The sequence below is a fragment of the Nonomuraea cavernae genome (genome assembly GCF_040655715.1).
Classification (GTDB): Bacteria; Actinomycetota; Actinomycetes; order Streptosporangiales; family Streptosporangiaceae; genus Nonomuraea; species Nonomuraea cavernae_A.
Window position 1 is genome coordinate 1 of the sequence record NZ_JBFAKL010000024.1, and the last position, 56,560, is coordinate 56,560.

49 protein-coding genes (1 of these 49 cut by a window edge) are annotated in these 56,560 nt (G+C 71.9%); 27 read left to right on the plus strand and 22 right to left on the minus strand.

The window, feature by feature from the left end; genetic code table 11:
• Nucleotides 1-57: 57 nt before the first annotated feature.
• A complete protein-coding gene (locus tag AB0I38_RS29360) occupies nt 58-228 on the minus strand; it encodes a hypothetical protein (protein ID WP_358484027.1) in 171 nt (56 codons plus the stop codon).
• A gap of 222 nt (nt 229-450) precedes the next feature.
• Here AB0I38_RS29360 and AB0I38_RS29365 point away from each other — a divergent pair, with 222 nt between their 5' ends.
• The 6 genes from AB0I38_RS29365 to AB0I38_RS29390 all read left to right on the plus strand — a co-directional run bounded on the left by AB0I38_RS29365 (nt 451) and on the right by AB0I38_RS29390 (nt 9,975).
• Nucleotides 451-1,533, plus strand: coding sequence for a sensor histidine kinase (locus tag AB0I38_RS29365; RefSeq protein ID WP_358485245.1), 1,083 nt, complete (start codon nt 451-453; stop codon nt 1,531-1,533).
• Nucleotides 1,534-1,672: 139 nt separating this feature from the next.
• Nucleotides 1,673-4,249 carry a class III lanthionine synthetase LanKC gene (gene lanKC, locus AB0I38_RS29370; protein ID WP_358484038.1) on the plus strand — a complete coding sequence of 859 codons (2,577 nt, stop codon included), beginning with the start codon at nt 1,673-1,675 and terminating at the stop codon, nt 4,247-4,249.
• 4 nt (nt 4,250-4,253) lie between these two features.
• Nucleotides 4,254-4,385 (plus strand): SapB/AmfS family lanthipeptide, encoded by a 132-nt coding sequence (locus AB0I38_RS29375; RefSeq protein ID WP_189127049.1) that lies wholly within the window; start codon nt 4,254-4,256, stop codon nt 4,383-4,385.
• A gap of 75 nt (nt 4,386-4,460) precedes the next feature.
• Nucleotides 4,461-6,242, plus strand: coding sequence for an ABC transporter ATP-binding protein (locus AB0I38_RS29380; protein ID WP_358484064.1), 1,782 nt, complete (start codon nt 4,461-4,463; stop codon nt 6,240-6,242).
• The gene (locus tag AB0I38_RS29385) at nt 6,242-7,999 is read left to right on the plus strand and encodes an ABC transporter ATP-binding protein (protein WP_358484075.1); all 1,758 of its coding nucleotides are present in this window, start codon (nt 6,242-6,244) and stop codon (nt 7,997-7,999) included. Before AB0I38_RS29380 ends, AB0I38_RS29385 begins: the two co-directional genes overlap by 1 nt.
• Complete coding sequence (locus AB0I38_RS29390) at nt 7,996-9,975, plus strand: prolyl oligopeptidase family serine peptidase (RefSeq protein ID WP_358484084.1); 1,980 nt, start codon at nt 7,996-7,998, stop codon at nt 9,973-9,975. The genes AB0I38_RS29385 and AB0I38_RS29390 overlap by 4 nt, the downstream gene beginning before the upstream one ends.
• 71 nt (nt 9,976-10,046) lie before the next feature.
• Here the strand turns inward: AB0I38_RS29390 and AB0I38_RS29395 are convergent, their stop codons facing one another.
• Together AB0I38_RS29395 and AB0I38_RS29400 are read right to left on the minus strand one after the other, a co-directional pair.
• Nucleotides 10,047-10,652, minus strand: coding sequence for a response regulator transcription factor (locus tag AB0I38_RS29395; protein ID WP_358484097.1), 606 nt, complete (start codon nt 10,650-10,652; stop codon nt 10,047-10,049).
• Between the two features lie 46 nt (nt 10,653-10,698).
• Nucleotides 10,699-11,460, minus strand: coding sequence for an SDR family NAD(P)-dependent oxidoreductase (locus AB0I38_RS29400; protein WP_358484123.1), 762 nt, complete (start codon nt 11,458-11,460; stop codon nt 10,699-10,701).
• A gap of 19 nt (nt 11,461-11,479) precedes the next feature.
• Between AB0I38_RS29400 and AB0I38_RS29405 the strand changes: the two genes are divergently transcribed.
• Nucleotides 11,480-11,968 carry a carboxymuconolactone decarboxylase family protein gene (locus tag AB0I38_RS29405; RefSeq protein WP_358484138.1) on the plus strand — a complete coding sequence of 163 codons (489 nt, stop codon included), beginning with the start codon at nt 11,480-11,482 and terminating at the stop codon, nt 11,966-11,968.
• A gap of 20 nt (nt 11,969-11,988) precedes the next feature.
• Here the strand turns inward: AB0I38_RS29405 and AB0I38_RS29410 are convergent, their stop codons facing one another.
• A complete protein-coding gene (locus AB0I38_RS29410) occupies nt 11,989-13,026 on the minus strand; it encodes a zinc-dependent alcohol dehydrogenase family protein (protein WP_358484147.1) in 1,038 nt (345 codons plus the stop codon).
• A 1-nt stretch (nt 13,027) separates the two neighbouring features.
• The gene (locus AB0I38_RS29415; protein ID WP_358484155.1) at nt 13,028-13,858 is read right to left on the minus strand and encodes a helix-turn-helix transcriptional regulator; all 831 of its coding nucleotides are present in this window, start codon (nt 13,856-13,858) and stop codon (nt 13,028-13,030) included.
• 102 nt (nt 13,859-13,960) lie between these two features.
• On the opposite strand from AB0I38_RS29415, the gene AB0I38_RS29420 reads away from it, so the two are divergent.
• The 3 genes from AB0I38_RS29420 (at nt 13,961) to AB0I38_RS29430 (ending at nt 17,210) form a co-directional block, all read left to right on the plus strand.
• The gene (locus AB0I38_RS29420) at nt 13,961-14,668 is read left to right on the plus strand and encodes an SDR family oxidoreductase (RefSeq protein WP_358484167.1); all 708 of its coding nucleotides are present in this window, start codon (nt 13,961-13,963) and stop codon (nt 14,666-14,668) included.
• Nucleotides 14,669-14,704: 36 nt separating this feature from the next.
• On the plus strand, nt 14,705-16,114 hold the full coding sequence (locus AB0I38_RS29425) for a glutamate--cysteine ligase (RefSeq protein ID WP_358484176.1): 1,410 nt from the start codon (nt 14,705-14,707) through the stop codon (nt 16,112-16,114).
• 76 nt (nt 16,115-16,190) lie between these two features.
• The gene (locus tag AB0I38_RS29430) at nt 16,191-17,210 is read left to right on the plus strand and encodes a hypothetical protein (protein ID WP_358484186.1); all 1,020 of its coding nucleotides are present in this window, start codon (nt 16,191-16,193) and stop codon (nt 17,208-17,210) included.
• 3 nt (nt 17,211-17,213) lie between these two features.
• Here the strand turns inward: AB0I38_RS29430 and AB0I38_RS29435 are convergent, their stop codons facing one another.
• On the minus strand, nt 17,214-17,930 hold the full coding sequence (locus tag AB0I38_RS29435; protein WP_358484201.1) for a PaaX family transcriptional regulator C-terminal domain-containing protein: 717 nt from the start codon (nt 17,928-17,930) through the stop codon (nt 17,214-17,216).
• 31 nt (nt 17,931-17,961) lie between these two features.
• Here AB0I38_RS29435 and AB0I38_RS29440 point away from each other — a divergent pair, with 31 nt between their 5' ends.
• Entirely contained in the window at nt 17,962-19,650 is a 1,689-nt protein-coding gene (locus tag AB0I38_RS29440) for an acyl-CoA dehydrogenase family protein (protein ID WP_358484217.1), read from the plus strand.
• Nucleotides 19,651-19,667: 17 nt separating this feature from the next.
• Here the strand turns inward: AB0I38_RS29440 and AB0I38_RS29445 are convergent, their stop codons facing one another.
• Together AB0I38_RS29445 and AB0I38_RS29450 are read right to left on the minus strand one after the other, a co-directional pair.
• Nucleotides 19,668-20,324: a response regulator transcription factor gene (locus AB0I38_RS29445; RefSeq protein ID WP_358484237.1), complete on the minus strand. Its 657-nt coding sequence runs from the start codon at nt 20,322-20,324 to the stop codon at nt 19,668-19,670.
• Nucleotides 20,321-21,451 (minus strand): sensor histidine kinase, encoded by a 1,131-nt coding sequence (locus tag AB0I38_RS29450; protein ID WP_358484261.1) that lies wholly within the window; start codon nt 21,449-21,451, stop codon nt 20,321-20,323. Before AB0I38_RS29450 ends, AB0I38_RS29445 begins: the two co-directional genes overlap by 4 nt.
• Before the next feature lie 224 nt (nt 21,452-21,675).
• On the opposite strand from AB0I38_RS29450, the gene AB0I38_RS29455 reads away from it, so the two are divergent.
• Entirely contained in the window at nt 21,676-22,179 is a 504-nt protein-coding gene (locus AB0I38_RS29455) for a hypothetical protein (RefSeq protein WP_358484283.1), read from the plus strand.
• A 122-nt stretch (nt 22,180-22,301) separates the two neighbouring features.
• Nucleotides 22,302-23,450: a hypothetical protein gene (locus AB0I38_RS29460; RefSeq protein WP_358484288.1), complete on the plus strand. Its 1,149-nt coding sequence runs from the start codon at nt 22,302-22,304 to the stop codon at nt 23,448-23,450.
• A 209-nt stretch (nt 23,451-23,659) separates the two neighbouring features.
• Here the strand turns inward: AB0I38_RS29460 and AB0I38_RS29465 are convergent, their stop codons facing one another.
• From AB0I38_RS29465 to AB0I38_RS29480, 4 genes are all read right to left on the minus strand, one after another.
• Nucleotides 23,660-24,346: a class I SAM-dependent methyltransferase gene (locus tag AB0I38_RS29465; RefSeq protein WP_358484297.1), complete on the minus strand. Its 687-nt coding sequence runs from the start codon at nt 24,344-24,346 to the stop codon at nt 23,660-23,662.
• A 398-nt stretch (nt 24,347-24,744) separates the two neighbouring features.
• Nucleotides 24,745-27,000 carry a DUF4132 domain-containing protein gene (locus AB0I38_RS29470; RefSeq protein WP_358484303.1) on the minus strand — a complete coding sequence of 752 codons (2,256 nt, stop codon included), beginning with the start codon at nt 26,998-27,000 and terminating at the stop codon, nt 24,745-24,747.
• Between the two features lie 91 nt (nt 27,001-27,091).
• Nucleotides 27,092-29,479, minus strand: a complete 2,388-nt coding sequence (locus AB0I38_RS29475) for a DUF4132 domain-containing protein (protein WP_358484307.1) — start codon at nt 29,477-29,479, stop codon at nt 27,092-27,094.
• Between the two features lies 1 nt (nt 29,480).
• Entirely contained in the window at nt 29,481-29,873 is a 393-nt protein-coding gene (locus AB0I38_RS29480; RefSeq protein WP_358484312.1) for a hypothetical protein, read from the minus strand.
• A 152-nt stretch (nt 29,874-30,025) separates the two neighbouring features.
• Between AB0I38_RS29480 and AB0I38_RS29485 the strand changes: the two genes are divergently transcribed.
• Complete coding sequence (locus tag AB0I38_RS29485; RefSeq protein WP_358484323.1) at nt 30,026-30,766, plus strand: crotonase/enoyl-CoA hydratase family protein; 741 nt, start codon at nt 30,026-30,028, stop codon at nt 30,764-30,766.
• A 72-nt stretch (nt 30,767-30,838) separates the two neighbouring features.
• Here the strand turns inward: AB0I38_RS29485 and AB0I38_RS29490 are convergent, their stop codons facing one another.
• Together AB0I38_RS29490 and AB0I38_RS29495 are read right to left on the minus strand one after the other, a co-directional pair.
• On the minus strand, nt 30,839-31,978 hold the full coding sequence (locus AB0I38_RS29490; protein ID WP_358484331.1) for an AAA family ATPase: 1,140 nt from the start codon (nt 31,976-31,978) through the stop codon (nt 30,839-30,841).
• Between the two features lie 211 nt (nt 31,979-32,189).
• Nucleotides 32,190-33,461 carry an FAD-binding oxidoreductase gene (locus AB0I38_RS29495; RefSeq protein ID WP_358484339.1) on the minus strand — a complete coding sequence of 424 codons (1,272 nt, stop codon included), beginning with the start codon at nt 33,459-33,461 and terminating at the stop codon, nt 32,190-32,192.
• 54 nt (nt 33,462-33,515) lie between these two features.
• Between AB0I38_RS29495 and AB0I38_RS29500 the strand changes: the two genes are divergently transcribed.
• The gene (locus AB0I38_RS29500) at nt 33,516-36,782 is read left to right on the plus strand and encodes a BTAD domain-containing putative transcriptional regulator (RefSeq protein WP_358484351.1); all 3,267 of its coding nucleotides are present in this window, start codon (nt 33,516-33,518) and stop codon (nt 36,780-36,782) included.
• A gap of 42 nt (nt 36,783-36,824) precedes the next feature.
• Nucleotides 36,825-37,181 carry an antibiotic biosynthesis monooxygenase family protein gene (locus AB0I38_RS29505; RefSeq protein WP_358484367.1) on the plus strand — a complete coding sequence of 119 codons (357 nt, stop codon included), beginning with the start codon at nt 36,825-36,827 and terminating at the stop codon, nt 37,179-37,181.
• A 292-nt stretch (nt 37,182-37,473) separates the two neighbouring features.
• Here AB0I38_RS29505 and AB0I38_RS29510 read toward each other — a convergent pair whose 3' ends face one another.
• A complete protein-coding gene (locus tag AB0I38_RS29510) occupies nt 37,474-37,695 on the minus strand; it encodes a DUF397 domain-containing protein (protein ID WP_358484383.1) in 222 nt (73 codons plus the stop codon).
• On the minus strand, nt 37,686-38,507 hold the full coding sequence (locus tag AB0I38_RS29515; RefSeq protein WP_358484389.1) for a helix-turn-helix domain-containing protein: 822 nt from the start codon (nt 38,505-38,507) through the stop codon (nt 37,686-37,688). Before AB0I38_RS29515 ends, AB0I38_RS29510 begins: the two co-directional genes overlap by 10 nt.
• A gap of 216 nt (nt 38,508-38,723) precedes the next feature.
• On the opposite strand from AB0I38_RS29515, the gene AB0I38_RS29520 reads away from it, so the two are divergent.
• Nucleotides 38,724-39,206, plus strand: coding sequence for an ATP-binding protein (locus tag AB0I38_RS29520; protein WP_358484396.1), 483 nt, complete (start codon nt 38,724-38,726; stop codon nt 39,204-39,206).
• 1 nt (nt 39,207) lies between these two features.
• A complete protein-coding gene (locus AB0I38_RS29525) occupies nt 39,208-39,489 on the plus strand; it encodes a hypothetical protein (protein ID WP_358484400.1) in 282 nt (93 codons plus the stop codon).
• A 320-nt stretch (nt 39,490-39,809) separates the two neighbouring features.
• On the opposite strand, the gene AB0I38_RS29530 is transcribed toward AB0I38_RS29525, so the two are convergent.
• Nucleotides 39,810-41,408 carry an ATP-binding protein gene (locus AB0I38_RS29530; protein WP_358484417.1) on the minus strand — a complete coding sequence of 533 codons (1,599 nt, stop codon included), beginning with the start codon at nt 41,406-41,408 and terminating at the stop codon, nt 39,810-39,812.
• Between the two features lie 92 nt (nt 41,409-41,500).
• On the opposite strand from AB0I38_RS29530, the gene ligD reads away from it, so the two are divergent.
• Complete coding sequence (gene ligD, locus AB0I38_RS29535; RefSeq protein WP_358484432.1) at nt 41,501-42,700, plus strand: non-homologous end-joining DNA ligase; 1,200 nt, start codon at nt 41,501-41,503, stop codon at nt 42,698-42,700.
• On the opposite strand, the gene AB0I38_RS29540 is transcribed toward ligD, so the two are convergent.
• The 3 genes from AB0I38_RS29540 to AB0I38_RS29550 all read right to left on the minus strand — a co-directional run bounded on the left by AB0I38_RS29540 (nt 42,684) and on the right by AB0I38_RS29550 (nt 45,582).
• Entirely contained in the window at nt 42,684-44,102 is a 1,419-nt protein-coding gene (locus AB0I38_RS29540) for an NAD(P)/FAD-dependent oxidoreductase (RefSeq protein ID WP_358484439.1), read from the minus strand. The genes ligD and AB0I38_RS29540 overlap by 17 nt on opposite strands.
• Nucleotides 44,103-44,177: 75 nt before the next feature.
• The gene (locus AB0I38_RS29545) at nt 44,178-44,753 is read right to left on the minus strand and encodes a helix-turn-helix domain-containing protein (RefSeq protein ID WP_358484452.1); all 576 of its coding nucleotides are present in this window, start codon (nt 44,751-44,753) and stop codon (nt 44,178-44,180) included.
• Between the two features lie 106 nt (nt 44,754-44,859).
• Nucleotides 44,860-45,582 carry an IclR family transcriptional regulator gene (locus AB0I38_RS29550; protein ID WP_358484470.1) on the minus strand — a complete coding sequence of 241 codons (723 nt, stop codon included), beginning with the start codon at nt 45,580-45,582 and terminating at the stop codon, nt 44,860-44,862.
• A gap of 113 nt (nt 45,583-45,695) precedes the next feature.
• Between AB0I38_RS29550 and AB0I38_RS29555 the strand changes: the two genes are divergently transcribed.
• The 8 genes from AB0I38_RS29555 to AB0I38_RS29590 all read left to right on the plus strand — a co-directional run bounded on the left by AB0I38_RS29555 (nt 45,696) and on the right by AB0I38_RS29590 (nt 55,803).
• Nucleotides 45,696-46,853: a 4-hydroxybenzoate 3-monooxygenase gene (locus AB0I38_RS29555; protein WP_358484486.1), complete on the plus strand. Its 1,158-nt coding sequence runs from the start codon at nt 45,696-45,698 to the stop codon at nt 46,851-46,853.
• A gap of 70 nt (nt 46,854-46,923) precedes the next feature.
• The gene (gene pcaH / locus AB0I38_RS29560; RefSeq protein WP_358484492.1) at nt 46,924-47,601 is read left to right on the plus strand and encodes a protocatechuate 3,4-dioxygenase subunit beta; all 678 of its coding nucleotides are present in this window, start codon (nt 46,924-46,926) and stop codon (nt 47,599-47,601) included.
• Complete coding sequence (gene pcaG, locus AB0I38_RS29565; RefSeq protein WP_358484499.1) at nt 47,598-48,089, plus strand: protocatechuate 3,4-dioxygenase subunit alpha; 492 nt, start codon at nt 47,598-47,600, stop codon at nt 48,087-48,089. Before pcaH ends, pcaG begins: the two co-directional genes overlap by 4 nt.
• Nucleotides 48,079-49,530 carry a lyase family protein gene (locus tag AB0I38_RS29570; protein ID WP_358484508.1) on the plus strand — a complete coding sequence of 484 codons (1,452 nt, stop codon included), beginning with the start codon at nt 48,079-48,081 and terminating at the stop codon, nt 49,528-49,530. The genes pcaG and AB0I38_RS29570 overlap by 11 nt, the downstream gene beginning before the upstream one ends.
• Nucleotides 49,527-50,636 carry a bifunctional 3-oxoadipate enol-lactonase/4-carboxymuconolactone decarboxylase PcaDC gene (gene pcaDC / locus AB0I38_RS29575; protein ID WP_358484518.1) on the plus strand — a complete coding sequence of 370 codons (1,110 nt, stop codon included), beginning with the start codon at nt 49,527-49,529 and terminating at the stop codon, nt 50,634-50,636. Before AB0I38_RS29570 ends, pcaDC begins: the two co-directional genes overlap by 4 nt.
• Nucleotides 50,637-50,772: 136 nt before the next feature.
• Complete coding sequence (locus AB0I38_RS29580; RefSeq protein ID WP_358484529.1) at nt 50,773-52,461, plus strand: glycosyl hydrolase family 18 protein; 1,689 nt, start codon at nt 50,773-50,775, stop codon at nt 52,459-52,461.
• A 229-nt stretch (nt 52,462-52,690) separates the two neighbouring features.
• A complete protein-coding gene (locus AB0I38_RS29585) occupies nt 52,691-53,455 on the plus strand; it encodes an HAD family hydrolase (RefSeq protein WP_358484539.1) in 765 nt (254 codons plus the stop codon).
• Complete coding sequence (locus tag AB0I38_RS29590) at nt 53,452-55,803, plus strand: glycoside hydrolase family 65 protein (RefSeq protein WP_358484547.1); 2,352 nt, start codon at nt 53,452-53,454, stop codon at nt 55,801-55,803. The genes AB0I38_RS29585 and AB0I38_RS29590 overlap by 4 nt, the downstream gene beginning before the upstream one ends.
• Here the strand turns inward: AB0I38_RS29590 and AB0I38_RS29595 are convergent.
• Together AB0I38_RS29595 and AB0I38_RS29600 are read right to left on the minus strand one after the other, a co-directional pair.
• Nucleotides 55,800-56,369 (minus strand): histidine phosphatase family protein, encoded by a 570-nt coding sequence (locus AB0I38_RS29595; RefSeq protein WP_358484556.1) that lies wholly within the window; start codon nt 56,367-56,369, stop codon nt 55,800-55,802. The genes AB0I38_RS29590 and AB0I38_RS29595 overlap by 4 nt on opposite strands.
• Nucleotides 56,370-56,512: 143 nt before the next feature.
• Nucleotides 56,513-56,560 carry the final stretch of a hypothetical protein gene (locus tag AB0I38_RS29600; protein WP_358484564.1) on the minus strand. The gene runs 264 nt beyond the window's last position, so 48 of the gene's 312 nt are visible here — the last part of the coding sequence; its start codon lies beyond the right edge, outside the window — the gene reads right to left on this strand; it ends in the stop codon at nt 56,513-56,515.

The following is a 56,560-nucleotide window of genomic DNA, read 5'->3' on the forward strand; positions in this document are numbered from 1 at the left end:
CCTGATTCCCGCCACAATCCGCGGCGCCCCACACCCGAAGACGATCACACCCCGCGATCATCCAACATCGGAATGCGCAGGGCCTGAATGCCTACCCCGGCGGACGATCGGCTTGGCCCGCTCCTCGGGCAGCGCCCATTCCTGCTCGGCCGGATCGCCGTAGCTCATCATCCCGAGGCAGACGCGAGAAACTTTCAGTCCGCTGGCGCCCAATCGCATGTAGTCCATAGGGGCAACTATATGTCCTGAAATGTTCCAGATTGTGGTAACGGGGCCGTGTCGAAAGTCGGTAACGCGCTTTACATGGGCAGAGCAATCGGGTCGATTGGAGGAGTGAGACGGGCGTTCCGCTTTTTGCGATGCGACGCGTCCGGTGGTGATGAACTCATTTTCGGGGGACGGGTGAACGAAACAGGTAGTTGGTTCGCGCGTGGATCGCGTTCCGTGGCCATGGTCCCCTCCTCTCCGCTGATGCTGGGCGGGCTCGGCCTGATGGCCGGGATGCCCGCGCTGACGGTGCCGGTTCAGTGGGGACTGGCGGATTCGGGGTACGTCCTCGAGGGCTCGGCGGTCCTGCTCGTTCTCCTGGCGGTGCACGCCCAGTTCGTGCTGCGCATACTGGCCCGCAAGGGCATCGGGTGGTGGCTGGTCGCCGTCCAGGCGGGGCTGACGTACCTGCCGCTGCCTGTCGTCGGGGCGGCCTGGATCCCCGTGTCGGGGCTGTTGTCCGGGGCCCTGCTGCTGGTGGCGCACCAGGTCCGGTCCTTCGCCCTGGCGGCCCTGGCCGTGGCCTGCGGGCCGGTGCTCCTCGCGGCTCCGCCCGAGGCGCTGACCCACGCCGGCTGGGCCGTCGCCGCCCCGCTGCTCGGCCTGGTGGAGTTCGCCTTGGTCAGCCTGGCCGCGCAGGCCCACCGGCTGTCGGCCACGCGCAGTGACGTGATCCACCGGGCGGTGGCCCTCGAACGCCGCCGCTTCACCAGGGACCTGCACGACCTGGTGGGCCATCGGCTCACCGTTCTCGTGCTGAAGGCCCAGCTGATCCAGCGGCTCGTGCACGAGCGCGACGACAAGGCGGAGCAGGAGGTGGACGAGACGCTGGCGCTGCTGCGCGCCCTGGCCTCCGACGTGCGCGCCGTCGCCCACGGCGAGCAGCGCTCCTCGCTGGAGACCGAGCTGAGCTCGGCGCGATCCCTGCTGGAGTCGGTGGGGGTCCGCTGCCAGATGCGGGTCTCGTGCCGCGACCTGCCGCGGGAGGTGGCCGAGGCGCTCACCCACGCGCTGCGCGAGGGCGTGACCAACGTGCTGCGGCACGCCACCGCCCGCGAGTGCGTGATCCAGCTGCTCGAACAGGACCGGGTCGTGAGCCTGTCGATCAGCAACGACGGCGTCCTCCAGCGGCGCCGGCCCAAGGACGGCGGGCAGGGGCTGATCAACCTGACCGAACGGGTCGCGGTGCTCGGCGGCCGGCTGGAGACCACGACCTTGCGCGGCGAGCGTTTCTTATTCACGGTGCACGTTCCGAGAAATCAATAGTGACCACTTAACGAAACCATTTATGACAAACGCACATAGGGCAGTGTGTTCGGCACGCCGCAATGCTGTTCTGTGTTACTAGACGAAATATCAGCGCGCCGTCATTCTTCTCGTGTAGACCTCATCGGGAAGGCGCGTGATGGACCAGTATGAGCTGTACTGCCTCGCGGATCGTCATTTCTACGACACGCTTGAGCACAGCACGGCCGACGACGCCGGCTTTCCCATTCTGCGCAGGCCGGCGCCCGGCGACTGGTCCTCCGAGGTCACCGACACCTGGTGCTACTACGCACCCCAGGGGCAGCCGCCGATGCCCGCGCAGGGGTGGAAGATTCACGTGTCGGCCCGGCTCGACGACGCCGAGAAGGCGATAGCGGCCGTCTACGACTACTGCGTTCCCCGCATGATCGCTTTCAAGTTCCTGCGCGGCCCGGCGGTCCTGGTCATGGTCAATTCCAAGGCCGCCTCGCGCGCCTCCAGCGGCAAGCTGATCACGATCTACCCGAGGGACGAGGCACAGCTCGAACTCGTCCTGAAGGAACTGCACGAACTACTGCGCGACGTCCGGGGCCCCTACATCCTCAGCGACCTGCGCTACGGTGAGGGACCGCTTTTCGTCAGGTACGGCGGTTTCGCCGAACGGCACTGCCTGTCCGGGGGCGGCGAGCGCGTGCTGGCCGTCGAGGACGGCGCCGGCCGGCTCGTCCCCGACGTGCGCGGCTCCACCTTCTCCGTGCCGCCGTGGACGACGCTGCCGGAGTTCCTCAAGCCGCACCTGGCCGCCCGCAACGCGGTCACCATGAGCGACCTGCCGTACCAGATCGACACGGTGCTGCACTTCTCCAACGGCGGCGGCGTCTACCTCGCCCGGCACCTGCCCACCGGCGACCAGGTGGTGCTGAAGGAGGCGAGGCCGCACGCCGGCCTCGACGCCCTCGGCCGGGACGCGGTGACCCGGCTGGCGCACGAGCGCGACATCCTGGAACGCCTGGCCGGTCTGAGCGCGGTGCCCGAGCTGCGCGACCACTTCACCGTCGGCGAGCACCACTTCCTCGTTCAGGAGTTCGTCGACGGCACCCCGCTGCAGCGGCGCCTGGTGCACCGCTACCCGCTCACCCGCGCGACCTGCGACGCCGACGACCTGGCCGCCTACACCCGCTGGGCGCTCGACACCCTGGACCAGGTGGAGACGGCCATCGAGGCGCTGCACGAGCGCGGCGTCGTCTTCGGCGACCTGCACCCGGACAACATCCTGCTGACCGAGAGCGGCCGCGTGGTGCTCATCGACTACGAGGTCGCCACCCTGGTCGGTGACGGGGAACGGGCGGCACTGGCCCACCCCGCCTTCGTGGCGCCACCCGACCGGCAGGGGACCGACGTCGACAGGTACGCGCTTGCCTGCCTGCGGCTGGGGCTGTTCGCGCCGCAGTGCACGATCATGCTGCCACTGTCCCCCGAGAAGGTCGCGCAGCTCGGCGAGCTGGTCGCGGAGACGTTCCCGGGCACCCGGGACATGGCGCGGACGGCCGCGACCACCATCATGGGCCGCGACCCGGCCGAGGCGCAGGACCTCCCGATGCCCGGCTCCACGCCCTGGACGCCGCTGCGCGACGCGCTCCGCCGGGCCATCACGGCCGCCGCGACACCCGATCGCGACGACCGGCTGTTCCCCGGCGACGTGGCGCAGTTCCGCCCCGGCGGCGGCCTCAACCTCGCCCACGGCGCGGCCGGCGTCCTGTACGCGCTGGCGGTCAGCGGGGCCGGACGCTTCCCCGAGTGGGACGGCTGGCTGCGCGAGCGGGCACTGCGCCCGCTCCAGGGATCGGGCCTCGGACTGTACGACGGGCTGCACGGCATCGCCTACGTCCTCGACCGGCTCGGATACCGCGAGGACGCGCTCGACCTGGTGGACATCTGCCTGCGCGAGAAGTGGGACGGACTGGAGTCGGCGCTCCACTCCGGACTGGCCGGGATCGGGCTGAACCTGCTGCACCTCGGCGAACCCGAGCTGACGAAGGCCGGCCTGCGCGCCGTCGACATCTGCGCCGCCCGGCTCGGCGGACCCGACGACGTGCCCGAGGTCAGCGGCGGCGCCAACCCCCGGGCCGGGCTCATGTACGGCTCCAGCGGCCCCGCCCTGCTGTTCCTGCACGCCTACGAGCACACCGGCGACCCGTCGCTGCTCGACCTGGCGGAGGTCGCGCTCCGGCAGGATCTGCGCAGGTGCCGGGCGGCCGAGGACGGCTCGCTCCAGGTGAACCAGGGCTGGCGGCTGTTGCCGTACGTGGACGAGGGCTCGGCCGGCATCGCGCTGGTGCTCGCCCGCTACCTGGCCCACCGCGACGATCCGGAGCTCGCCACCGCGCTCGCGGACCTGCTCAAGGCGGCCCGCTCCGGCTTCTTCGTGCAGCCGGGCCTGTTCACCGGCCGCGCCGGCATCATCGCCGCGCTGGCCGGCGTGCCACCGCAGCCGGACACCGCCCAGGTGCTGGAGGCGCACGTCAAGGGCCTGCGCTGGCACGCACTGCCGTACGGGGGTGGCCTGGCCTTTCCGGGCGACCAGCTGCTGCGGCTGTCCATGGATTTCGCGACTGGTTCGGCAGGTGTCCTCTTCGCCCTGAACACGGTACTGGGCGACAACCCGGGACACCTGCCGTTCCTGGAGGCCGCGCCAGTGGTGCGGCCTGTCACCCACGAGTCCCGGAAGGAGGTGTAACACCATGGTCCTTCTCGACCTGCAGGGGCTCGAGACCCCGGCGAGCAGCGACGTCGCCAGCGGCGGCAGCACGCTCACGGTTCTCGGATGTCACTCCGGCAAGCCCAGCAACCTCAGTGTCGCGCTCTGCCACTGATCAGTGAGACCGATCCCCGCGCCGACCGAGAAGGCCGGCGCGGGGATCTTCGGACTTGACGCGAGGAGGCCCGGGGTGCTCGCCGGAGACCGGCTGGTCATGCACGCGGTACGGCGAAACGGGCCGTGGACCGCGATCCTGGCGGCCACGGCCGCCGGGGGCGCGGCCGCCGAACTGGCCCTGCCGTACGTGGCGGGCCGGACCGTCGACGCGTTCGTCGCCGCCGACCCCGCGGCCGTGGAGTGGCTGGCCGGCTGCGCCGTGGTCGTCGCCTGCGTGGTGCTCTGCGAGAGCCTCGGTGTGTGGGCCGGCGGTGTGAGCGGAGCCGGCGCCGCCGCCCGGCTGCGCCTCGGGATGCTGCGCCACGTGCTCGGCGCCGGCCCCGCCGTCACCCGCCGCTTCCCCGAGGGCGAGCTCGTCACCCGCGCCGGGCTGAACGCCGAGGAGGTCGGGCGGGCCCCCGAGTCGGTGACCGGGGCGCTCGCGCTCCTGGTGCCCACCGCCGGCGCGCTGGTGGCACTGACCCTCATCGCGCCCTTGCTCACCCTGACCCTGCTCGCCGGCATCGTCCTCATCCTGCTCGTGCTGAACACCTTCCTGCGCGCGACCACCACGATCGCGGGCGGCTACCAGGAGGCGCAGGGCGAGCTGGCCGCCGGCCTCGTCGAGGCGCTCGGCGGGGCGCGCACGATCGCCGCCGCCGGGACCGAGGACCGGGAGGCGCGCCGCGTCCTGCGGCCGCTGCCCAGGCTGCGGCGGCACGGCATGCTGCTGTGGCGCGCCAACGCGACGGCGGGAGTGCGCGCCGGGCTCGTGGTGCCGCTGGTGGAGGTGGCCGTGCTGGCGGTGGGCGGCTTCATGCTGGCCGCGGGCGACCTCACGGTGGGCGAGTTGTACGCCGCCGCCAGGTACGCGGTGCTCGGCGCCGCCCTGAGCGGCGCGCTCGGTCCCCTCGGTGGCCTGGCCAGGTCGCGGGCCGCGGCCGGGCGGATGGCCGAGGTGCTCGCCGTGCCCCGCACTCGCCACGGAAGCCGGGCAGTGCCGTCCGGGACGGGCACTCTGGAGTTCCGCGACGTGACGGCCGCCGGCCTGACCGTGCCGCGACTGGTCATCCCCGGCGGCTCGCTCACGGCCGTGGTCGGGCGGTCAGGGTCGGGCAAGTCGCTGCTCGCGGCGCTCGCGGCCCGGCTGGCCGACCCCGACGGCGGCACGGTCCTGCTCGACGGGGTGCCGCTGCCCGAGCTGGCCGGCCCAGAACTCAGGCGCGCCGTCGGCTGCGCCTTCGAACGTCCGGTCCTGGTCGGTGACACGATCGCCGACGCCATCGCCCTCGGCCGCCCACCCCCGGACGACGCGCCTCCCGTGAGCGGCGACGGCTCCGACGCGGTGTCGCGGGCAGACGACGGCGCCGAGGTCGTGCGGCCTGTCGCGGAGCCGGACGCGGTGACGGCGGGGCCGGCGCCGGACGCGGTGACGGTGGCGGCGGGGGCGGCGCGGGCCGACGGGTTCGTCAGGCGGCTGCCGCACGGGTACGCCACCCTGACGGCGGACGCGCCGCTGTCCGGTGGCGAACGCCAGCGGCTCGGCCTGGCCCGGGCCTTCGCCCAGGGGGAGCGGCTGCTGGTCCTCGACGACGCGACCTCCAGCCTCGACACCGTGACCGAACGCGAGGTCGGCCGCGCGCTCTCCGACGGCTCCGGCGGCCGTACCCGGCTGGTCGTCGCGCACCGCCTCGCCACGGCCGCCCGTGCCGACCAGGTCGTCTGGCTGGAGGACGGCGCCGTACGCGGCAGGGGACCGCACCGCGAGCTGTGGCGCGATCCGGCCTACCGGGCGGTCTTCCAGGGGGAGGAGTGATGAGGGCACTGCTGTGGCGCGCGCTGCGCCGCGAGCCGCGTCAGCTGGTCCGGATCTGCCTGTGGTCGGTGCTGGAGGCGGCGCCCGCCTTCCTCATCGGCCTCGCGGTCGCCCGGGCCATCGAGGACGGCTTCGCCGCGGGCCGGCCGGAGATCGGACTGGCCTGGCTGGCGGCGCTCGGCGCGGCCTGGGTGGTGGCCGCGGTGGCCGCCCGCCAGATCGTCCTCGCGGTGGCGGCCGTGGCGGAGCCGTTCCGTGATGATCTGCTCGGCCACGTCGTCGGCGGGGCCGTCCGCCGTGCCGCCGCCGCGCCCGGCGCGCGGCAGGACAGCGCCGCCGTCACCCGCGCCGGCCTCCAGGTCGAGCTGGCCAGGGACGCCTTCGCGGCCGTCATCACCACGGTGCGCGGCTTCGCGTTCACCGTGGTGAGTGTGGTCCTGGGCCTGCTCACGCTGGCGCCGGGGGCCGCGGCGCTGGTGCTGCCGCCGTTCGCGGCCGGGCTGGCCCTGTTCCTGGCGTCGCTGCCGCTCCTGGCCCGGCGGCAGCGGGCGTTCCTGGTGGCCGACGAGCGGCTCGCCGAGGCGATGACCGCGATGGCCGGCGGGCTGCGCGACATCGTCGCGTGCGGCGCGGAGGATCGCCAGGGCGCCCGGCTGGCCGCCCACGTGGACGGCCAGGCGTCCGCCGCGCGGGCCCTGGCCAGGGCGACCGCCGTTCGCACCGCCGCGCTGGGCGTCGGCGGCTGGCTGCCCGTGGTGCTCGTGCTCGCCGGGACGCCGTGGCTGCTGAGCGGCGGCGCGGGCGCCGGGGTGGTCGTCGGCGCGCTGGCCTATGTCGCCCAGTCGCTGGCCCCGGCCCTCGGCGGGCTGGTGCACGGCCTCGGGGTGAGCGGTGTCCAGCTCGCCGCCACCCTGGACCGGATCACCGCCGCCCCGCCGCCCCCCTCGCGCGCGGTCCGCCGCCGGCCCGCGTCGGCCGAGGTGCGGCTCCGCGAGGTCACGTTCGCGTACGGCCCGCACTCCGCCCCGGTCGTCGACGGCCTCTCGCTGTGCGTTCCCGAAGGTGAGCACCTGGCCGTCGTCGGGCCGAGCGGGGCCGGGAAGTCCACGCTGGCGGCCCTGATCAGCGGGCTGCTCCGCCCGGACGCCGGCCAGGTGCTGGTCGGCGGTGTCCCCGCGGACCAGGCCGAGCACGCCGCCAGGGTGCTCATCCCCCAGGAGGCGTACGTCTTCCGCGGCACTCTGCGCGAGAACCTCGCCTACCTCCGTACCTCGCCGGACGGCCCGCTGGAGGGCGGTGACCCACCGGACGGCCGTATGGAGGGCTTGGAGTGGCCGGACGGGGCGGGGCCTGGGCCGGCCGAGTTCGAGGCGGCGGTCCACGCCCTGGGAGCGGCCGAGCTGGTGGCGGCCGTGGGCGGATACGACGCCCGTCTCGACCCGGGCGCGCTGTCGGCGGGACAGCGGCAGCTCATCGCGCTGGTGCGCGCCTACCTGTCACCCGCCCGCCTGGCCATCCTGGACGAGGCCACCTGCCACCTCGATCCCGCCGCCGAGGCACGGGTCGAGCACGCCTTCGCCGGCCGCGGCGGCACGCTCGTCGTCGTCGCCCACCGGATCACCTCGGCCCGGCGGGCCGGCCGCGTCCTGCTCATGGACGGCGGCCGGGTCCAGACCGGCACCCACGACGAGCTCGTACGCACCTCATCCCTGTACGCCGACCTGGTCGGCCACTGGCAACCGGAGCCCGTGTCATGAGATATCCAGCGGCAAGGCGACTGCCCTTCGTCGAGAACCTGCACGGCCACCGCGTGCCCGACCCCTACCGCTGGCTGGAGGACCCGCACGATCCCGAGACCCGGGACTGGCAGGCCGCCCAGGACCGGCTGTGGCGCGACCAGACCGCCGGGCTCCCGCTGCGCGAGCGGTTCGCCGCCCGCCTGACCGAACTGGCCGCCACGGGGCTGGTCACCCCTCCGGTGTGGCGGGGTGAGCGCCGCTTCCACCTGTCCCAGTCCGCCGGTCAGGAGCATCCGGTGCTCTGCCTCGACGACGAGGTGATCCTCGATCCCATGCGGCTGGATCCCAGCGGCCTGACCACGCTCGACGACTGGCAGCCCGACCTGGACGGCCGGCGGCTCGCCTACCAGCTGTCCAGGCGCGGCGACGAGCGGGCCGACCTGTACGTCATGGACCTCGGCACCGGCCAGGTGGTCGACGGCCCGGTGGGCGGCTGCCGCTACTCCCCGGTCGCCTGGCTGCCCGGCGAGGAGGGGTTCCTCTACGTCCGCTTCCGTCAGGGGGTCTACCTGCACCGCCTCGGGGAGCCGGACGACGTGCGGGTCTTCAGCCGCGGCGCGGTGCCGTACGGGCTGCTGATCGACGAGGGCGGTCGCTGGCTGACGATCTCCGCGGGCACCCGGACCGGGAACGACGTCTGGCTGGCCGACCTGTCCACCTGCTCCGCGCGGCGGCCCGAGCTGCGCGTCGTACAGGAGGGGCTGGAGGCCAACACGGCGGCGGCCGTCGGCCACGACGGGCGCGTCTACCTGCTGACCGACCACGGGGCGCCCCGGCGCAGGCTGTGCGTGGCCGACCCGGCGGCCCCCGAGGCCTGGAAGGAGCTGATCCCCGAGGATCCCGAGGCGGTGCTCGGCGCCTTCACCGTCCTCGACGGAGACCGGCTCCTGGTCTCCCGGACCCGCCACGCCGTCGGCGAGATCGGCGTCCACGACGCCATCAGCGGGACCCGGCTGGCCACCGTACCCCTGCCAGGCAGCGGGACCGTCACCTCGCTGACGTCCCGGCCGGGCGGCGGCCACGAGGCGTGGTTCGGTTACACCGACGCCGTCACCCCCGCCGAGGTGTGGCATTACGACGCGCGCGGGGAGCGGGCCGTCAGGTGGGCCGCGCCGCCCGGCAACGTGCCGCTGCCGGAGGTGGAGAGCCGTCACGTGGAGTACCGCTCCGCCGACGGCACGCTCGTGCGCATGGTCGTCTCCGCGCTTCCCGGGCGGGAGGGACCCCGTCCGGCGATCCTGACCGGTTACGGCGGGTTCGGCGTGCCGCTGACGCCCGGGTACGCCGCCGACTCCCGCGCCTGGGTGGAGGCCGGCGGCGTGCTGGCGATCGCCGGCCTGCGCGGCGGCGGCGAGGAAGGAGAGGCCTGGCACCGCGACGGCATGCTGGACCGCAAGCAGAACGTCTTCGACGACTTCATCGCCGCCGCCGAGAGACTCGTCGCGGACGGGTGGACGACGCCCGACCGGCTGGCCGTCTGGGGCGAGTCCAACGGCGGTCTGCTCGTGGGCGCGGCCATGACCCAGCGGCCCGCCCTGTTCGCCGCCGTCGTCTGCTCGGCGGGGCTGCTCGACATGGTCCGTTACGAACTGTCCGGCCTGGGCGCCTCCTGGACGGCCGAGTACGGCTCCGCCGGCGACCCTGAGCAGTTGCCGTGGCTGCTCGGCTACTCGCCCTATCACCACGTCCGCGACGGAGTGGACTACCCGGCGACGCTGTTCACCGTCTCGGGAGCGGACTCCCGGGTCGATCCGATGCACGCCCGCAAGATGTGCGCCGCCCTGCAGCGGGCCACGTCGGGGGACCGGCCGATCCTGCTGCGGCACGAGCCCGACGTCGGCCACGGCGCCCGCGCGGCCAGCCGTTCCATCACGCTCGCCGCCGACATCCTGGCCTTCGTGGCCGACCGCACCGGCCTGACCGCACCGGCCTGACCGCACCGGCCTGACCCACCGGTTCGGGTTGACCGGGGACGGCCCGGAACGGCCGGCCGGGGCCGGGCGGTTCAGATCCAGCCCGACTCGCGGGCGATGCGGATCGCGTCGATGCGGCTGCGCGCGCCGAGCTTGGCCGTAGTGCGATGCAGGTAGTTTCGGACCGTTCCCTTGGACAGGAACAGCGAGGCGGCGATCTCCGACACGGACGCCCCCTCGGCGGCGGCGCCGATCACGTCCAGCTCGCGCGCCGTCAGGGGCGCGTCGGGCGGGGTCATCGCGGCGATGGCGATCTCCGAGTCGATGACCCGTTCTCCGCAGGCGACCCTGCGGATGGCGTCCGCCAGTTGGCTGGGCTGCGCGTCCTTGGCCATGAACCCCCGCACGTGCGCGTCGAGCGCCCGCCGCAGCAGCCCTGGCGTGCCGACGCCGGTGAGGATCAGGACCCCGCAGGCAGGCAGCTTCTCGTGCAGCTCGCCCGCGGCCACCAGGCCGTCCTTGCCGGGTAACCCGACGTCGATCACCGCGACGTCCGCCTGGACGGCACAGGCGGTGGCGACGATGCGATCACCGCGTTCCACCTCGGCGACGACCTCGATGTCCTCCTCGTACGCCAGCAAAGCCACGATCGCCCCGCGCACCAGATGCATGTCCTCAGCGAGCAGAGTTCGGATCACGGTTGTCCTTGTGGTCAGCCAGCAAATCCTTCGTGGTCCTGAGGCTTCACAGCAGTGTGAGGCCGCCGTCCACGGCCAGAATCTGCCCCGTCACATAGGAAGCATGCCCAGAAAGCAGGAATATCACGACGTTGGCGATTTCCCAGGCTGTGCCTTGGCGGCCCATCGGCACCCGCACCCGCTTGCGGTGCTCCCAGTGCCGGCTCGCCTCCCGCCCGAGCGGCGTGTCGACCAGCCCCGGCGCCACCAGGTTGACCCGCACGCCCCGCCCCGCGCCCTCCAGCGCGACGTTCCTGGCCAGCCCGACGAGCCCGGCCTTGGACGCCTCGTACGACGGGATCAGGCTGCCCGGCCGCAGCCCCGCCACCGAGCCGATGAGGACGATCGAGGAGCCCGGCCCGAGCAGCGGCAGCGCGGCCTTGCAGACCAGGAAGTGGGCGCGCAGGTTGACCGCGAAGACCTGGTCCCACTCCTCGGCGCTCGTCCCGGCCAGCGTGAACCCGGCGCCGATGCCCGCGTTGAGCACGATCCCATCGATCCGCTCGGCTCGGGCCGGCAGCGCCTCGCACTGCGCGGGATCGGCCAGGTCCACGGTGAGCACGGAGGCCGCACCGCCCTCGCGCCTGATCCAGCCCGCGGTCTCGGCCGCCGCGGGCTCGTCCACGTCGGCGCAGACGACCTCCGCGCCCTCGCGGGCCGCGGTCACCGCGATGGCCCGCCCGTTGCCCACCGGAGGGTCCGGCTCGTCGGAGGGCCTGGTGCCCGCGCCGACGACCAGCACCCGTCTCCCTACCAAGCGACCGCTCATATGGGGGATGCTAACGACCATGGAACCGCGTGTGCAGCCCCTGCCGCCGGAGCAGTGGGACGACTTCCAGAAGGCCAACCCCCTCAACGTCTTCACCACGCTGGCCCGCCACCCCACGCTCTACCGGGCCTGGCTCCGTTTCGGCGGCGCCCTCCTGTACGGCACGCTGCCCGCCCGCGACCGCGAGCTGGCCATCCTGCGCACCGCCCACCACCGGGGCAGCGACTACGAGTGGGCCCAGCACGTCCGGATCGCCCGCGACGCGGGCCTGTCCGACCAGGAGATCGAGTCCGTACGGCAGGCCGGCGCGACCTGGGACCCGGCGGACGCCCTGGTCCTGCGGGTAGCCGACGAACTGCACGCCGGCGGAGACCTCTCAGACGCCACCTGGGCGGCCCTGTGCGAGCGCTATGACGAACCCGGCCGGATCGAGCTGGTGATGCTGGTGGCCCACTACGACATGCTGGCCGTCGTGCTCAACACGCTCAGGGTGCGGATCGAGGACTGAGGGGGCCAGGCTCGACCAGCTCAGAGCGGGGAGCCGGGGATGATCATCGTCACTCCCGGCACCGAGCCGATCGAGGCCAGCGCCTTGCCCGCGTCGGCCAGCCCGATCGTCCGGGTGATCAGCTCGTCGGGGTGGAGCAGCCCGGCCCTGATCATCTCCAGCATCGGCGGGTAGGCGTGCGCGGCCATCCCGTGGCTGCCGAGCAGCCGCAGCTCCTGGCCGATCACCCGGCTCATCGGGATCGGCGTCGTGTCGTCCGGCAGCAGGCCCACCTGGACGTGCCGGCCCCGGCGGCGCAGGCTCTCGACGGAGGCCGCGCAGGTGCGCGGGCTGCCCAGCGCGTCGATCGACACGTGCGCCCCGCCCCTGGTCAGCTCTCGCACCTGGGCGCCCGCGTCACCGGCCGAGCCGTCGACGAAGTGGGTGGCGCCCGCCTGCTCGGCCAGGTGGAGCGCGTCGCTGCTGATGTCGACGGCCACCACCCGCGCCCCGGCCGCCGAGGCGATCATGACGGCGGACAGGCCGACCCCGCCGCAGCCGTGCACGGCCACCCACTCGCCCGGCCGCACCTCGCCGACCTGCGCCACGGCGCGGAAGGCGGTGGCGAAGCGGCAGCCCAGGCTCGCCGCGGTGACGTAGGACATCTCCTCGGGCACCGGGATGAGGTTGACGTCGGCGCGGTCGATGGCCACCAACTCGGCGTAGGAGCCCCAGTGGGTGAAACCGGGCTGCGTCTGGCGTTCGCACACCTGCTGCTCGCCGGCCGCGCACGTCGCGCAGGAGCCGCAGGCGCACACGAACGGCACGGTCACCCGGGCGCCGGGCAGCCAGCCGCGCACGCCGGAGCCGACCGCCTCCACGACACCCGCCAGCTCGTGGCCGGGAACGTGCGGCAGGACCCGGATGGCGGGGTCGTGCCCCTGCCAGCCGTGCCAGTCGCTGCGGCACAGGCCGGTCGCCTCGACCCGGATCACCGCCCCGTGCGGCGAGGGGGACGGGTCGGGCAGCTCACGCAGGTCGAGCTCCCCACCGAAGAGGTCAAAGGCAACAGCTCGCATCTCACGAGCTTAGAGTCTGTCGCCGCAGGTCGCGCAAGGCCTGGTGGGAGGCCGAGCCCGGCTCGGTGGTGTAGAGGACGAGGCGCAGGTCGTCGCGGTCGGGCACCGGCAGCACCTGGCAGATCGTGTCGATGGGCCCGACCACGGGGTGTTCGACGCGCTTGCGCTGCTGCCTGCGGACGCACACCTCGTGCCGTGCCCACACGGCGGCGAACTCGGGGCTGAGCGCGAGCATCTCAGCGACCAGCCCCTGGATCCCGGGGTCGTCGGGGTAGCAGCCCGCCGCCACCCGCAGGTCGGCCACCGAGGCGCGGGCGAAGGCCCCCTTCTCGATGTCGTCGAGGATCTCGGCGATGTCGGGAGCGGCGAAGACCCAGCGGATGACGTTGCGGTCGTCGGGTGACCGGCTCTCCAGGTCGCCCAGGAGGGCGCCGGCCAGCGGGTTCCAGGCCAGGACGTCGTACTTGGCGTCGAGCACGTAGGCCGGGACCTCCTCCAGGAAGGAGATCAGGTGCAGGATGCTCGCGGGCACGTCGCCCCGGCGCGCGGACGGGTCGGTGGCCTGGCCGGCCAACTTGAACAGATGGGTGCGCTCGTTCTGGTAGAGCATGAGCGCCCTGGCCAGCGCGTTGAGCACCTGCCTGGACGGGTGCGGACCCCTGCCCTGCTCCAGCCGGATGTAGTAGTCGACCGACATGCCGGCGAGCTGGGCGACCTCCTGCCTGCGCAGACCAGGGGTGCGCCGACGCTCTCCCGTGGGCAGGCCGACCTGCCTCGGCGTGATCCGGTGGCGCCGGGAACGCAGGAATTCGGCGAGTTCGTCGCGGTTCATCCCTCCATCCTGGGCAACGGGACGGACGCGTGGGTGGTACCGCCGGTCCCAGCCTCGGCAGGTCTCTCCCGCGTCGCCGCGTACGGCGCGAAGGTGGGGGCCATGACGACGACAGCCCTCATCACGGGCGCCAACAAGGGAATCGGCTTCGAGATCGCGCGCCTGCTCGGCGAGCGCGGCGTCACCGCCATCGTGGGAGCGCGCGACGAGGAGCGCGGGCGGGCCGCCGCCGAGCGCCTAGGCCAGCCGTACGTACGCCTGGACGTGACCGACGAGACGAGCGTGCGGGCCGCCGCGAAGTGGATCGAGCAGGAGTACGGCGCGCTCGACATCCTGGTGAACAACGCCGGGATCATGGGCCCGATGGACGTCCCCGCCGGCGTCGGCCGCGCGGACGCGTTGAGGGAGGTGTACGAGACCAACGTGTTCGGCGTGGTGACCGTGACCGACGTGCTGCTGCCGCTGTTGCGCCGGGCGTCGGCGGCCCGGATCGTCAACATGTCGAGCGCGCTCGGGTCGCTGGCCGACTCGCTCGATCCGGACAGCCAGTTCTACGGGCAGGACTACCTGGCCTACAACTCCTCCAAGACCGCGCTGAACATGGTCACCGTGGTCTACGCCAACGAGTTGCGGGACACCCCGATCAAGGTCAACGCCGCCGATCCCGGCTACTGCTCCAGCGACATGAACGCCCACACCGGCTACCGCACCCCCGCGCAGGGCGCGGCGATCGCGGTGCGGCTCGCCACACTCGGGGCCGACGGCCCGACCGGCGCGTTCCTGCAGGACGAGGGGCCCGTGCGCTGGTGAGGTGTGGAGCCCCCTTCACCGGACAGTAAGGGGGGCATGGGACGAGATTTGGACAAGGAACGCTTCTCTGAGACGGAATATGCCCGCTTCGGCGAGCGGCTCGACGAGCAGTTGGGCGCGCTGCGCGAGTTGCTGGACCAACCCGGGTTCGGCGAGGGGCCCACGACGATCGGGGCGGAGCTGGAGCTGTTCCTGGTGGACGGCAAGGGACGGCCGCTGCCCCGCAACGAGGAGGTGCGCGAGTCGCTCGACGACCCCCGCGTGGTGCTGGAGCTGGGCCGGTTCAACCTGGAGGTCAACCTGACCCCGGTGCCGCTGGCCGGGCGGCCGTTCGAGCGGCTCGGCGCGGAGATCCAGGAGACGGTGACCAAGGTCGACGCCGCGGTCGGGCGGCTGGAGGACCAGGGCGGCGCGCTGCCCATCGGCATCCTGCCGACGCTCGACTCCGAGGACTTCACCAGGGAGGCGATCAGCGACCAGAACCGATACCGGGCGATGAGCAGGGGCGTCAGGCGGCTGCGGCTCGAACCGTTCCTGGTCAAGATCGAGGATCTGGAGCTGTCGGTCGAGGACGTCATCCTGGAGGCGGCCAACACCTCCTGGCAGGTGCACATCCGCACTCCGCCCGACCGGTTCGCCCGGTTGTTCAACGCCGCGCAGCTCGCCACCGGGCCGGTGCTGGCCGTCTGCGGCAACTCGCCGTACTTCCTCGGCAGGCAGCTGTGGGAGGAGACGCGGATCGCGCTGATGGAGGAGGCGGCCGACGACCGCGACGTCGAGCGGCGCTACCGCAAGGACGGGCGGGTGACGTTCGGCTCCGACTGGGTGCGCGAGGGCGCCTACGAGTTGTTCGAGAGGTACGTCCGCGACTACGACCCCATCCTGCCCGACCTGACGGACGACGCCGGCCCGCTGGACGTGCCCGAGCTGAGGTTGCACCAGGGCACGGTGTGGCAGTGGAACCGTCCCGTCTACGACCCGGCCGACGGCGGTCACCTGCGGGTCGAGATGCGCGCCCTGCCCGCCGGACCTTCCTGCGCCGACATGACGGCCAACACGGCGTTCCTGCTCGGGCTGACCCTGGCGCAGGCCGAGCGTGACCTGACCGGCTACCGGTTCGCCGAGACGTACCAGAACTTCTATCGCGCGGCCATGCACGGACTGGACGCCAAACTCTCCTGGCCCGGCCTGGACGGCGAGTTCGAGGCCCCCGACCTGGTGCTGAGGCTGCTGCCGGAGGCGCGGGCCGCGCTGCTGGCGGCCGGCGTGGTGCCGGACGAGGTGGACAACGCGCTCGGCGTGATCGAGGAGCGGACCCGGCTGCGCCGTACCGGGGCGGTCTGGCAGCGGGAGGCGCTGGCCCGCCTGAACGGCGACCGGAACCGCCTCGTCCGCGAGTACCGGGAGAACGCGCTGACCGGCGTTCCGGTACATCTGTGGCGTTAGTTACAACATTGGCCGCTCTTCGCCCGTCACACTGTCAAAGAGACGGAAAAGCGAGGAATGTATGGCGGCTACGGGGATGGTTCCGATCGACAGCGCCCCCTTCGCGTTACGGCGGGATACCGGCACCCTGGCCGAGGGCGCGGCCAAGCTGGCCAAGGAGCTCGGCCGGGTCACGGTCGAGACGGTGCTGGCGCGGGGCAACCGGACCGCGGTGCGCAAGGGGGCCGCGGCGGCGCTGGGCAAGATGCAGCCCAGGCCGGACGTCTGGTACGCCTTCGACAGCGCCGACCAGGGCACCGCCGACTGGTATCCGCAGGGGCTCACGTGCGGCGAGGACTCAGGGGCCGTGAAGGTGCCGGTGTTCCTGGTCAGCTGGTACTTCAAGCCGCAGCCCCCGGTGCCGGAGCGCGGGATCAGGGTGACGTTCCTGAGCCCGAGCACCCTCAAGTACCAGCACGCGCTGCTGGTCGAGGCCAGGCCGGACGGGTCGTACCGGGCGATCGACATCCACGCGGGGGGCATCGCCTGGTACGGCGACCTGCTCTACGTGGCCGACACCAAACGCGGGCTGCGGGTGTTCGACGTGCGGAACCTGCTCGACCTGCGCACGGTCCAGAACGACCTGGGCGACTCCCAGCGGATCGGCCGCGCCAACGGGAAGTTCCACGCCTTCGGCTACCGCTACGTGATCCCGCAGACCGACTTCTGGCGCGTCACCCAGGAGGGACCGCGCTTCTCGTTCGTGTCGATCGACCGCGCTGCGAAACCGCACGCGCTCGTCTCCGGCGAGTACGCCGAGGCCGGCCCCGACGGCCGCGTCGCCAGGTGGGACCTGCCCCTGGACAGTGGCACGCCCAGGGACGCCTACGTCATGGGCCACCCGAAGATCCAGGGCGCGGTCTCGAACCGTGACAGGTGGTACCTGAGCCAGGCGGTGGACGCCGCCACCAACGGCAGGCTGCAGGTCTACCGGGCGGGCAAGCTCCTCACCCGCCAGTTCCCGATCGGGCCGGAGGACCTGACCGTGCGGGGTGGCAAGGTGTGGAGCGTCACCGAGTTCCGGAACAAGCGGGTGATCTTCGGTGTCGACCTGTGAGGGTCAGTCCCGGAGATGCCGGTTGAGCAGCTCCCGGTAGCGGCGGTCGAAGTCGTCGTAGCGGGCCCTTAGCCCACCGCCCGGCCAGCCGTCGGGCAGCAGCTCGCCGGGCAGCAGCGGATCGGCGAGCAGGTGGCGCAGCACGGCGGCCGACACCAGGAAACCCTCGGCCAGCCCGTCAGCGCGGTCCAGCGCCCGCCGCAGCCGGTGCGCTTCGGCCGCCCAGCCGTCGAGATCCCACAACAGGGGAGTGGGATCGCCGTGCGGGCGGCCGTCGATCAGCGTGCACTGCGCGGTCATGGTCTCGGGCCAGGTGCGCAGCAGGTTGGCCGGACGCATCCAGGTGCCCTCGCGCAGCTCGGCCAGGCGCAGTGCCCTCATCGTGTGCCGGAAGGCGGCCCGGTCGGCGGGCGCCCGCCGCTCGGCCGTGACGACGGCGATCTCCCACGTGCCGTCCCACGGCTTCGGATGCGGGTCGCGGCTCTCGTCCTGCCGGGCCTGGCGCTCGACCAGGCGCTCCGACAGGCGGTAGCGGCCGTCGTGCTGGACGAGGTCGCCCGCGGCCACCATCCGCGACAGCGCCACCCGCACCGTGCCCTCGGCGATGCCGAACAGCGCGCCGATGCGCACCAGATGCCGGGCGGCCAGCTCCGGCGGGTGGCTGCCCAGCAGCGCGCTCAGCACGGCCGACCGGGCACTCAGGCCATTACGCTCTTCCATCGCGTGTCGAGTATATGTAACACTCGCGGGTATGGGGAGCTATCTCATCGAACCGTTCGACGGCAGCGACCGCTACGCGACCGAGCGCTACCAGGGCGCCGCCGGACGCGACTGGTGGAGCTGTGACCCGTCGCTGCGCCTGCTCATGCGCCACCACCTCGGCGACGGCTACGCCTGGGCGGAGCCGCACCTCGAGAAGCTGGGCATCCTCATGGGCGGCCCGATCGCCCGCCACGCGGAGGAGACCGACCGCAACCCGCCCCGGCTGGAGAAGTACGACCGCTGGGGCAGGGACGTCAGCGAGGTCGTCATGCCGCCCTCCTTCCACGCGGCCAGGGACGCGCTCATGGCCGACAACTTCACCTCGCCCGCCTTCGCCGCGCAGGCCCGCGCGCACGGAGCGAACCCCGAGGCGCTCGCCGCCGCCTGGACCTACCTGCTCGACCAGGCCGACATCGGCATGGGCTGCGCCCTCGGCACCGGCGGCGACATGGTGGTGTCGCTGGCCGAGAAGCACGCGCCCGGCGACGTCAGGGAACGGGTGCGGGAGATCTTCGCCAACGGCTTCTACTCCGGCGAGGCCGCCCAGATGTTCACCGAGCGCACCGGCGGCTCCGACCTGGCCGCGCTGGAGGCCACGGCCGTCCCCGACGGCGACGCCTGGCGGCTGTCCGGCCTCAAGTGGTTCGCCTCCAACGCGAACGGGTCGGCGTTCGTCGTCCTGGCCCGCCGCGACGGCGGCGACGTCGCCCCGTTCCTGGTGCTGTGGGAGCGGCGCGACGGCTCGCGCAACGCGGTGCGGATCAGGCGGCTCAAGGACAAGCTCGGCACCCGCTCCGTCGCCTCGGCCGAGGTGGAGTTCACCGGCGCGGAGGCGTTCCTGCTGGCCGGTGAGGGCTCCGGCTCCGGCCTCGGCACGATGATGAAGCTCACCAACGCCTCCAGGCTCGGCGTCGCGATGATGGGCGTCGGCGTGGCCCGCCGCGCGCTGGTCGAGTCGCTCTGCTACGCCCGCGCCCGTGCGGCGTTCGGCCGGCCGCTGATCGAGCAGCCGCTGATGCGCCGCAAGCTGGCCGAGCTGATCGTCGAGGTCGAGGCCGCCCAGGCGCTGGTCTTCGACGGCCACATCGGGCCCCGGCTGCGCCTCGCGCCCGCCCTGATCAAGCTGCGCGCCTCCCGGCTCGGCCTCACCGCCGCCAGCGACGCGATCGAGGTGCACGGCGGCAACGGCTACATCGAGCAGTGGCCGGTCGCCAGGCTGCTGCGCGACGCCCAGGTCAACCCCATCTGGGAGGGCGGCGACAACATCCTGTGCCTGGACGTCCGCCGGGCGATGCTCCGCGAGAACGCCCACGAGCCCTTCCTCGACCGCCTGGTCGCGGCGGTCGACCAGGCGCCCTCCGGTGATTCCGCGACCGCCGACCTGGTACGAGGACGGATCGACGACCTGCGCAAGGCGATCACCGTGTGGTCCTCGCTCGACCCGGTCGTGGCCGAGGCCCGGCTGTTCCCGCTGGCCCAGCTCATGGCCGACGTCTACGCGGCGGCGCTGCTGCTGGAGCAGGCGGGATGGGGGCTCGACGACGGCCGCAAGGCCCTGGTGGCCCGCCTCTACGCCGACGCCCACCTCGCCGACCACGGCCCGCTGCGGGGTCTCGACCGCCCGGCCGAGGACCTGGAGCGCTTCGACGAACTGCTCGCGGGAGCCCTCCAGCTCTGAGCTCGACGGGCGCGCGCTCACATCGGGGGGCCCAGACCGGACTGCATGGCGAACACCACCAGTTGCGCCCGGTCGCGGGCCTTGAGCTTGAGCATCGCCCGGCTGACGTGGGTGCGCACGGTCTCCGTGCTGACCACCAGCCGGGCAGCGATCTCGTTATTCGACAGGCCGGCGGCCACCCAGGTGGTCACCTCGCGTTCGCGTTCGGTCAGGTCCTTGACGCCCGGGTGCGCGATCATGGCTGGAACGCGCCGGGCGAACTGGGAGATCACACTGCGGGTGACCGACGGGGACAACAACGACTCGCCTCCGGCCACCAGGCGTACGGCGCGTAACAGCTCCTCTGGATCGGCGTCCTTGAGCACGAACCCGCTGGCGCCGTCGCGCAGCGCCTCGAACACGTACTCGTCCAGCCCGAACGTGGTCAGCATGACCACCCGCACCGACCCCAGCGCCGGATCGCCGGTGATCTCCCGGAGCGCCGACAGGCCGTCCATCTCCGGCATCCTGATGTCCATCAGCACCACGTCCGGCCGCTTCTCGCGGATCACCCCTAGCCCGGCGCAGCCGTCGGCGGCCTCACCGACCAGCTCGGTGTCAGGCTCGGAGCGCAGCAACGTCCGCACGCCGACGCGGATCAGAGCCTGGTCGTCCACGACCACCACACGGATCATGCCCTCGCCTCCACCGGTATGCGCGCCCGGACCGAGAAACCCCCGGCGGGAAGCGGCCCCACCTCCAGTGTCCCGCCGAGCTGCTCAGCCTGGGCGCGCATGCCGCGGATGCCGAGCCCTCCCTCGGCCGCCGTCCCGGTGCCGGCTCCCGTGTCGGTGATCTCGACCAGCAGGTCGGCGTCGTCGCGGCGGACCAGGACCAGGGTGGTGGCCGCTCCGGCGTGGCGCAGCACGTTCGTCAGGGCCTCCCGCACGATGCGGAACGCCGCCGCCTCCACCGGACCGGCCAGGCCGAGGTCCGGCTGGACGTCCACGGTCAGCTCGACCCCGGCCGCGCGTACCCGGTCGGCCAGCTCGCCTAAGCCGTCCAGGCCGGGGCCGGGTGGCGCCGGCCCGCGGCGCGCGGGCTCGTCCCCGCGCAGCCGCTCCAGCCCGGCGCGCAGGTTGTCCAGCGACTCACGGCTGGTGGCGCGCACCGCCTCCATGGCGTGGCGGGCTTCGGCCACGTCGCGGTCGAGCACGTGCAGGGCCACTCCGGCCTGCATCGCGATCGCCGCCAGCCCATGGCCGATGGTGTCGTGCAGGTCCTGGGCCATGCGCAACCGTTCCTCGGAGGCCGCGCGCCGCGCCTGCTCCGTGCGCATCCCCGCGGCGGCCTCCCGCCGGATTCGCACGACCATCCCGGCCACCAGCGCGGCCAGGGCGATGGCGACCTGGGGGAACGCGGTCACGGACTCCTCGCCCTCCGCGACGGCCTTGGCGAACAGGGCCACCACCAGCACCCCCAGGTCCGCCGCCACGACGGCCATGGCCCGACCGGCCGGCCACGCGACGCCCACGCCGTACATGGCGACGGGCACCGTCAGCAGGATCGGGCCGAACGGGTAGCCGGCCGCCAGATAGGCCGCCACCGCCGCGCCGTTGACCGCCAGCGCCGTGCCCGGCCGGCGCCGCCCGGCCAGCGCCAGAGCCGCGATCACGATCAGTGTGTACGCCGCCGGGTCCAGAGGGCGGGCCGCGTCCGGCTGGTAGGTCGCCGCGGGCTCCGTGCCGATCAGGCCGACGGCCAGGAACGGCAAGCACGGCCACGCGTCCGCCCACCGGGCCCGCGCCCAGACACCGCTCACCTTCACGACTCTAACGCCCGGCGGATGTCACCACCCGTACGCAGAATCGCGTATCCGCGAAGGCCGCGCCCGGGGTGACGACCCGGTAGCGGCATCCCTTCCACCATGAACGCATCAGCTCTCGAAACAGGACCAGGCGATCAACACCGCATTCCCCGGCGCCCGCCCGTCCACGGCGGGCGCGACGATCGCCGGCCCACCCACCGTAGGAAAAGGAGCTCAGGATGAAGTCGAAGATCAGAGCGCGGAGATGGGGTGTCGCGGCGGTCGGCCTCCTGTCGGCGTTGATGCTGGCGTCCCCGCCGTCGACAGCGAGTTCGAGACCCTCCGTGGCGCCACTCGACGACGCGCCCGGCGCCGCGGACTTCAACCCGAACCCGACGATCGGGGGGAACGGCAACGCTGTTCCGGCGCCTGGCTTCGCGTCGGGGGCTCGCGGGGTCTACGCGCCCTCCTACCTGCCCGGCTGCCCGTACCAGCGCGTCTGCGTCGCGGTGCTCGACTACCAGAACGGGCACAACACCTGGAAGATCTGGAACCTTTACGAGTGCGGCGAGTACTCGCTCTACGACTGGCACCGTCGTGGCTGGATTCGGAACAACCAGTCTGGCAGCGCGGTGACCTACCGGCTGGATTCCAATCACTTCCCGCTGAGCCCGAGTCACCCTGTCAACAACAAGTGGGTGGAGGTCGACTGGGAGCCCACGTGGCACATCAGGACATGCTGATGACGCGGTTTTGAAGGGTGCCGCCAACGCGAACTCAGGTGATGCGCCCCTCGTGGGGAGCCTGCTCACCGTGGGGCCGTTACCGGCCCCACGGTTCTCCTCCTTATGTGATCATTTGCAGCATGCGTACCACTACGGGGGTACTCGCTGCCTTGGTCGTCGCGAGCGCGTGTGCGCTGGCCGCCGACACGCCCCTGGACGGCGGCGGGCGGACGGCCGGTCACGCCGCCGAGCCGGCAGCCCGGTGGATCCTGAGGCACACCGTCCACGGCTACGGCAGGGATGTCCCCTTGTGGCTGGTTCCCGCCGCGGACGGCCGGGCGTCGCTGTTCGTCAGGAAGAGGTCGGCACTCGGCTGGTCGATGCTGCGCTGGGACGGGACCTCCTGGAGACGTTCCGGGCTGCCCGCGCAGTTCGGTAAGGCCTGGGGGCTCGAAATCGGCGCTTCCCCGTCCGGGGAGACGATCTGGGCGGCCGCGAGCGTGCCCCACGGGGAGTACGACGACGTGACAGACCAGCTGTGGCGATTCTCCGGCGGGCGCTGGACGCGCCGGTCATCTGGGAACGTGACGGTGAACGGGGTGATCGACATCGCCGTCGCCTCCCGGGGCGACGCCTGGTTCGTGACCGGCTTCGACCCCGAGGGCGGCGCCTCGAACGTGCTGCGCTGGAGCGGGAACGCGCTGCGTTACCAGTCGCTCCCGGACGGTCCCATCCTGACCGGGATCAGCGCGGCGGGCCCGGACGACGTGTGGGTCGTGAACCAGGAGCAGGGGGACAGGACGTGGCACTGGAACGGCGCGTCCTGGAAGGACGTCCCCTACCCGTGCGCGATCGGGTCCCCTCATCCGCCGTGCCGCGGACGTGCTCACCTTCAACGGCTGAGCCTGACCGTGAGACCGGACGGCCACGCGTGGGCGGTCGGCCCTCCGTGGGCGGACGGCGGCAGCCCGGTCATGCTGCACTGGGACCGCGCCCGATGGGAGCAGGTGCGCCTCGATCTGGTGAGGACGGGCTTGACCACGGTCCGAGTGGACCCGGTGGGCGGCCTGTGGATCGCCGCCCGTCCCGCCTCCGGCTCGCCCTACCTGCTCAACCTGCGCGACGGCAGGTGGACCAGATTCGCCCTGCCGGAGGGCGATCCGGCCGAGTACATCACGGACATCGCGCCCGTGCCGAGTACGACGCGGCTTTGGGTCCAGACCAAGCGACAGGACTCCGCGGGCCCGCCGGGCGGCCCGGTGACCGCGCGGGTGTACGAGCTCTCCTAGGTGGTGAGCGGTCATCCCGATCCGGCGACAGCCGGGATGACCTGCTCGGGCCTCTGCTGAACCTGCTGGGGTTCGCGCTGATGGCCGCACGCGACGCGCTGGATTCGGAGGCGTGAGCTTTTCGCCGCCTGCGTGCGTCGCGGCCGGGATCGTGATCCGCCGTACGGTGGCGCGCCGTACTGAACGGCACGTTCGCCGCAGGGCCGGTGTCAGCGGGGTACGGCCCGCACCCATCCGCGGTCGCCGCCGAGGAACTCGGAGATCGTCAGGCCGGCCTGGTTGAGCCCGCGCTCCAGGTAGTCGTCGTCGAGGCGGCGGCTGACGAAGGTGTGGGTCCAGTGCCGGTCGCCGATGGAGTATTCGGTGGTGGCTTCGAGCAGGCCGGGGCCGGGCCGGCTGAAATCTGTCATGCGGACGGTACGGCCGTCGCCGGTGGCCCGTTGGAAGGGCTGGACGGTGTCGTACCACTCGGGAGGCTTGCGCTGCAGGATCACGCAGCCGTCGGCGGCGACGTGACGGCGGCAGGTGCGCAGGAACGCGGCGCGCAGGTCGTCGTCGGCGGTCTCGATGACGAAGGACATCAGCAGCACGAGGTCGAAGGTCCGTGGCAGGGCCAGGGCCTGGATGGAGGAGGTGACGGTCTCGGCGCCGGTGATGTGGGCGAGCATCTCGGAGGACTCGTCGACCGCGACGACCTCGTGGCCGAGGGCGAGCAGGGGATGGGTGACACGGCCGGCGCCGGCGCCGAGCTCCAGGATGCTCGCTCCGGGCGGGATGGCGGCGTGGATCAACTCGGGTTCGCCGTTCGCGGTGAGGGTGGCGTAGTAGTCGACCGCGCAGCCGTCCGGGGTGATCGGTCCTGGACCCGTGCCCTGATAGAGCCGTCGTTTGATCATCGGGAACCTCCGAGGAGACCCCCGCCTTCAGGCGGGGGAGGAATCGGACCCCTGCGGAGCAGGGCAGGGGCAGGCGATTCGCCGCCAGGCGGACCGCCATCAAAACGCCGCACGACACCGCACGGTTCGGTAGTGTGTTCGACGGTGGCGACACCCAAGCCACCGGACGAACGATCGGCAACACCCTCGCCGCAGGGCTTGCGGAGAGGCGAAACGCCTGTGGAGCCGGTGTAAGACCTCAACGAGAGTCCTCTCGGGCGGGCAACCGGCGGTGAAGCAGGAAGCCCAACCGGCGACGGTTGGAATCCCGGCCCTTCAGAGCCGGGAGGATGTCAAGTTCCCATTCTGAGGTGCGGTCCGGGCGTCCGCGCGGCTGCCGCGGTCGGCCGCTCGGCCGGTCAGGGCTGGATCTGGCGGGTGATGGACGGGTCGGTGATGGTGGTGTCGGCGGCCAGCAGGAACGCCTTGGACAGGATGATCGACAGCATCCCGCCGTCCTCTTCGAAGGGCAGGAAGACCTGGTCGGCGGAGCGGCCGGGGACGATGCAGAGGTAGGCGTCGTTGGGGTCCATCAGGATGTTGCCCGAGCCGAGGTGGATCTTGTAGGTGCGCAGGTCGCCCCGGACCGTCAGGAAACGGTCGGTCAACGTGCATCGTTCGGCGATGGCCAGCCGGGGGAGCAGGCGCGACAGCGCGTCCCGGCGCACCTCGGCGGAAGGCGGCAGCGGCCCGAACGAACCCCGATGCCACTGGTCCCGCAGCCGGTCCGCACCCCGGTCGGCCCACTCCGGGTCGGCCGCGATCGAGGTGACCGCGACGAACAGATCCACCTCGCGCATTGCCTCGCTGAACACCAGCGGCGGCACCTCCACCAGCGGCGCCTGGCACCAGGCGCCCTCGGTCAGCCGGTGGAAGCGCACCTGGTCGGTGGCCGCGTAGCCGGGGTCGTGCGGGAGGCACTCGTGGAAGAACGTCACCCGCCACCGCCCTCCGGCCAGCACCCGCCGGGCCTCACCGGAGTCGCCGCCGTCCCACGGCCCCAGGTAGTCGGCGTGCCAGCCCCGCTGCTTGAACAGCGCGTAGAGCTTGCGGTAGTCCACCACGTGCCCGGCGAACCTGTTGGAGTAGACCTCCGTCGCCTCCTCGGCCGGCGTCAGTAGATAGACCTCGCGGAACGCCTGCTTGTACGGCTGGCGCAGCTCCTTGTCCTGCACGATCTCGCGCCAGGCGCTCACCTCGGCCACCGAGGCGCGGGCCGGATGCCACAGCCGCACCGGCACGTCGGGCACGCTCAGCCCCAGCTCGGCACGCCACTCACCGGGTGACACCTCGAACTCCCAGATCAGCCGGTCGGCGATCGGCTGCCCCTCCAACTGCCGGTAGGGCGGCGTGACGTCACTGGCGTATCCGGCCTCCAGCGCCCTGACCAGGGTCACCTGCTGCTGCCGGACGTGTTTGGCCAGCTCTCGCAGCCGCTTGACCTCGTCGGCGTGCTCGCGCCTGACCGCCGCCGGGACCGCCTTGAGCCTCCTGTCGCCGTGCCACCACGACAGCTGGACGTCGCCGTCGGTCGAGATCACCGCCGTGTGCTCACCCAGCGTCTGGCGGACCCGCCCGTCGGGCAGGCGGAACGCGACCTCGATCCGGCCGGCCAGGGCGGGCTGGATCCGCTTGAACATGCGGTCCAGCTGTTTGGGGACTCCCGCGTGCCGGGTCACCCGCCGGGCGGAGCGCAGCGCCGAGATCGCCTCCGGGGTCGGGTGGTCCTCCACCGCGCGGGCGATCTCGAACAGCACCCCCTGCGAAGGCAACGTCCTGGCCTGGGTGGGGGCCACCGCCACCCCGGGCAGCAGCCCATCCAGCAGCTCAGGCAGCCAGGGCTCGTCCCGGAAGAGCGCCAGCCGCGCGGCCCGGCCGATGGTCTCCTTCTCTCCGTCCTCGAACGCCTTGTCCGCCCGATAGGGGATCTTTCCGGCGTGGATCGCGGCGACGCGGGCCTCGGCCGCCTCCAGAGCCCACCGGGCGAAGTCAAGGTAGCCGGGCAGGCCGCCGAGCCGTTCGCGGACGTCGGGCAGCGGCGGCGAGGCGTTGTAGGACCGTTCGGTCACGGACTCGGCGAACAGCGCCCGCTGCTCCACCTCCCAGCCGAGCAGCAGCTCCACCTCGGCGACCGCGATCGGCCCGCGCCCCTTGGTGAGCCGCCCGGCCACCTTGGCGTCAAGCTTCGCGAGCCCGGCCGCGGCCAGCAGGGAGAAGGGGCTGTCCAGCCGGTTCTCGCGCAACAGGAACGCGACCAGCGTGCGGGCGGGATCGGCCAGCCGCTCCAGCGGCGCCCCCGCCGGGCACCGCGCCAACGCCCCGGCCCCGACGCACATGTCCGCCCATTTCCGAGTGCGTAACCCGTCCACCAGCGCGTCGAACAGCTCCGCACACGCCTCCGGCGTGAACAGCGGCTGCCGCTCCCTGGCCTGCTCCTCCACCGAGAACCGGGCCATCATGGCGCCGCCGCCCTGCTTGCCGACCTGATAGGCCGCGGGCAGCAGCGCGCCGAGCTCGAACGCGCTCAACTCGGAGGCGTCAGGCCACGCCGCGGAGGCGTCGGTGGCTCCGGTCATCAGGTCCATCAGGTGCTGTGCCGGGGGAGAGAGCCGCATGCGGAAGATCCTGCCGGATGCCCCCGACAGAACCGGCACGCGGCCCGTTCATCATGTGAGACCGACTCGTTCGCCATGTCCCGCCCACAGGTCAGGGCTGGATCTGGCGGGTGATGGACGGGTCGGTGATGGTGGTGTCGGCAGCCAGCAGGAACGCCTTGGACAGGATGATCGACAGCATCCCGCCGTCCTCTTCGAAGGGCAGGAAGACCTGGTCGGCGGAGCGGCCGGGGACGATGCAGAGGTAGGCGTCGTTGGGGTCCATCAGGATGTTGCCCGACCCGAGGTGGATCTTGTACGTACGCAGGTCGCCCCGTACCCGAAGGAACCGGTCGAGCAGTGAGCACCGGTCGGCGATGGCCAGGCGGGGGAGCAGCCGGGTCAGGGCGTCCCGGCGGATCCGGGCCGTCTCGGTCAGATCGCCGAAGCCGTACGACTGCCAGTAGTCGCCGTGGCCCTCGGGGTCCAGGCCGGTGGAGGTGACGCCGACGGCCAGGTCGGCGTCACGCAGCGCCTCCGACAAGATGAGCGGCGGCACCTCCTCCAGCGGGACCCGTCGCCCTGCGTCGTCGGTGAAGTGCAGGTCGCCGCTGACGCAGATGGATACCGTGCCGATGTTGTCGCGCTCGAACGAGTGCTCGTCCAGGTGGAACCCCCAGTGCGCGGTCAGCCCGCCGGGAAGCTCCTTGGTGGCGTTGGCCTGGTCGGAGCCGTACTCCCAGCCCCAGTGCCCCAGAGACATCCCGGTCCAGCCGCGCCCGGTCAGCAGTGCCTTGGCCTGGCCGTACCTGAGCAGATGGCCGGCGAACCGGCGCGAGTGATCGTGGGTCCGTTCCTCGGCGGGGGTGAGCAGGTAGACCTCGCGGAAGGCCTGCTTGAACGGCTGGCGCCGGCCCGTCTCCATGAGGTGGTCGCGCCAGGCGCGGACCTCGTCCACGGTGTGGGAGATGGGGTGCCACAGGTGGACGGGCGTGTCGGGACGCGGCTGGATGCGGCGTCCGGCCGGATCGGTCAGCTCCCATCCGCCGTCGGCCCGCACCGGCAGCCCCGCCGGGCCCTGGAGGATCTCCCAGATCAGGACGCGGCCGAACGAACCGGTGACCGGCTGGTCGAGATAGAACTCGCACACGTCGCGCCAGCGCCAGACGCGCTCGCTGGCCAGGGCCCGTTCGACGCGGAAGCGTTCGGCGGGGAGGGCCTTCTTCAGTTCCTTGGCGGTCGCCCTGAACCCGGCCAGCAGCTCGCGGTCGACCGCCTTGGGGATCGTCCTGCGGCCGTTGTAGGTGATCGTGCCGTCCAGCGACAGCCGCAGGCCGTCCTCGGTACGGGTGCCGTCGGGGTCCAGCCCGAAGGTGGGGACGGTGCGCTCCAGGAGCTGTTCGGGAGACAGGCCGGTCTGGGCGGCGACCGCCTCCAGGGTGCGGTCGACCTTGGACAGGATGGTCTTCTTGCGGACCTTGGCCTGCACCCGGGCCAGTTGCGCGACCACCTCCAGGCCGCCGCGCCGGGCCAGCACCCCGATCGCCGCGTTGGCCAGCATCTCGCTGCGGGCGTTGGCGCCCGAGCCGCCGACGCCGGTGCCGGTGGTCACCGCGACGTCCCCGAGCAGCGCGGTCACCCATGGCCGGTCGATCAGCTCGCAGACCCAGACCATGCCCCGCAGCGGCACGGCGGTGCGTTCGCGCAGGAAGACGGTCTCGGTCCACTCGCCGTTGCCGGTCGGATGCCGATGTGTCACCTCACGGTGTGCGACGAGCCGGGTGAGGATGTCTCTGACCAGGTCGGCGGCCCGCGGGGTCAGCAACTCGGCGGCGCGCTTCGTCCAGCCGGCGCTGGGCTTGGCAGCGGTGGCCTTGTTCCAGTGACGGAACTGCGGCAGGATCTCGGGAGCCGCGAGCAGACCGGCGTGATCGGAGATCATCCGGGTCGCGAACTCGTCGTCCTCCCACATGATGTTGCGGATCGTCGCGCCGGGATCATCCGTTTCCGGCTCGATCAGCAGCGTCTCTACCGGCTCACGCAGGACCTCCCACGCGGGCTTCCAGTACTGGGCGAACCACTTGGGCAGGGAGCTCAGCACGTCGCGGCGCTCGTGGTACGGAAGGCGGGCGGTGGCGGCCAGCGGCAACCGGTACAGCTCGGCGTAGCCGGTGTGGCGCCAGGTCATCAGGCCGTTGGCCGCGCCCCACAACCGGGTGACGACGTGGCCGGGCAGGTCCGGCAGGTGGTCGATCAGGTCGCGGATGACGTCGAGCCGGCGTTGGTCGTGCTCGTGACCGCCCTCCCAGCCGAGGTTGAGCCGCATCTGCGCCCAGACGCACAGGAGGGGGAACGCTGCCTCGTCCGCCTCCTTGACCGTGAGCTCACCACCGGCGAACGCGACGTCCAGCCGGTCGAAGGTCTCTTTGTGATCGTTCGCGAGCTGGACGAAGCCGTGGTGGTTGCGAAGGGGCGAGTCGCTGAGGATGTCCCAGTCCATGTCAGCCTCCGACCAGCGGGACGAGCTTGACGAAGGACACGACCGGGTCGGTGGTCAGGTCGATCTCGGTGTCCAGGTCGTCGACCTGGCGGTCGCCGACCAGCAGCAGGAAGCCGTTGCGGGCGAACGCGGCCTCGGCGGCGTCGGCCTGCTTCTCCCAGTCGAGCCTGCGCGCGGTGCGCATCCGGTAGCCGTTCAGCTCGGCCTCGGCGTCCGTCGGCTTGACCAGGCCGCGGAAGTGCGCGGAGGGGGCGGCGTTGTGGCGGGCCACCTCCTCGCGGACGCGGAGCCGTACGAGCTCGCGGGCCGAGATCCGCTCGGGCAGGTCCGGAAGGGAGAACTCGTCCAGCGTCCGGCCTGCCGCCGTCTCATCGCGAAACGTCACTAACGCCATTGATAGCCCTGTTCTACGAAATATCGGGTGATGGCGCTATGAATAGCAGTGGCGAACGACAGAAACTCTGGCGAAGCGCTCGAATCGGCCGGGGTTGATTCCCGGCCACCCGCTGGGGATGCTGTGGGGCCAGGCTCCTCAAGGAGGTAGGCATGACCGTACGGATCGAGCGCCGGGGACCGGTGACGACCGTCGTGATCAGCAGGCCCGAGGTGCGCAACGCGGTCGACCGCAAGACGGCCGACGGGCTGATCGACGCGTTCCGCGAGTTCGACGAGTCCGACGCCTCGGTGGCGGTGCTGTGGGGCGAGGGCGGCACGTTCTGCGCCGGCGCCGACCTCAAGGCGCTCGACAACCACGTCGGCGAGGAGGGCGACGGCCCGATGGGCCCCACCAGGATGCGCCTGACCAAGCCGGTCATCGCCGCCGTCGCCGGGCACGCGGTGGCCGGCGGCCTGGAGCTGGCGCTCTGGTGCGACCTGCGGGTGGCCGAGGAGGACGCGGTGTTCGGGGTCTTCTGCCGCCGCTGGGGCGTGCCGCTCATCGACGGCGGCACGGTCCGGCTGCCGCGGCTCGTCGGAGCCTCCCGCGCGATGGACATGATCCTCACCGGCCGCCCGGTCGGCGCTCAGGAGGCTCGCGAGATGGGCCTGGCCAACCGCGTCGTGCCCACCGGTACGGCCAGGCGGCACGCCGAGGAGCTGGCCCACGAGCTGGCCCGGTTCCCGCAGACGTGCCTGCGCGGCGACCGGCTGTCGATGCTGGAGCAGGACGGCTTGGACGAGGCCGAGGCGATCAGGAACGAGCTGCGCCACGGCCTCGTCTCGCTGCCCGACGCGGCCGGCGGCGCGGCCCGGTTCGCTGCGGGCGCCGGGCGGCACGGAGCGTTCTGACGGGTCCAGAACACCAGCCCGGAGCGGACCATTCGCTCATCGGCAGGGCACTACGGACGGCATCGGCGAAGGTCACCCACGCAGAACGGTGTCGGGCAGCACGAAGCTGTGCGGATCGGCCTTCACGAACCGCTCCGTGCGATCGCCCAGGACCCGTAGCAGGACCTCTCGGTAGATCGGGTTGGCGATCTCCAGGTCCCTGGTTCCCCGGATGAGGCCCAGATCATGAACGTAGGAGACGTCATCGTCGAAAGAGGTGTCCGTGCCTGGCCACGTTCCCGCCACGATCGGTTCGATCACCCGTTCCACCCGTGGTTCGTGCAGCCGCGTCACGAGGGCGTCCAGATGGGTGGCGCGCGCCCGGATCAATCGCTCCTTGGCCTCCTCCACCTGCCCGGCGGTGATGGTGCCGGTCACCTCCATCTTGAAGGTGATCTCGTGGGCGAGGGCGTTGACCAGCCAGGGTTGTCCCTGTGTCAGCTCGAACACCCGGTCCACCGCGTCCTTGGTGAACTCTTGCCCGGTCGCCTCCGTGTGCCGGCCGTACAGGTCGGCGATCTGATCGGCGGTGAAGTCGCCCAGGCGCAGCGACTCGGCGATGATGTTGAACCACCTGATCGGATCGTCACCTGATGCGACCTTGTGGTTACGCACGTCGCGCAACCCGCACAGCACGACGGACGCGGGGAACGGATGGCCCTCCGGTCGTGCGTTGTGGCCGTCGCGGAGCTGGCTGAGGACGCTGATTATGCTGGTGCCCTGCAGGCCGTCGATCTCGTCGAAGAACAGCACCACCCGGCGCGGGCAGCGACGGCACCACTCCCTCAGCGCCGCACCGAACCGGGCACCTGGGGGAGCCTGTGGCCAGGGATCCGGCGGGAGCAACTCGTCCGGCCATCCCGACCGCGTGGCGGCCTCGCGGAGGGAATCCAGCAGAAGTGACTCCGCGGCGGCGTAGTCGTCGCCGGCCGCCTTGGCACGCTCGCACGAGAACAGCAGAGCGGCGGTGTCACCCTCGGCGGTGAGCTCGGACGCCAGGGTGCCCAGGGCGGTCGTCTTCCCGGTCTGCCGGGGCGCGTGCAGCACGAAGTAACGATCCATGTCGATGAGCACCCGTGCCTGCGGGATCCGCGGCGTGGGGGGCAGCATGTAGTGCCGTCGCGGGTCGCACGGGCCGGTGGTGTTGAAGTATCTCGCTCGGGGTGGGCGCATGGTCACATAATGTCATCACCCGCTGTGCCGACGGCGAGATTCCGCGTCGAGACCGCCGCCGTCCTTGACCGTCCAAGCAGCGCGTCCAACGTCAGCGCTTGATGGTGGTCAGGCCGCGCGATACCCGCGGCGCGGCCGTCCGCCGACTTCCAGCCGTCCTCGCGCCGCACCGGAATCCCGGCGGGGCCCTGGAAGATCTCCCAGATGACCGTCAGGCGTCCACCGGGAAGTTCGCCCGGATCACGCCGTGCGGGTCGCGGGCCCGCTTGAGGTCCCGCAGCCGCGCCAGCGCGTCACCGGAGAACGCCGACGCCGCCCGCTCCCCGGCCGTCAGCATGCTGTACGGCTTGCGCCCGCTGGCGTACGGCGCCAGAGCGGCTCCGAGACCGGCGATGCGCTCGGCCGTGGCTTCCGACGCGATCCCGAGCAGGTAGGCGGAGTACGGCTCGGCCAGGGGCTCCGCCGCGCCGCCGCCCGCCGCCGGCCGGGCCAGCGCCCCGCCCAGGTGCCGGATCTGCACGCTGATCAGGGGATCCATCGGCTCGCCGAACAGCACGTCGTCCGGGAGTTCGGCGAGCAACTCGCACCGGCCCATCACCGGGGCAGGGTCGGTCGGCTCGTCGCAGATCGACCCCAGCGCCGACACCGGCAGCGGGCCCCGGCTGTCGCCCATGACGCCGTCGATCTTCTCGAAGCGGCGCAGCAGGCCGCCCGGGTGCTCGCCCAGGTAGGTGACGTCGAGCGCGACGAGGCCCGGGCCACCGGGGATCTGCAGCAGGTCGTACCAGAGCGTCAGCTCGTCCGGCGCCTCGGCGGTGACCTCCTTGAACGCCTCGAACACCGCGGCGGCCCGGTCTGCCGGCCACATCATCCGCCCGCCGTACAGGAAGGGCGCCGGGTGCAGGTCGAACTCCAGCGCGGTGACCACGGCGAAGCTGCCGCCGCCACCCCGCAGCGCCCAGAACAGGTCGGGGTCGGACTCGGCGGTCACCCGCACCCCGGCACCGTCGGCGTCCACCGCCTCGAACGCCCGCACGCTGTCCGAGGCCCAGCCGTGCTTGCGGCTGAACCAGCTCAGGCCGCCGCCGAGGGTATAGCCGGTCACGCTCACCACCGGCGAGCTGCCCGCCAGGCCGGTCAGCCCCAGCGGGCCGGCCGCGGCCAGCACCTCGCCCCACTGCACGCCCGCCCCCACCCGGGCCACACCATCCGAGATCTCCACCCCGCCGAGCCGCTTCGTGCGCAGCAGGATGGCGCCCTCCGTGTCACCCGAGGCGCCATGACCGCTCGCCTGGGCGGTCACCGCGAGCCCGTGCAACCGCGCGTGGCTCACCACGGCCGCCACGTCGTCGGCGTCCTCCGCGTCCACCACCGCCAGCACCGGCTGGTCCACCGAGAGGTGCCATGGCGTACGCGCCTCGTCGAAACCCTCGTCGCCCTGGACGAGCACCCTGCCCTTGACCGTCTTCTTGAGTTCGTTCATGCGCCCAGCATGCGATGCGCGCCTTGGGCGGGACTTGGGGTTGACTTGGGATTCGTGGAGATCCGACTGTTCGGCCCGGTCGAGGCCGACGACGCCGCCGGGCGGTCGCTCGACCTCGGCACTCGCAAGCAGCGCGCCTGCCTGGCCATGCTGGCGCTCGAACCCGGCCGGATCGTGCCGCTCGACCGGCTCATCGAGGAGCTCTGGGCGGGCGAGGCCCCGGCCAAGGCCACGGCGACCCTCCAGGCGTACATCTCGCACCTGCGCCGGGTGCTGGAGCCGGACCGCAGGCCGCGCACCCCGCCGCGGCTGCTGCTCACCCGGGAGCCCGGCTACCTGCTCGACGTCACGCCTGCCCAGACCGATGTCGGGCGCTTCACGGCGTGGGCCGAGGACGGGCGGCGCCTGGTTCGCGGCGGGCGGTTCGCCGCGGCCCGCGACGTGCTCGACCGGGCGCTGGAGCTGTGGCGGGGGGAACCGCTGGCGGAGTTCCCCGACCTGGCGCCCGCCCGGCTGGGGGAGCTGCGGCTGCAGGCGGAAGAGGACCGGCTGGAGGCTCGGCTGGCGCTCGGTGAAGCGAGCGTGACGGACCTGGAGGCGCTGGCCGACGCCAATCCCTACCGCGAGCGGGCCTGGGGCCTGCTGGTGCTCGGGCTCTACCGGGCCGGCCGGCAGGCCGACGCGCTGGGGGCACTGCGCCGGGTCCGCTCCCTGCTGTCGGCGGAGCTGGGCATCGAGCCGGGGCCGGAGCTGAAACGGCTGGAGCGCGCCGTCTTCGACCAGTCACCCACCCTGGACGCCCCGGGCACGCCGGACGCGCCACTCCCGCTCGACCCGGACATCACGGACCCTGCGGACCCGCGCGCCGAAGCGACCGGCGTCCCGGGCGTGCGCGCGGGAGCGCCCGGCCGACCAGGCGCCGAAGCGCCCGGCTCTTCTCCCGGCAGGCCAGGCACGGCGAACGTCCCCTGCACCCGGCTGATCGGGCGGGAGCCGGAGCTGCGGCTGGTCGAGGAACGGCTGGCGGCGGCACGCCGGGGCAGAGGCGGCCTGCTGCTCGTCACCGGCGAGGCGGGCATCGGCAAGACGAGCCTGGCCAGGGCGGCCGCCGACGAGGCGGAGGCGCGCGGGTTCAAGGTGGCGTGGGGCCGCTGCCTGGACGGCGGGCCCACGCCGGCGTTGTGGCCGTGGACCCAGGCCGGCCTGGTCCCGGCCCAGCCGCAGGCCGAGCTGTTCGACCTCTACGACGGCGTGCTCGCGCGGCTGCGCGGGGCCCCGCTCCTGCTGGTGCTGGAGGACCTGCACTGGGCCGACGTCTCCTCGTTGCGGCTGCTCGGCCATGTCGCGGGCGAACTGCCCCGCACCTCGACGCTGGTCGTCGCCACCGTACGTCCCGAGCCGGGGGAGCACCCCGGCCAGCTCCGCGAGACGCTGGCCGCGCTGTCGAGGGAGAGCCCGCGCGTCTCGCCGGCGCCCTTCGACGCCGCGCAGGTGCGCGACTACCTGCGGCTGCGGCAGGTGGACGCCGATCCCGAGGTGATGCTGGATCGGTCCGGCGGCAACCCGTTCTACCTGACCGAGCTGCTCCGGCTGCCCGCGAGCGAGCGCGACCTGGTCCCGCCCGGCGCCCGCGACGTCATCGACCGACGGCTCGCCCGGCTGCCCGAGATGACGAGGGAGTTGCTCGGCGCGGCGGCGGCGGCCGGCCGCGAGGTGCCGCTCGACCTCCTGGCGGCCATGGCCGGGCGGCCGGTCGAGGACGTGATGACGCATCTCGAACCCGCGCTAGCCGCCGGCCTGCTCCAGGAGGCCGCGGGCTACCGCTTCTCCCACGCCCTGGTACGCCAGGCGCTCGACACCGGCCTCACCCGGCTGGACCGGGCCCGGCTGCACCTGCGGGCGGGAGACTACCTGGAGGCGGTGCCCGGCACCGACCCCGCCCTGCTCGCCGGTCACTTCGCCGCGGCCGCGACGCTCGGCGCGGGCGACCGGGTGGTCCACCACGCCACCGCCGCCGCCCGTCAGGCCGCCGCGCGCCATGGCTACACCGAGGCCGTGGCGCTCTGGGAGCTCGCGCTCGCCCACCTCCCGCCGGGCGACTCGGCGGATCGCTGCCGCGTGCTCACCGAGCTCGGTCAGGCCCGCCGGGCCGTGGGCGACGCGGGCGGCGCGCTCCGTGCCCTGGACGAGGCGATCGCGCGGGCCGGCAGGCTCGGCGATCGGGAGGCGCTGGTGGCGGCCGTGTCGGTGTCGGGCAGCCTGTCGGTGTGGAACTGGCGCCCCTACGGCACCGTCGACGAAGAGCTGGTCTCCACCCTGGAGGATCTGCTGGTCACCCCCCTCGATGAGGAGTCGAGGGCGACTCTGCTCGGCACCCTCGGCGCCGAGCTGCACTACGGGCCGCGGCGCGCCGAGGGGGAGCGGCTGGCGCTGAAGGCGGTGGAGATCGCCCGCCGGCTGGCCGATCCCGCGCTGCTGGCCCGTACCCTCAACAACTACCTGATCGCCGGCTTCGTCCTCGGCCGCAACCCCTCCCGGCTGCGGGCCGCCGAGGAGATGCTGGCCATCCCCGGCCTGCCCCGTGAGGCGCGGCTGGTGGCGGGCGTGATCCGGATGTCCTGCCTGCTGCGGGCGGGCGAGCTGGCCGAGTGGGAGCGGGAGCTGGCCCGCTGCGAGCACCTGCTCGAACGGATCCGCCGCCCTGAGCCCGAGGCGATGGTGCGCATCGCCGAGACGGGCGGCCACACCCTGCACGGCCGCTGGGCCGAGGCCGAGGCGCTGCTCGGCAGCCACCCCGACCTGAGATACGGAGCCAGCCTGTGGGGGCAGGAGGCGCGACGGCTGGCTGTCCTCTACACGTGCAGGCGCGGCCAGGGCCGGGTCGCCGAGGTGCTCGACGAGCTCGTCGCCGCCGCGCGCCGCCGCGACCTCACACTCGTCCGGCCCCTGGCCGTGCTGGCCGCCCTCGACGTGGGCAAAGAGGACCTGGCCGCCGACCTCGTCGCCCGCTGGGGCGCCGACCTGCGGGACGACTGGGCGGGGGACTTCCTGTTCCCTGCCTGGGGCCTGGTGGCGGCCCGTCTTGGCACCCCCGATCCGGGCGAGCTCTACGACCGGCTGCTGCCGGTGGCCGGGCAACTGATCGTCATGGGCATGGGCAGCGTCGCCTGGGGCTCCGTCCACGACGTCCTGTCCCGGCTGGCCGCCCGCCTCGGCCGCGCGGAGGAGGCGGCCGCCCACGCCAAGGCCGCCGCCGACACCCACCGCCGTCTCGGCCTGAACTCACCCGGCGGGGCCTGCGACGGCACCTCCACACGCTGAGACCCCTATAGGATACCGACGCGGTGTTGGTATCATTCCGACATGGCGTCGGGAACTGGATCGCGGCGCTTCACGGAGAAGGGATCACTCCTCATGCACATGATCATGAACCGCATCGACGTCCCGGCGGAGGACGCCCAGGCCTTCGAGGCCACCTTCATGGAGAGCATGCGCGCCACCCTCGCCGGCGTGCCCGGCCTGCGCCGCAGCTCGCTCCTGCGCCCCACGGAGGAGGGACAGCCCTACGTGTCCACGATGGAGTTCGACTCCCGCGCGGACTTCGTCGCCTGGCTGCGCTCCGACTCGTTCAAGGCCGCCCACTCCGACCGGGAGGCGCCCGGTATGGACACCTCCTCCGCCATCGAGCAGTACGAGGAGATCGGCGCGATCGCCGGCTAGAGGCGGCTCGCCGTCACGCCCTTCGCCTTGGCCCAAAAACCGGCATTGGTCGCGCAGCTTGTTGCCCTCGGCCTTGCGGCGGAGATGCTCGTCTCCTCCGGCTCCGCCGTTGGCCACCCGGACGCTGGGTAACGTGACCGCCGCACCGCGAGAATGTGACCTGATCTCGGCGAACGCCATCAAGCTTGCCACCGGTCTCAACGACTACAAGGCATCCGGCACGAAGATGGAGGTCGCATTCCACAGCAACGCGGCCCCCAGAAGGTCGCTGGGGGCCGCGTGGTCGAGGACGCTAGAAGTCGAAGATGCCGTTCCTCGCGCCGGCTATGAACTTGTCCCAGACCGCCCGGCGGAGAACCCACGGCTCGGCATCCGGTTGCTCGGTGTCGCGCAAGGCGACGCGGCCATCGGACAGATGCTTGGCCTCCAGGCACTCGCCACCCTGGCCGCTGGACGCGGTGACCCATCCTGTAGGGTCGGCGATTTCTCTCGTGATGTGTGCGCTTAATTCCACGACGCCGCTCTCTCCTTGATCCGTTGCATCGACAGGTACTCGGGAAGCGCCGCTTTTCGTACGCATTCGAGTCGGCCCACGAGTCGTTTGATCTCATCGGGTTTGTCGACGACGCGACCATGGAGGGCTGATTCGACGTACGCGGCGATCGGCACTCCATCCTCCTGGGCCAGAACGATCGGCCCCACCAGCGCTGCTGTGCACAGGGCCTCGTACGGGATGAGTTGGACGCTGAACCAGTTGTTCTCGGCCATAGTGACCAGATGCTCTAGTTGGCGCCGGGTCACCGAGTTGTCTCCAATCGGACGATACAGGATGCCTTCGTCCATGACAGCGAGGTATTGGGGCGGTGCGGGACGGTTGAAGATGGTTTGCCGTTCCAGTCGGGCCTGGATGGCTTCCTCGACCTGCTGGGGAGTCGCGTTCGGTTCGCCGGTGAAGATAGCGCGAGCGTACTCCTCGGTCTGTGCCAGCCCCGGCATGATGAGGGGGGCGACGCTGATGATCTGGTCGGCTCTTCGCTCGATCGCCGGCCACTGCCGATACCACTGGGGTACCTGATTGCCGCTGATGGCGGGCCAGTGAGTGAGGAGAACGCCGTCCAGATCCAGCGCCTTCTCGCAGAGATTGATCAACTCGCGCGTGGGTTTCTCGTCGCCGCGTTCCACGTTGCCGATGCGGCTTTTGCTATAGCCGATGCGGTCCGCGAGCTGCTCTTGAGTCAATTTGGCAGCGTATCGGTATTTGCGTAGTTCTGCGCCGAAACGCGCTGCTGGACTGGCGGTTGGATCGAGCTCTTTGGGTGCTGGCATCTCTGCTCCCGTCGCCAGTCCGATCCCAGCTCTTCTGGCTTGGTGGCAGTAAAAGTCTGGGATCACTCTGGGAATGTTTCTAAAGACAATGTAGCGAGTTGCAGGCAGTCTGTGGAGTGCCCCAAGGAAGTCGGTCCATCCATCGCTCGTGTAACAGAACCACGGCTGGGTCGTTGCTGGCATGCGTAATTCTCAAATTGGGCATAGGTGGTCATCATGGCGGAACTCGGCATGCAGGTTATCGGTGAGATGCGGTTCCCCGGACGTCCAGAAATTGTAAGTGATGTCCGCATTTATGTGTCTCGATGGCTTGTGATCGAACTCCCTAGAGCAGCTGACGATGGAGAATTGGTGGACAATGTGCGTCTTCTCGCGACAGAGGTAGCCGTTAACGCGATAAAACACACACTTTCTGGACGGTGGGGCAAAGGCTCATTTCGGGTCCGTATGTGGCTCGGTGACGGGTGGGTCCGTGTCGAGGTGATGGACCAGGGGTGGTGGTCGGGGCCGCGACTCCGCGACGACCCCGACGGAACCAGCGGGCGCGGGCTGCAGATCGTGGCGGCCATGGCGGCGAACTGGGGAGTGAAGAGGCACTGGCTCGGTCGGACCGTGTGGTTCGAGCTTCCCGTCCAGTCGGCCCGCTTCGATCTGGAAGCCGGGAACCCCGTCGAGATCTTCGATGGAAGGAATCCATGACATGCCGAAGATCTCCGACTTTCATGGCCCGCACGTCGAGCCGCTCACACCCGAGCACGTCAAGCTGGCCTGGTACGAACCCAACCCGCAGGCGTCGCGCATCCGGGTGATCCTGCACACCTGCGAATGCCGCGAAACGATCTACGAGCTGTGCGCCGCCGCCGGCCTGAGCTTCGTCCGCCGCACCGATCGCGCGAAGCAGACCGTACGCGAGACCTCGTGGACGCTGACCGCGACCGCCATACGCATCTTTGCGCAGATCCTGTGCGGCGAAGCGCGCTGATCCCCGTACAGAGATATCGGCGCGTCCGCGGCCTGGACGTAGCGCTCAGGGGAGTCTTCAGCCAGGGCCTCGACGAGCGCCGGACTGTCGACGACGATCACGATTCGCGGATCTTCCGTATCTCGGTGACGACGTCGTCGTGACTCGCACCGCCGCCCAGCGACCGGAGGGCCTCCAGCCGTTCTCTGATCGTGTCGGGGCTGGGGTGGCGGTGACCTCGGTGAGGATGTCGGCCACGTACGCGGACAGCGACATGCGCTTACGCGCGGCCCGCGCTTTCAGCTCGGCGACACCGACCCGAATCGCTGCGTGTCACACCGCTATCCGCGCAGAACGGTGACGTGGCGGCCGGATGGGGTGGTCGCCTGTTCGAACGTTCCTCGTTCTTTCCAGGGTGGGGCTTCTGGGCGCCGGTCGAAGATGACCAGTACGCCGGTGGTGAGGGTGAGCCGGTCGAGGTATCCGTCGAGTTGGGTGAGGCCGTCGGGCAGTGGGTCGTCTTTGCCGGTCCGCCAGACCTTCAGTTCCATGGCCTCTCGTTGGAGTAGTCGTTCGCCGTCCGGTCCGGTGTAGGGCCAGCGGACCAGCACGTCCAAGCGCTTGGTGCCCGCGGCGTACTCCCGGTCGAGCTGGCCTCCGCCGTTGACCAGGCGGTGCAGGAAGGCCATGAGGATGATCTGGCAGGCGGCTTCGTGGTAGCCCTCCTGTTGGATGAGCACTTCGCCGTGCTCGCGCCAGAACACGACGAACTCCTGCAGCAGGCGCGGCAGGTCGAAGCGGCCGTCAGGCAGCACGAAGCTGCGCGGATCGGCCTTCACGAACCGCTCCGTGCGATCGCCCAGGACCCGTAGCAGGACCTCTCGGTAGATCGGGTTGGCGATCTCCAGGTCCCTGGTTCCCCGGATGAGGCCCAGATCATGAACGTAGGAGACGTCATCGTCGAAAGAAGTGTCCGTGCCTGGCCACGTTCCCGCCACGATCGGTTCGATCACCCGTTCCACCCGTGGTTCGTGCAGCCGCGTCACGAGGGCGTCGAGGTGAATGGCGCGGGCCCGGATCAATCGCTCCTTGGCCTCCTCCACCTGCCCTGCGGTGATGGCGCCCGTCACCCCCATCTCGAAGGTGATCTCATGGGCGACAGCGTTGACCAGCCACGGCTGTCCCTGCGTCAGCTCGAACACCCGGTCCACCGCGTCCTTGCTGAACTCCTGCCCGGTCGCCCGCGTGTGGTGGTCGTACAGCTCGGCGATCTGGTCGCCGGTGAAGTCGCCCAGGCGCAGCGACTTGGTGATGATGTTGAACGGGCTGGTGGGATTGCAACGGCCAGGGTCGGCGCCCACAGCGATCTTGTAGTCACGGACGTCACGTAGCCCGCACAGAATCACGGATGTGGGGAACGGGTGCCCCTCGGGCCGTGCGTTGTGGCCGTCGCGAAGCTGGCAGAGGAAGCTGACCAGGCTGTCGCCCTGCAGGGCGTCGATCTCGTCGAAGAACAGCACCACCCGGCGCGGGCAGCGACGGCACCACTCGCTCAGCGCGGTGGCGATCCGGCTGCCCGGCGTGGCTTGCGGCCAGGGATCCGGCGGCAGTAGCTCGTCCGGCCAGCCCGATCGCTCGGCGGCCGCACGGATCGAATCCAGAATCAGCGACTCCCCCCAGCCGACGTCGTCGTGGGCGACCTTGGCACGCTCGCAGGAGAAGACCAGGGCTGCGATGTCCCCCTCGGCCGTCAACTCGGAGGCCAGGGTGCGCAGACCTGTCGTCTTGCCGGTCTGCCGGGGCCCGTGGACCACGAAGTAACGATCCATCTCGATCAGCACCCGCGCCTCGGGAAGCCGCGGCGTGGGAGGCAGCATGTAGTGCCGCTGCGGGTCACAGGGGCCGGTGGTGTTGAAGTATCTCGCTCGGGGTGGGCGCATGGTCACATCCTGTCATTGCGCCTGTGCTGAGTGGTGAGAATCCGGGGCGAGGCCTTGGCCCTTCTGTCGGGGCGTGCGCGTATCTTGACCACATGTCTGACATCGAGGTCGCCGGCCGCGACGTCCACATCAGCAATCCTGACAAGGTGGTCTTCCCGCGCACCGGCCACACCAAGCTCGACCTGGTCCGCTACTACCTGGCGGTGGGCGAGGCGGCGCTGCGGGGCGTGGCCGGTCGGCCGATGATCCTCAAGCGGTTCACCCGCGGCATCGAGGAGGAGGCGTTCTTCCAGAAGCGCGCCCCGGCCAAGCGGCCTGACTGGATCGAGGTGGCCACGCTGCGCTACCGGTCCGGGCTGAGCGCCGACGAGGTCGTGGCCCGCGACCTGGCCCAGCTGGCCTGGGTGGTCAATCTGGGCTGCGTCGACCTCAACCCGCACCCGGTGCGGGCGGGCGACCTGGCCCACCCCGACGAGCTGCGGATCGACCTCGACCCGGTGCCCGGCGTCGAGTGGGCCGACGTGCTGCGCACCGCGCAGGTGGCGCGCGAGGTGCTGGCTGACCACGGGCTGACCGCGTGGCCCAAGACGTCGGGGTCGCGTGGCTTCCACGTCTACGCCCGGATCGAGCCGCGCCGCCCGTTCGCCGACCTGCGCAGGGCGGCCGAGGCGGTGGCCCGGGAGGTCGAGCGGCGCGCCCCCGAGATCGCCACCAGCCGCTGGTGGAAGGAGGAGCGCCACGGGGTGTTCGTCGACTTCAACCAGAACGCCTACGACCGCACGGTGGCCTCCGCCTACTCCGTGCGGGCCGTGCCCGACGCCCGGGTGTCCACACCGCTGACCTGGGACGAGGTGCCCGGCTGCCGGCCCGAGGCGTTCACCGTCGACACCGTGCCGGCGCGGCTGGCCGAGATCGGCGATCCGTGGGAGGACATCGACCTGCACGCGGGCTCGCTCGACGGGCTGCTGGAGCTGGCCGAGTCGCTGGGGCCCGCGCCCAAACCGCCCAAGGGCGAGGGCCGCAGGCGTCAGGTGCTGCCGGTGATCGAGATCGCCAGGGCCGAGCACAAGGACGAGGCGATGGCCGGGTTCGAGCGCTGGAAGGCCCGCCACCCCGAGGTCGCCGCGCTGCTGCGGCCCGCCGACGTGCTGGTCGACGGCATGCGGGGGCGCAGCAGCGTGTGGTATCGGATCCGCGTCAACCTCCAGCACGTGCCCGAGGCCGAGCGGCCCGTGCAGGAGCCGCTGGAGGTCGACTACGACCCGTGGGGTGGCCTCAGCGACCCGAGATGAGGTTGGCCAGCCGCGCGTAGACCGAGGTGGTGGTGCCCCGTTCGTTCTCGTGGCGGTCGGCGGCGCGGAACAACGTGTAGATGAGCTGCACCCCGGCCCACCGCAGCGGCTCCGGCTCCCACTGGCGCACCTGCCGGCCCACCCACGGCAGCGCGGTCAGCTCGGTGTCGCGGCGCAGCACGAGATCCCGCAGGGTGCGACCGGCCAGGTTGGTGGTGGTCACCCCGCTGCCCACGTAGCCGCCCGCCCAGCCCAGCCCGCTGGCATGGTCGAGGTGCACGGTCGAGCACCAGTCGCGCGGCACGCCGAGCACCCCGCACCACGCGTGCTGGACCCGCACGTCCGCCGCGGCGGGGAACAACCTGACCAGCATCCGCCAGAGCAGCGCCACCGTCTGCGCCTGGGTGGCGCCCCGGTCGTCGGTGCGGGAGCCGTACCTGTAGGGCACCCCGCGACCACCGATCGCGATCCGGTCGTCGGCGGTGCGCTGTGCGTAGATGTAGGCGTGCGCCTGGTCACCGAGCAGCTCGCCGCCCGTCCAGCCGATGTGCTTCCACACCTCGGCGGGCAACGGCTCAGTGACGATCATCGAGCTGTTCATCGGCAGCCACTGCCGGTGCTGGCCGGCGAGACCGGCGGTGAAGCCCTCGGTGGCGCGGATGACGTAGTCGGCCGAGACCACGCCGCGCGTCGTGACGGCCGACGCCTTGCCGCCCTGGCGGGGGCGGATCTCGGTCACCGTGGTGTTCTCGAAGATGTCCACGCCGAGCCCGGCGACGACCCCGGCCAGCCCGATGGCAAGCTTCGCCGGCTGGATGCGGGCGCAGTGCGGGGAGTAGGCGGCCTCCAGCGCGCCCGCCACTCGCAGGCGTTCGCCCTGCTCGTCGCGGTCCAGCAGCCGGTAGTCGTCCTCCTCGTAGCCCCAGGTGCGCAGGTCGGCGACCTCCGCGCGCAGCCGGCGGCGCTGTGCCGGATTGGTCGCGACGTTGATCATCCCGCTCTTGTGGATGTCGGCGTCGATGCCCTCCCCGCGCGTCACGTCGATCACCTCGTCGACCGCGCCGAACATCGCCCGCTGCAGGTCGATCATCGCCTGCCGGCCGCGCGCCTTGGCGTGCCGCTCGCGCGAGCCCGCGAACTCGGCCGACAGCCAGCCGCCGTTGCGTCCCGACGCGCCGAACCCGGCGAACTCCTTCTCCAGGATCGCCACGCGCAGCCCCGGGTCGGCCTTCTTCAGGTAGTAGGCGGTCCACAGGCCCGTGTAGCCGCCGCCGACGATCGCCACGTCGTACTCACGCGGGCCGGGCAGCGCCGCCCGGCGGCCGGGCAGGCCGATCTGCCGGTACCAGAAGGAGACGTCGCCGTTGGCGAAGTCGCCGGTGAGCGGGATGCCGTGTTTCACGTGAGGAATGCCTCCACATCGGGTTGTTCGGGAACGGGTACGAGGACTCCGCGACGCGCGTGACGTGCGGGGCGGTCAGAGCGGCGTGGGCGGGCTGACCACCCACAGGACCTCGGCGGTCCCGTCGCCGTCGTTGACCACGCGATGCGGGATCGACGTGCGGTACTCCACACTGTCACCCGGGCCGAGCGCGTTCGCGACCGCCTCCGCCGGCGGTCCGAGCCAGACGGTGATCCGGCCGCGGAGCACGAGCAGGATCTCCTGCGAGTCGCCGTGTGAGTACGGCTCGCCGCCGGTGGAGGCGCCGGGTTCGAACTCACCGGCGTAGACCTCGAGGTTCTGCAGCGGACGCTGGGAGATCAGGTATTTGCGGGTGCCCGGCCCCGCGGGCAGCTCGGGGCGCTCTAACCGGCGCACGACCCGGTGGCCGGCTCCGTCGTCCTCGTTGAACAGGTCGGCCACGGTGATGCCGAGGGCTCCGGAGATCCGGCGCAGCATGCCCACGCTCGCGCTGGTCTGGCCGCGTTCGAGCTGGCTGACGAAGCTCGGGCTGGCCCCGGCCAGGCCCGCGAGGCCGCGCACGGTCAGCCGGCGCATGGTCCGGTACGCCCGGATGCGCGCGCCAAGCCGGGCGGTCTCCGACTCCGTCATCGAACCTCTCGATCGACTCCACTGAACAGACTGTTCAGTGATGATGAAAGGACCGTACAGACGATGCTGAAACCCCAGCAAGAGGGCGTTACATAACAAATGCGCATCACGCGGCGGCGGCGCAGGCGCGGGCGATCTCGGCGGCGGCGGCGCGCAGCGGCTCGATCAGCCGGTGCAGCTCGCGGGCCCGCCTGGAGGTCAGCACGATGCCGAGCGCGGCGATCGCCCGGCCGTCGACCAGCACCGGCGCCGCCGCCGAGCACGAGCCGAGCGTCATCTCCTCGTACGTCGTCGCGTAGCCCTGGGTGCGCACCAGGGCCAGCTCGCGCGACAGCCGCCCCGGCTCGGTGATCGTGTGCGGGGTCGGCCGCTCCAGCTCGCGCGCCAGGTAGGCCTGGACGAACCAGTCGGGTTCGTAGGCCAGCAGCGCCCGGCCCACACCGGTCGGGTGCATGGGCAGCCGGCCGCCGGTCCTGGACACGATCGGCACCGCCCGCCGGCCGTGCACCTTGTCGACGTACAGCACCTCCAGCCCGTCGCGGACGGCCAGGTGCACGTTCTCGCCGGTGGCGGCGAACAGCTCCTGCAGCCACGGGTGCGCCACGTCCTGCAGCCGGGCGGGCGCGAGCTGCCCGAGCTCCCACAGCCGCATGCCGATTCGCAGCCGCCCGTCGGGCGTGCGGCTCAGCGCCTGCCACTGCTCCAGCTCGGCCACCAGCCGGTGGGCGGTGCTCAGCGGCATCCCGGCGCGGCCGGCCAGCTCGGTCAGGCTGAGCTGCGGGTGAGCGGCGTCGAACGCGCCCAGCAGCGCCAGCACCTTGGACGTCACCGTTCGTCCCGCTTGTCGCGAACCACCTGCCATAGGGTGAACCCTGCACGGTTCTTCCGCTCAGTGGAAGAGAGCCCTCGGCCATCGGGGCGGGGAGGAGGGATGCTTGCCCCATGCGTACTCAGGTCGGGATCATCGGGGCGGGCCCCGCGGGACTGCTCCTGTCCCACCTCCTCCACCTGCGCGGCATCTCCTCGGTGGTGCTGGAGAAGCGCAGCCGCGACTACGTGGAACGGCGCGTGCGCGCCGGGGTGCTGGAACAGGGCACCGTCGACACGCTGGTCGAGGCGGGCGTCGGCGCGCGCCTGCTGCGTGAGGGATTGCCGCACCACGGCATCGAGCTCAGGTACGGCGGCGCCGGCCACCGCATCGCGTTCGAGAAGCTCGTGCCCGGCAGGTCCATCACCGTGTACGGCCAGCAGGAGGTGGTCAAGGACCTGATCGCCGCCAGGCTGGAGGCGGGCGGCGACGTCCGCTTCGAGGTCGAGGACGTCGCCCTGCACGGGCTGGAGGCGGAGCCGTACCTGACGTTCGGCGGCGAGCGGCTCGACTGCGACGTGATCGCCGGCTGCGACGGCTTCCACGGCGTGTCCAGGCCGTCCGTCCCCGACGGCGTGCTGAGCTTCTTCGAGCGCGACTACCCCTTCGCCTGGCTCGGCGTCCTGGCCGAGGTGGCGCCCTCGTCCGAGGAGCTCATCTACAGCCAGACCGAGCGCGGCTTCGCCCTGCACAGCATGCGCTCGCCCACGGTCAGCCGCTTCTACCTGCAGGTGCCGCCCGACGCCACCACCGAGGAATGGCCCGACGAGCGGATCTGGGACGAGCTGAAGGCCCGGCTGGAGACCGTGCCCGGCTTCACGCTCACCACCGGGCGGATCATCGAGAAGGGCGTCACGCCGATGCGCGGCTTCGTCACCGAGCCCATGCAGTACGGCAGGCTCTACCTCGCCGGAGACGCCGCCCACATCGTGCCGCCCACCGGGGCCAAGGGGCTCAACCTGGCCGTGGCCGACGTGCGGGTGCTGACCGAGGCGCTCGACCGCTTCTTCTCGACGGGCTCGACCGGCCTGCTCGACGGCTACTCCGATGCGTGCCTCAAGCGGGTCTGGCGGGCCCAGCACTTCTCCTGGTGGATGACGACGCTGCTGCACACGTTCGACTCCGACGACGACTACGGCCGGCGGCTGCAGCGCTCCCACATCGACTACGTGACCTCCTCCGACGCGGCGGCGACCACCCTGGCCGAGAACTACGTGGGGCTCCCGTGGTGAGCGAGACCACCCGGCGTGTCCCGGCCTCGCGCCGAGCCCGAACCCGAATCATGACCCCCTGAGGACAGCCATGACCCATTCGCCACATCCGCCGAACCAGAGCCCCGGATACCGCAGCACGCTCCTGCGGGCGCCCGCGCAGGCGCCGGTGCCGTTCAAGGCCGACCCCGACGCGATCGAGCTGACCAGCCCCGTCTTCGGCCACGACGAGGTCGGCGCGCTCGACGCCGACCTGACCAGGCAGCACTCCGGCGAGCCGATCGGCGAGCGCATCACCGTCACCGGGCGCGTGCTCGACAGCGACGGACGGCCCGTACGCGACACGCTGGTCGAGGTCTGGCAGGCCAACTCCGCCGGGCGCTACATCCACCAGGGCGACCAGCATCCGGCGCCGCTCGACCCCAACTTCACCGGCGCCGGCCGCTGCGTCACCGACGCGGAAGGCCGCTACCGGTTCGTCACGATCAAGCCCGGCGCCTACCCGTGGCGCAACCACAACAACGCCTGGCGCCCCGCCCACATCCACTTCTCCGTCTTCGGGCGGGCGTTCACCGAGCGGCTGATCACCCAGATGTACTTCCCGGGCGACCCGCTGATGCCGTTCGACCCCATCCTGCAGTCGATCCCCGACGCCGCGGCCAGGGAACGCCTCGTCTCCGCCTTCTCCCTGGAGCTCACCGAGCCCGAATGGGCGCTCGGCTACGCGTTCGACATCGTGCTCGGCGACACCCCCATGGAGACGCCATGACGCTCACGCCCTCGCAGACCGTGGGGCCGTTCTACGGCTACGCGCTGCCGTACGAGCACGACTGGGAGCTCGTCCCGGAGGGACACCCCGAGGCGATCACGCTGTCCGGGCGGGTGCTCGACGGGGACGGCGAGCCGGTGCCCGACGCGCTGCTGGAGCTGTGGCTCGGATTCACCGGCGACCGTGGCGCGTTGCTGCGTGGCGACGGGCTGGTGTCCGGGTTCGGGCGGTGCGGCACGGCTCCTGATGGCTCCTACCGGTTCCGTACGGTCCGCCCGTCCGGGCCGTACCTGTCGCTGCAGATCTTCGCCCGGGGCCTGCTCCGGTCCGTGCTCACCCGCGTGTACCTTGAGGATCGGCCCGACCCGCTGCTCGACAGCCTCGACCCCGCACGGCGCCCGACGCTGATCGCCACCGGTTCGGGCGACTCCTACCACTTCGACGTACGACTGCAGGGGACGGGGGAGACGGTGTTCCTTGACTTCTGACGTCCCGCCGACTCCCGGCGTCCCGCCGACTCCCGGCGTCCCGCCGACTCCCGGCGGCGTCGCCGATGGCGGGTTGCTGGCGCCGGTGTGGGCGGGGACACGGGTGGAAGGGGTCACCTCGGACCACGCGTGGCTCCGGGCCATGCTGGAGGCGGAGGGAGCGCTCGCCCGTGCGCAGGCCCGCGCCGGTCTGATCCCGGAGGAGGCGGCCGAGCTGATCGCTCGCACGGCCGCCGGACTCGTCGTGGACGTCGGCGACCTGGCCCGGCGCGCCCGCGACTCCGCCAACCCGATCGTGCCCCTGGTCTCCGACCTACGCGAGGCGGTACGAAACGCCGCCGGGTCCGAGAGCCCGGCGGGCGACCCGGCCAGGCTCGTGCACCTGGGCGCGACCAGCCAGGACATCATGGACAGCGCGGCCATGCTGGTCGCGATGCGGGCGGTCGCCGTGATCGTGGCCGACCTGGACGAGGCCATGCGCGTGCTGGCCGACCTGGCGCGGCGGCACCGGGACACCCCGATGGCCGCCCGGACGCTGGGACAGCAGGCCGTGCCGACGACATTCGGGCTGAAGGCGGCGGGCTGGCTCATGGGCCTGCTGCGCGCCCGCGACCGGCTCCGCGCTCTGCGTCTCCCGGCCCAGCTCGGCGGCGCCGCCGGCACCCTCGCCGCCCTCACTGAACACGAGGCCCTGCGGCATCAAGGCCTCGCCCCGGCGCGCCCCTTTGCCGAATCCGCACGTCCTGGCATCGAAACCGCGAGTGCCGCGGGTGAGAGTGCCGCGTTGCGGGTGGTCAGCCTGTACGCCGAGGAGCTGGGGCTGGCGGCGCCGCCGGTGCCGTGGCACGCGGAGCGGTCGGTCGTGGCGGAGCTGGGGTCGGCCCTGGCGGCGGCGGCGAGCGCGCTGGGCAAGGTGGCCACCGACATCGTCTGGCTGGCTCAGACGGAGGTGGGCGAGGTCGCCGAGTCCTCGAAGGGCGGCTCGTCGGCCATGCCGCACAAGCGCAACCCTGCCCTGTCCGTGCTGGTCAGGGCGGCGTCGCTGCAGGTGCCCGCGTACGCGAGCGTGCTGGGCGCGGCGGGCGAGCACGAGCGGGCGGCGGGTGCGTGGCAGGCGGAGTGGCTGCCACTGCGCGAGTGCCTGCGACTGACCGGGGGAGCGGCCGAGACGACCGCCGAGCTGCTGGCGGGCCTGAACGTGTTCCCCGGCCGGATGCGAGCCAACGCCGAGCTGACCGGCGCGATGCTGGTGTCCGAACGGCTGTCCGTCCACTACGGGCGCGACGCCGCGGAGCGGATCCTGCGTGACGAGGGGCCGCCGGAGGTCCCCGGCGAGCTGCTCGACCCGGCCGGATACCTGGGGGCGGCCCCCGAGCTGGTCGACCGTATCCTGACCGTCTACCAGTCGGCCGCTCAACAGTCGAAGGAAGACTCCCGGTGAAGCTCCACTACCGCGTCGACGGTCCCGATGGCGCGCCGCTGCTGGTGCTCGGCCCCTCGCTCGGCACCACACTGGACGTCTGGCAGCCGCAGCTCGCCTCCCTCACGCGGGAGTGGCGGGTGCTCCGCTACGACCTGCCCGGCCACGGCGGCTCCGCGCCGGCGACGGCAGGGATGAGCATCGACGACCTGGCGGGCGCCGTGCTGGACCTCGTCGCGGACGGGCGGTTCGCGGTCGGCGGCATCTCGCTCGGCGGCGCCGTCGCCACCGCGATCGCCGCGCGGGAGCCCGGCCGGGTGAGCAGCCTGGTGCTGTGCTGCACCGCCGCCCGCTTCGGCGGGCCGGGCCCGTGGCACGAGCGGGCGGCGACGGTCCGCGCGCGGGGGGCGGCGGCGCTCGCCCCGGTGCTGGAGTCCCGGTGGTTCACTCCCGGCTTCGACGGCGGCTGGATCATCGCCATGCTGGAGCAGGTCGACGCGGAGTCGTACGCCACCTGCTGCGAGGCGCTCGCGGAGTGCGATCTGACCGGCCGCCTCGGCGCGATCACCGCCCCCACGCTGGTGATCGCCGGTGCCGACGACCCCGCGACCTCGGTCGGCCAGGCGGTCGTCCTGGCCACGGGCATCCCGGGGGCGCTGCTCAAGGTCATCCCCGGTGCGGCCCACCTGGCGAGCGTCGAGCGGGCCGGCGACGTGACCGCCGCGATCGGCGACCACCTCGCGGGCTCCGCGAGCTGGTCCGAGAGCTGGTCCGCGGGGATGCGCACCCGGCGCGAGGTGCTCGGCGACGCCCATGTGGACCGCGCCGTGGCCGCCACCACCGGTTTCACCGCCGACTTCCAGCACCTCATCACCCGTTACGCCTGGGACGAGATCTGGAACCGCCCCGGCCTCGACCGCCGCACCCGCAGCTGTGTCACGCTGACCGCGCTGGTCGCCGGTGGCCACCTGGAGGAGCTGGCCATGCACGTGCGCGCGGCTCTGCGCAACGGGCTCACTCCCGACGAGATCAAGGAAGTCCTGCTGCAGACCGCGATCTACTGCGGGGTCCCGGCCGCCAACGCCGCCTTCGCCGTGGCGCAGCGCACGCTCGCCGAAACACTCTGAACTCCGGGTTGTCAATTCGTTATTGACGGCTCCGCAGGTACGGGCTACCGTCATCTCTAAATTAAAAGGAAACCTTACTAATAGTTTCCTTCGGCCACTCCCATCCCACCCCCCAAGCAACGGATGTCGGAGCAACATGAGACACAGAGCCCTCAGCAAGATCCTCGCAGGACTCGCGGCGTTACTGCTGCCGCTCACCGCGGTCGTCGCCGCACCGACCGGCGCCTACGGCGCCACGACCACGACTTCGGCCGGCTCGGCTGTCCTCGCCGAATGGACGGCATGGACCGCCTACACGGCCGGCACCCGGGTCACCTACAACGGCGTCGAGTACGAATGCGTACAGAGCCACACCTCCCAGCCCGGCTGGGAGCCGCCCGTCGTCCCGGCCCTCTGGAAGGTCACCAGTGGCGGCGGAGGCGACACGACGGCGCCGTCGGTGCCGGGGAACCTGCGTTCGACGGGGGTGTCGTCGAGCAGTGTGTCGCTGGCGTGGAACGCCTCGACGGACAACGTGGGCGTGACGGGTTACGGCGTCTATCGGGGCGGGACGCTGGTCACGACGGTGACGGGCACGTCCTACACCGACAGTGGGCTGAGCGCGAGCACGGCGTACTCGTACACGGTGCGGGCGCGTGACGCGGCCGGCAACCAGTCCGCCAACAGCAACACCGTCACCGCGACCACCACCACCGGCGGGGGCGGGGGCGGCAAGAAGGTCCTCGGCTACTTCGTCCAGTGGGGCGTCTACCAGCGCGCCTACCACGTCAAGAACATCGACACCAGCGGCTCGGCGGCCAAGCTGACCCACATCAACTACGCCTTCGGCAACGTGCAGAACGGTCAGTGCACGATCGGCGACAGCTACGCCGACTACGACCGCTTCTACTCCGCCGCCGAGAGCGTCGACGGCGTCGCCGACACCTGGGACACCGGCGCGCTGCGCGGCAACTTCAACCAGCTGCGCAAGCTCAAGCAGAAGCACCCGAACCTCAAGGTGCTGTTCTCGTTCGGCGGCTGGACCTGGTCGGGCGGCTTCGGCCAGGCCGCGGCCAACCCGGCGGCGTTCGCCGAGTCCTGCTACCGGCTGGTCGAGGACCCGCGCTGGGCCGACGTCTTCGACGGCATCGACATCGACTGGGAGTACCCGAACGCCTGCGGCCTCACCTGCGACACCAGTGGACCGGCCTCGTTCCGGAACCTGATGTCGGCGCTGCGCACCCGCTTCGGCTCCGGCAACCTGGTCACCGCGGCCATCACCGCCGACGGCACCTCCGGCGGCAAGATCGACGCGGCCGACTACGGCGGCGCCGCCCAGTACCTCGACTGGTACAACGTCATGACCTACGACTACTTCGGCGCCTGGGCGGCGCAGGGCCCGACGGCCCCGCACTCGCCGCTCACCTCCTACACCGGCATCCCGCAGGCCGGTTTCCACTCCGACAGCGCCATCCAGAAGCTCAAGAGCAAGGGCGTCCCGGCGAGCAAGCTGCTGCTCGGCATCGGCTTCTACGGCCGCGGCTGGACCGGCGTCACCCAGTCCGCCCCCGGCGGCACGGCGACCGGCGCGGCGCCGGGCACGTACGAGCAGGGCATCGAGGACTACAAGGTGCTCAAGACCCGCTGTCCCGCCACCGGCACCATCGCCGGCACCGCCTACGCCCACTGCGGCAACCAGTGGTGGAGCTACGACACGCCGAGCACGATCGGCGGCAAGATGGGCTACTCGAAGGACCAGGGCCTCGGCGGCGCGTTCTTCTGGGAGCTCAGCGGCGACACCACCAACGGTGAGCTGATCACCGCGATGCGGAACGGCCTCGGCTGATCCACCGGCTGTTCCACCGGCGGAGCCGGGCCCTTTCGGTCGAGGGCCCGGCTCCTCGTGCGCGGCGGTCCGGTCGTTCACCCGCCGCCGAGTCCGTTTCCGCTGGTAGCGGGCGCGAGGGGCGGGTACGAGGAGAACGTCGGGGGGTTGGTGACGGTCGGGTCGGTGCTCCATGCGCGCACGAGCCACCTGATGTTCGTGTTCGCGGATGCTCAGGAGGTCGACCACGATGGAGCCGTCTGCCGCCGAGAGGCTGGGCCTGCCGGGCGGGATACGGGCGTGCCTGTTCGACATGGACGGCGTGCTCACCCGTACGGCGAAGCTGCACGCGGCCGCGTGGAAAGAGATGTTCGACGCGTTCCTGCGCGAACGCGCCGAACGGACCGGCGAGCCGATGGTCCCCTTCGACCCGGTCGGCGACTATGACACCTACGTGGACGGCAAGACCCGTGCCGACGGCACCCGCGCGTTCCTGGCCTCTCGCGGGATCACCCTGCCGGAAGGCGGCCCCCAGGATCCACCGGACGCGGAGACCGTCTACAACCTCGCGAAACGCAAGAACGAGCTGGTGCTGGAGCACGTCCGCGAGGACGGAGTCGAGTCGTTCGCGGGATCGGTCCGCTACGTGCGCGCGGCGCGGGACGCCGGGCTGCGCCGGGCGGTCGTGTCGTCCAGCGCCAACTGCCGGGAGATGCTGGCCGGCGCGGGCATCGAGGACCTGTTCGAGGAACGCGTCGACGGGCGGACCGTGGCACGCGACCACCTGGCGGGCAAACCGGCGCCCGACATGTACCTGGCCGCCGCGCGGGCCCTGGGCATGGAGCCGGAGCACGCGGCGGTGTTCGAGGACGCTCTGTCGGGGGTCCAGGCCGGGCGGGCCGGCGGGTTCGGGTTCGTGGTCGGGGTCGACCGGAGCGGGCAGGCGGCCGCGCTGCGCGAGCACGGCGCCGACACGGTGGTGTCCGACCTCGCCGACCTGCTGGACCAGTCATGATCACCCACGGGGCGTTCACCTGCGAGCCGTGGGCGCTGCGGAGCACCCGGCTCGACCTGGACGTGCTCGCCCAGGCGGAGTCGCTGTTCGCGCTGTCCAACGGGCACCTCGGCTGGCGCGGCAACCTCGACGAGGGTGAGCCGCACGGCCTGCCCGGCAGTTACCTGGCCGGCGTCTACGAGTCCCATCCGCTGCCCTACGCCGAGGCCGGCTACGGCTACCCCGAGTCGGGGCAGACCGTCGTCAACATCACCAACGGCAAGGTGATCCGCCTGCTCGTCGACGACGAGCCGTTCGACGTCCGCTACGGGCGGCTGCGCGATCACGAGCAGGCACTGGACTTCCGGGCGGGTGTGCTGAGCCGGCGGGCCGAATGGGAGTCGCCTGACGGGTCCGCCGTGCGGGTGTCCTCGGTCCGGCTGGTGTCGCTGACCCAGCGGGCGATCGCGGCGATCTGCTACGAGGTGACGCCGCTCGACGAGCCCCTGCGGGTGGTGGTGCAGTCGGAGCTCGTCGCCAACGAGCCGCTGCCCAAACCCGGAGGCGATCCCCGGATCGCCGCGGTGCTCGACGCGCCGCTGACGGGCGAGGAGAACTCCGCCAGGGACGCCCGTTCGGTGCTGGTCCACTCCACCCGCCGCAGCGGCCTGCGCGTGGCAGTGGCGATGGACCACGTCGTCGACGGGCCGCCCGGCACCCACGTCGTCGCGGAGAGCTCGCCCGACCTGGGCCGGGTGACGGTGACGGCGTCGCTCGCCGCCGGGGAGACTCTCCGGCTGGTCAAGTTCGTGGCCCACTCCTGGTCGGGGTCCCGTTCGCGCCCGGCGGTACGCGACGAGGCCGAGGCGGCGCTCGCCGGGGCCCGCGACACCGGCTGGGAGGGACTGCTCTCCGCCCAGCGGAGCTACCTGGACGACTTCTGGAACCGGGCCGACGTCCAGGTGGACGGCGACCCCGAGATCCAGCAGGCGGTGCGGTTCGGGCTGTTCCACATGCTGCAGGCCACCGCGCGCGCCGAGGGCAGGGGCATTCCGGCCAAGGGGCTCACCGGGCGCGGCTACGACGGGCACAGCTTCTGGGACAGCGAGGCGTTCGTGCTCCCGGTCCTGACCTATCTCGTGCCCGACGCCGTCGCCCACGCGCTGCGCTGGCGGCACACCACCCTGCCGATGGCCGCCGCCAGGGCCGCGCAGCTCGGGCTGCGCGGGGCGACCTTCCCCTGGCGGACCATCCACGGGGAGGAATGCTCAGGCTACTGGCCGGCCGGCACCGCCGCGTTCCACGTCAACTCGGCCATCGCCGACGCCGTCATCCGCTACCTCGACGTCACCGGCGACGACGCCTTCGAGGCCGACGCCGGGATGGAACTCCTCGTCGAGACCGCCCGGCTGTGGCGCTCGCTCGGCCACCACGACGCCGACGGCGCCTTCCGCATCGACGGCGTCACCGGCCCGGACGAGTACAGCGCGGTCGCCGACAACAACGTCTACACCAACCTGATGGCCCAGCAGAACCTGCTCGCCGCCGCGCGGGCCGCCGAGCGTCACCCGGAGTCGGCGCGGAAGCTGCGGGTCGGCGAGGAGGAGATGGCCGAATGGCGCAACGCCGCCCAGGCGATGTTCCTGCCGTACGACCACCGGCTCGGCGTCCATCAGCAGTCGGAGGGCTTCACCAGCCACCAGAGGTGGGACTTCGGCGCGACCAGGCCGGAGCAGTATCCGCTGATGCTGCACTTCCCCTACTTCGATCTCTACCGCAAGCAGGTCGTCAAGCAGGCCGACCTCGTCCTGGCGCTGCACCGCCGCGGCGATGCCTTCAGCCCGGAGGAGAAGGCGCGCGACTTCGCCTACTACGAACAGATCACCGTACGGGACTCCTCGCTCTCGGCCTGCACCCAGGCGGTGGTGGCCGCCGAGGTCGGCCACCTGGACCTCGCCTACGACTACCTGGCCGAGGCGGCGTTGATGGACCTCGACGACGTCGAGCACAACACCCGGAACGGGCTGCACATCGCGTCGCTGGTCGGCGCCTGGATCGCGCTGGTCGAAGGGTTCGCCGGACTGCGGCAGCGCGCCGGCGTCCTGAGCTTCGCGCCGCGCCTGCCCCCGGGGCTCACGAGAGTCTCGTTCACGATCTCCATGCTGGGACGCCGGCTGACGGTCGAGATGAACCCCGGAACCGCCACCTACACGCTGCTCGACGGCGAGCCTCTCCGGATCCGGCACCATGGACGGCCGGGCAAGGTCTCCGTCGGTGCGCCGCTCAGCCGCCCGATCCCGTCGATGCGCCCGTCCAAGGCGCCCACGCAGCCACCCGGCCGCCGCCCGATCCGCCGCTCGCCCGGCTAGGACGCCCGCCGGGTGGGGGCGACCCGGTTGACGTAGGCGACGCGCCAGCCGTCTCGAGTGGCGGTCACCTTGGTGACGGACAGGGGCACCAGGTCGAACAGGGCCCGCGCACCGTCCGTCAGCCCGAGCACGTGGCCGAGGACGGCCCGGATCGGCCCGGCGTCGCAGAACGCGACGACGTCCTGGCCGCGAGGCGTTGACTCCAGCCAGCGCACCACCCTCGCCGACATCGCGGCCCGGCTCTCGCCGCCGTGCGGAGCGGCGTGCGGGTCACCGAGCCACGCGGCGAAGGACTCGGGATCGGCCGCGGCGACCTCGCCGTAGGGCAGACCGCTCCACCGGCCGTAGTCGGCGTCGGCCAGCTCGGCCGTGACCGTCGGCACGAGACCGAGCGCCTCTGCCGTCGCCATGGCGGCGGGGACGGGGGCGGCGAACGCCTTCGTCCGCGGCCCGGTGCCGAGCATGAGGGCGGCGGCCCGGATCAGGCTCGCCGGATCAGCGTGCTCCCTCGCCGGGAAACACGCCCTGCGCATGCCCGGTGTGCCGGCGTGCCGTACGAGCAGCATGTCGGTCCGCTCGGATCGGAGGACGGGGATGACGGCCCAGTCGCCCGGGGCGGCGTGGGATCCACGCAGACTGTATCCCCTCCGCGTCTCCTACGGCAGGGACGGGTTTACGGCTTTCATGTTCGGCTCTCACCGCTCGCGTCTCACTGGTCGCGGAAGCAGGCGATGTGGAACGAGCGCGCGGCCGGAGT

Bases quoted from the DNA above. Each gene is read 5' to 3' on its own strand.
- AB0I38_RS29470 (WP_358484303.1), bottom strand. From the start codon at position 27,000: ATGCGGCTCTCTCCCCCGGCACAGCACCTGATGGACCTGATGACCGGA.
- AB0I38_RS29465 (WP_358484297.1), bottom strand. From the start codon at position 24,346: ATGATCAAACGACGGCTCTATCAGGGCACGGGTCCAGGACCGATCACC.
- pcaG (WP_358484499.1), top strand. From the start codon at position 47,598: ATGACGCTCACGCCCTCGCAGACCGTGGGGCCGTTCTACGGCTACGCG.
- AB0I38_RS29485 (WP_358484323.1), top strand. From the start codon at position 30,026: ATGACCGTACGGATCGAGCGCCGGGGACCGGTGACGACCGTCGTGATC.
- AB0I38_RS29555 (WP_358484486.1), top strand. From the start codon at position 45,696: ATGCGTACTCAGGTCGGGATCATCGGGGCGGGCCCCGCGGGACTGCTC.
- AB0I38_RS29385 (WP_358484075.1), top strand. From the start codon at position 6,242: ATGAGGGCACTGCTGTGGCGCGCGCTGCGCCGCGAGCCGCGTCAGCTG.
- AB0I38_RS29415 (WP_358484155.1), bottom strand. From the start codon at position 13,858: ATGAACCGCGACGAACTCGCCGAATTCCTGCGTTCCCGGCGCCACCGG.
- AB0I38_RS29425 (WP_358484176.1), top strand. From the start codon at position 14,705: ATGGGACGAGATTTGGACAAGGAACGCTTCTCTGAGACGGAATATGCC.
- lanKC (WP_358484038.1), top strand. From the start codon at position 1,673: ATGGACCAGTATGAGCTGTACTGCCTCGCGGATCGTCATTTCTACGAC.
- AB0I38_RS29595 (WP_358484556.1), bottom strand. From the start codon at position 56,369: ATGCTGCTCGTACGGCACGCCGGCACACCGGGCATGCGCAGGGCGTGT.
- AB0I38_RS29585 (WP_358484539.1), top strand. From the start codon at position 52,691: ATGGAGCCGTCTGCCGCCGAGAGGCTGGGCCTGCCGGGCGGGATACGG.
- AB0I38_RS29430 (WP_358484186.1), top strand. From the start codon at position 16,191: ATGGTTCCGATCGACAGCGCCCCCTTCGCGTTACGGCGGGATACCGGC.
- AB0I38_RS29365 (WP_358485245.1), top strand. From the start codon at position 451: ATGGTCCCCTCCTCTCCGCTGATGCTGGGCGGGCTCGGCCTGATGGCC.
- AB0I38_RS29515 (WP_358484389.1), bottom strand. From the start codon at position 38,507: ATGCCAGCACCCAAAGAGCTCGATCCAACCGCCAGTCCAGCAGCGCGT.
- AB0I38_RS29405 (WP_358484138.1), top strand. From the start codon at position 11,480: ATGGAACCGCGTGTGCAGCCCCTGCCGCCGGAGCAGTGGGACGACTTC.
- AB0I38_RS29360 (WP_358484027.1), bottom strand. From the start codon at position 228: ATGGACTACATGCGATTGGGCGCCAGCGGACTGAAAGTTTCTCGCGTC.
- AB0I38_RS29580 (WP_358484529.1), top strand. From the start codon at position 50,773: ATGAGACACAGAGCCCTCAGCAAGATCCTCGCAGGACTCGCGGCGTTA.
- AB0I38_RS29460 (WP_358484288.1), top strand. From the start codon at position 22,302: ATGCGTACCACTACGGGGGTACTCGCTGCCTTGGTCGTCGCGAGCGCG.
- AB0I38_RS29400 (WP_358484123.1), bottom strand. From the start codon at position 11,460: ATGAGCGGTCGCTTGGTAGGGAGACGGGTGCTGGTCGTCGGCGCGGGC.
- AB0I38_RS29375 (WP_189127049.1), top strand. From the start codon at position 4,254: ATGGTCCTTCTCGACCTGCAGGGGCTCGAGACCCCGGCGAGCAGCGAC.
- AB0I38_RS29475 (WP_358484307.1), bottom strand. From the start codon at position 29,479: ATGGACTGGGACATCCTCAGCGACTCGCCCCTTCGCAACCACCACGGC.
- AB0I38_RS29445 (WP_358484237.1), bottom strand. From the start codon at position 20,324: ATGATCCGTGTGGTGGTCGTGGACGACCAGGCTCTGATCCGCGTCGGC.
- AB0I38_RS29505 (WP_358484367.1), top strand. From the start codon at position 36,825: ATGGCGTCGGGAACTGGATCGCGGCGCTTCACGGAGAAGGGATCACTC.
- AB0I38_RS29420 (WP_358484167.1), top strand. From the start codon at position 13,961: ATGACGACGACAGCCCTCATCACGGGCGCCAACAAGGGAATCGGCTTC.
- AB0I38_RS29455 (WP_358484283.1), top strand. From the start codon at position 21,676: ATGAAGTCGAAGATCAGAGCGCGGAGATGGGGTGTCGCGGCGGTCGGC.
- AB0I38_RS29390 (WP_358484084.1), top strand. From the start codon at position 7,996: ATGAGATATCCAGCGGCAAGGCGACTGCCCTTCGTCGAGAACCTGCAC.
- AB0I38_RS29440 (WP_358484217.1), top strand. From the start codon at position 17,962: ATGGGGAGCTATCTCATCGAACCGTTCGACGGCAGCGACCGCTACGCG.
- AB0I38_RS29590 (WP_358484547.1), top strand. From the start codon at position 53,452: ATGATCACCCACGGGGCGTTCACCTGCGAGCCGTGGGCGCTGCGGAGC.
- AB0I38_RS29490 (WP_358484331.1), bottom strand. From the start codon at position 31,978: ATGCGCCCACCCCGAGCGAGATACTTCAACACCACCGGCCCGTGCGAC.
- AB0I38_RS29495 (WP_358484339.1), bottom strand. From the start codon at position 33,461: ATGAACGAACTCAAGAAGACGGTCAAGGGCAGGGTGCTCGTCCAGGGC.
- pcaH (WP_358484492.1), top strand. From the start codon at position 46,924: ATGACCCATTCGCCACATCCGCCGAACCAGAGCCCCGGATACCGCAGC.
- AB0I38_RS29480 (WP_358484312.1), bottom strand. From the start codon at position 29,873: ATGGCGTTAGTGACGTTTCGCGATGAGACGGCGGCAGGCCGGACGCTG.
- AB0I38_RS29530 (WP_358484417.1), bottom strand. From the start codon at position 41,408: ATGCGCCCACCCCGAGCGAGATACTTCAACACCACCGGCCCCTGTGAC.
- ligD (WP_358484432.1), top strand. From the start codon at position 41,501: ATGTCTGACATCGAGGTCGCCGGCCGCGACGTCCACATCAGCAATCCT.
- AB0I38_RS29525 (WP_358484400.1), top strand. From the start codon at position 39,208: ATGCCGAAGATCTCCGACTTTCATGGCCCGCACGTCGAGCCGCTCACA.
- AB0I38_RS29545 (WP_358484452.1), bottom strand. From the start codon at position 44,753: ATGACGGAGTCGGAGACCGCCCGGCTTGGCGCGCGCATCCGGGCGTAC.
- AB0I38_RS29520 (WP_358484396.1), top strand. From the start codon at position 38,724: ATGGCGGAACTCGGCATGCAGGTTATCGGTGAGATGCGGTTCCCCGGA.
- AB0I38_RS29410 (WP_358484147.1), bottom strand. From the start codon at position 13,026: ATGCGAGCTGTTGCCTTTGACCTCTTCGGTGGGGAGCTCGACCTGCGT.
- AB0I38_RS29435 (WP_358484201.1), bottom strand. From the start codon at position 17,930: ATGGAAGAGCGTAATGGCCTGAGTGCCCGGTCGGCCGTGCTGAGCGCG.